Below are 56,117 nucleotides of genomic sequence, written 5' to 3'. Positions count from 1 at the left end.
ATCGACCACCTCGATGGCAGGCGGCGCCGCCTGCCATGTGTGCTCGCCCTGGTACAGGGCAGCGCCCTGCGCGCCACGCGTATACAAATAGGTGGCTTGCGGATTCCAGCCGCGCAGCACGCCGAACGCGCCATCGATGTCGTCGTGGCGAAACAGGCCCGCCAGGTCTTCGTCCGACACTTTCACCACGTCGGCCAGCGCCACCATGCGGCGCAGCGTGGCGTCGTAGCGCTCATCCATCATGACGCGGAAATTCGGGTCGTAGCTGATCTTCACGCCAGCCGCCTTCAATTCCTGCGCCAGCGCCACCAGCTTGCCCGCCAGCGGTTCGCGCGCCAGGCTGATGCCGCCGAAGTGCACCCATTGCGTCCCTTGCATCCAGCCGCCCGGCAGTTGCGCCGCGTCGAAATGCAGGTCGGCGCTGTCGTCGCCGATGAAGTAATAGGTGGGCGGATGCAGTTCATGCACGATGGCCAGCAGCGGCGACTTTGCCTGGCGCTGCAGGAAGCGCATGTCCAGGCCCGCCGCCTCGGTGGCAGCGGCCAGCGCATCGCCGAACACGTCACGGCTGACGGCGCCGGCAAAGGCGCTGGGCACGCCCAGGCGCGCCATCACGCGCGCCACGTTCCAGGTCGAGCCGCCCACCTGGCTGCTCCAGGAGTCGGCGCCCGTGCGCAGCATGTCCGTCAGCGCTTCGCCGGCCGATACAAAGGTAGGGAAAACGCCGTTCATGCGGCACCGCCGATCACGTTCAGCACTTCATAGCAGGCGCCCATGGTGTGGTAATCGACCTTGCCGGCCGGGCTTTTCTCGTCGCTGATTTTCTGGTTCCCGGGCGTGAGGATGCGGTACCAGGCGCCGTGTTCATGGTCGACGAAGTGCCGCCAGCTGTAATCCCAGATCTTGTCGTAGCTGAGCCAGTAGGCGTCGTCGCCCGTGCGCGCGGCCAGCACGGCGGCAGCGGCAAAGCTTTCCGCCTGCACCCAGAAGTATTTGTCGCCGTCGCAGATCTCGTCCTGCGGACCGAAACCGTAATGGATGCCTCCATGCGCGCCATCCCAGGCCTTGGCCAGCGCCGTGTCGTACAGGGCGCGCGCACGGGGCAGCAGCCAGTCCGACGGACCGGCCATGAACCGGCTGTGGCGCTCCATGATCAAGAGCAGCTTGGCCCATTCCGTGAAATGGCCCGGCTGGTAGCCCCATGGACGGAAGATATTGCTCTTGTCGTGCAGATTGTATTCCCAGTCGATCGACCAGTCGGGTTTGTAGTGCTCCCAGATCATGCCGTTCGCCAGGCCTGCCTGGCGCACGGTGATGTTGTGCGCCAGGGTTTCCGCGCGGTGCAGGTAGCGCGCTTCGCCCGTCGCTTCAAAAGCGGCCAGCATCGCTTCGCAGGCATGCATATTGGCGTTCTGGCCCCGGTAGCCGTCCAGCGTGACCCAGTCGGCGCTGGCCACGTCCGCATACAGGCCGTGTTCGAGCAGCCAGAAACGCTGCTCCATCAATTCGAAGGTTTCATCCAGGTAGGCGTGCGCTTCCGTCACGCCGGCTTGCAAGGCGTGCGCATACGCGAGCAGCACGAAGGCCAGGCCGTAGCAGTGGTTGGCGCCATCTTCCACCGTCTTGACGCCATCCTTCCACGACAGTTGCCAGGCGTAGCCGCCCGTGGCCGGGTCGCGGTGCGCATCGCGCAAAAAGGCCACGCCATGGCGCAGGGCCGCCTGGTAATCGTCACCGCCGAAATGGCGGTACGCCATGGCGTAATTGAAGATGAAGCGCGTGCTGCTGACCAGGTGGCGCGTGCTGGCGTCGTACACGGTGCCGTCGTCGCGGAAGAAGTGATAGAAGCCGCCGCTCGGGTCAACAGCGCGCGGGTGATAAAAGTGCATCGTGTGCAGGATATGCTTTTCGAGCATGTCCCTGGAGCGGAAATCGGGATTCATGGGTCTCTCATGATATTGTTATCGATAACAATGATGATAGCATGCCGTTTTCGCGCCGTCTCGGTCTATCAGGGGACTTTGCTCTCCCGCAGTTTTTCCCGCCACAGCGCCGCGCGCATGGGGCTGGCCTGCTGTCCCAGCTCGCCCTTGTCGTACACCTTGACGAGCCGCTCGATGGCCTCCGCGTCGCCCTGCTTCGCCGCCAGCAGGTACAACTCGAAGGGCTTGGGCGCCGGCCCTTGCCGGGTCGCCCCGCCACGCCCCTGTTCCAGCAGGCGCGCAAAACCCGTCTGGCCCGGCGGGCTTTTGGCGATGGCCGCCATCTCGTACCAGCCCAGGGCCGCCTCGTCGCTCTGCGGCGCGCCCCGCCCCACTTCATACGCATACGCCACATTGTTCAAGCCGGAGGGATCGAGCGCCTTGGCCGCCTTCATGTACCAGGTGAATGCTTCCTTGCGCTGCGCCTCGTCCTGCGCCGTCATCATCAGCCGGTAGCCGATTTCATTGTAGGCGGGAATGAAGCCGTTTTCCGCATAGTATTTCAGCCAGTGCAGCGCGTGCGCCTGTTCTTCCGGACTGCTGTGGATATTTTCAAAGTGCTGGGCCACCGTGAAATTGGCCAGTTCCACGCCTTGCGCGGCGCCCTTGCGCGACCAGTATTCGCCCAGCTTGCGGTCGATGGCCATGCCCTGGCCAAGCGTATAGGCGACGCCCAGGAAAGCTTGCGCGGGACCGTTGCCGCCTTCGGCCGCCTTCTTCAGCCACGCCAGGCCCAGGTCGCGGTCGCGCGGCGTCCCCTCGCCCTCGTGCAGCATCTGCGACAGTTCCAGCTGGGCGGCAGTATCGCCCCCTTCCGCCGCGCGGCGCGCCTTGTCGAAAGCGGCGACCTTGTCCGGCGACAGGTCGGCCGGGCGGTCGATCACGGCCTGCACGCGCGCGCGCATGTCATCGAGGCCGGACATATCGAATTCGACCAGCGCCGGATGCTGGCGCGGTTCCCTGGTGGACGCCGGCTGCGCCAGCACGGGCTGCGCCAGTGCCAGGCTCAATACAAACAGGATGGTCTTCATTTCTTTTCTGCCTCTGCCACTGCCTCTGCCAGTTTATCGCGCCATTCGGCAGCGTCTTCGGCACTCGCCTGTTCTCCCAGTTCGCCCTTGACATACACCTCGATCATGCGCCGCATGGCGGGCAGGTCGCCGCCCCATCCGGCACGCTCGTACCAGACCAGGGCCCACTTGTCCGACTGCGCCACGCCCAGGCCCAGCTCATGTGCGCGGGCCAGGTTGCGCATGCCGGCCGGCTCCTTTTCACGCGCCGATCTGTAATACCACTGGAAAGCCTCGCCGCGGTCCTGTTCATCGACGGCCGCGCGCATCAGGTGCTCGCCCAGCGCATTGTAGGCGGGCACAAAGTGCTGCTCGTTTGCCGCCGCCTTCAGCCAGGTGATGGCCAGCGCCTGCTCTTCGGCACTGCTGCCGCCATCGATGAATTCCATCGCCAGGATGGTCTGCGCCTCTGCGTCGCCCTGCGCCACGCCCTTGCGCAGCCAGTATTCGCCCTGCACGCGGTCGATGGGCACCTTGCCGCCCAAGGTGTAGGCCACTCCCATGGCCGCCTGCGCAGGCGCATAGCCTCCTTCGGCCGACTTGCGTATCCAGGCCATCGACTGCGCCGTGTCCTGCGGCGTGCCGACGCCCAGCTGCAGCATGCGCGCCAGTTGCAGCTGCGCCTCCACGTCGCCCGTTTCCGCCACGCGCCGGGTCTCGGCAAATTCGGCGATGCTTTCCGGGCTATGGCTAGCCGCCTCAGCCCTGACCTTGATGGCGAGCAGCTGCAGGTCGAGCAAGGTGGGCGAGGTCTGGGCCAGGAGCGGCAACGGCAGCAGGAAAGGAATCAGCAAGAGAAATTTCTTGGGCATGCGAAGGTGTCGGGAAGAAGAAAACACGCATGGTAGCCGATGCCATGCCAGACAGGCGCGCACTGCACGGGAAGTTTGACAGCGCACGCTGGCAGGCTTACATTGCACGAGCCCACCACTTACACAGGAATGCCATGAACCGCCTATCGAAAACCGCCTTGACCTTGCTCGTCGCCCTCGCCGCCAGCGGCGGCGCCAGCGCCGCCGACACCCAGCTGACGGGCTGCGCCGCCAAGCGCGAAGGCATCCGCAGCGAATTGCGCCAGGCGCAGGAACAGGGCCTGTCCGACAAGGTTGCGGGCCTCACGCGCGCGCTCGACGAAGTCAACGCCCACTGCCGCGACAGTACCCTGGTCGAGCGCCACAACAAGAAAATCGTCAAGGCGCAGGCCAAGGTGAACCAGACGGAGCGTTCGCTGCGCCTGGCCCAGGAAGCCAATAAGGAACCGAAGAAGATCGCCAAGCTGGAAGGCAAGCTGGAAAAAGCCAAGGCGGAACTGGCCGCCCTGCAGGCGCAGCAGCCTTAAGCCTTACGCCTTCTCGCCCAGCAGCTGATAGATGCTGGAAAAATCCAGCGCGCCCGATCCCGCCTTGCTGTGCAAGCTGTACAGATTGCGCGACAAGGCGCCCAGCGGTACGCTCGCCCCGCTGGCCAGCGCGCTTTCCACGGCCAGGCCCAGGTCCTTGAGCATCAGGTCGACGCCAAAGCCGCCCGTGTAGCCGCGCGACGCGGGCACGTTCTCGGCCACGCCGGGGCACGGGTTGTACACCTCCAGGGTCCAGTTGCGGCCCGAGCTTTTCGCCATCACGTCCGACACCACCTTCGGGTCCAGGCCATTGGCCACGCCCAGGCGTATCGCTTCGCTGGTGCCGATCATCAGTATCCCCAGCAGCATGTTGTTGCAGATCTTGACCGTCTGCCCGCAGCCCGAACCGCCCGCGTGGAAGATGGCCTTGCCCATGATTTCCAGATAGGGCCGCGCCGCGTCCAGCGCCGATGCTTCGCCGCCCACCATGAAGGTCAGGGTGCCGTTGGTGGCACCCGCCGTGCCGCCCGACACGGGCGCATCCAGCATGGGCAAGCCCTTGTCCTGCGCGGCGCGGCCCACCTGGCGCGCCGCCTCCGTGGAAATCGTCGAGCAGTCGATCAGCAGGGTGCCGGGCCGCGCCTGCGCCAGGATGCCCGTCTCGCCCAAAGGGTTGCCCAAATAAGCGCCCAGCACGTGGCGGCTGGCCGGCAGCATGGTGATGACGATGTCGGCGGCCCGGATCGCCGCCGCCTGGTCATCGGACACGAGGCCGCCGCCGTCGGCAAACTGCTGCACGCTGGCCGGCACCAGGTCGAAACCCGTCACCGCATGGCCGGCCCGCACGAGGTTTTGCGCCATGGGCAAGCCCATGTTGCCCAGACCGATGAAAACGATGTTTGTGCTCATCGCCGCCCCTTATTTCATCGAGATCGTGGTATTGACGCCGCTGCCGCCATCGTCCGGGGCGAACCAGCGCGCCGTGACGGTCTTGGTCTGCGTCCAGAAATACAAGGCCTGCTTGCCGTTCGGGCCCAAATCGCCCAGTTTCGACGCGCGCGAGCCCGTGAAGCTGAAATAGGCGACGGGCACGGGGATGGCCACGTTGATGCCCACCTGTCCCACGTCGATCTCGTTCTGGAACTTGCGCCCCGCCCAGCCGGACGAAGTAAAGATCGAGGTGCCGTTGCCGTTCGGGTTGGCGTTGATGAAGGCGATGGCCTGGTCCAGCGTATCCGTCTCCACCACGCACATGGCGGGGCCGAAGATTTCCTGCGTGTAGACGGAGTTCGATGCTTCCACCTTGGAGAAGATCGTCGGCCCCATGAAGTTGCCGCCTTCGTAACCCGCCACCTTGTGGCCGCGGCCGTCGAGCAGCAGCTGCGCGCCTTCATCCACGCCCGCCTGGATCAGCTTTTCCGCGCGCTGCATGGCTGCTTTCGAGACCATCGGCCCCAGGTCCGCCTCGCGGTCGCTGCCCGGCCCCACTTTCAGGGCCTGCGAGCGGGCGACGATTTCCGGCAGCCAGGAACGGGCCTCGCCCACCAGCACGACGACGGAATTGGCCATGCAGCGCTGGCCGGCCGCGCCGAACGCGGCGCCGATCAGGTTATTGATCGCCTGTTCCTTGTTGGCGTCGGCCAGCACGACGCAATGGTTTTTCGCCCCCATCATCGATTGCGCGCGCTTGCCCGATTCGCTGGCGCGGCGGTACACATGCGTGCCCACGTGGGTGGAGCCGATGAAGGACACGGCCTTGATGTCGGGATGGTCGCACAGCATGTTGACGACGTCGGCGCCGCCATGCACGACGTTCAGCACGCCGGCCGGCAAGCCCGCCTGGTACATCAGCTCGACCAGGTACATGGTCGAGGACGGGTCTTGCTCCGACGGTTTCAGCACGAAGGTATTGCCGCAGGCGATAGCGATGGGGAACATGAAGCACGGCAGCATGACGGGGAAGTTGAATGCCGTGATGCCGGCGCCCACGCCCAGCGGCTGATAGATATTGTAGACATCGACGCCATTGGCCGCGTTTTCCGCGATTTCGCCCAGTTGCAGGGTGGCGATCGAGCACGCGTGCTCCACCACTTCCAGGCCCCGCATCACCTCCCCTTCCGCGTCGGGCAGGGTCTTGCCGTGCTCGCGCGTGATCAGTTCGGCCAGGGCGACTATGTTTTCGCGGATCAGGTGCTGGTACTTGAGCATGATGCGCATGCGCGCCGCCAGCGGGGTATTGCGCCAGGTCTTGAACGCTTCCTTGGCCGTGGCGACGGCCAGATTCACTTCATCGGGCGTGGAAAACGGCACCCTGGCGACGATTTCCTGCGTGGCAGGGTTGACGACGTCGCGCCATTCCGTGCTGGTCGAGGCGTGGTGCTTGCCGCCGATGTGCAGGGGGACGGCGGGGACTTGGGTGAGGGCTTGGTTCATGTGAGACTCCGTGAGGTGTTCGGTGATTATTTCTTGACCAGATTGCACGCTGCCGCATCCATGGGCTTGAACGCCTGGTCGGCAGGGATGGTGGACAGCACTTTCAGGTAGTCCCATGCGCCCTTCGATTCGGCCGGGGTTTTGACCTGCACCAGGTACATATCGTGGATCACGCGGCCGTCGGGGCGGATCGAGGCATTGTTCATGACGGCATCCTTGATGGGCAATTCGCGCATCTTCTGGGCGACGATCTTCGAGTCGTCGCTCTTGGTGGCCGCCACCGATTTCAGGTAGTGGTAGACGCTCGAATACACGCCCGCCTGCACCATGGTCGGCTTGGCGCCCTTGTTGAGCGCTTCGAAGCGCTTGGCAAACGCGCGGCTGCGGTCATCGTAATCCCAGTAAAAGCCGTCCGCGTAGACGAGGCCCTGGGCCGTGTCCAGACCCAGCGCATGCACGTCGGACAGGAACACGAGCAAGGCGGCCAGGCGCTGGTCCTTGCCGCTGCCGATGCGGAATTCGCGCGCCTGCTTGATGGCCGACACCGTGTCGGCGCCGCCGTTGGCCAGGCCGATCACCTGCGCCTTCGAGCCTTGCGCCTGCACCAGGAAGGACGAGAAATCGGATGCGTTCAGCGGATGGCGCACGGCGCCCACCACGGTGCCGCCATTGCGCTTGACGACATCGCTGGCATCCTTTTCCAGCGAATGGCCGAACGCATAATCGACGGTGACGAAGTACCACGATTTCTGTCCCAGCTTGGTCAGCGCCGCCGCCGTGCCGGCCGCCTGCGAATACGTGTCGAACATCCAGTGGAAGCCGTTCGGCGAGCAGTCTTCATTGGTCAGGCGCCCCGTGGCGGGACCGCTGAACATGGCGATGCCGCCCTTCTCCTTCATCAGCTTTTGCACGGACAGGGCCACCGACGAGTTGGTGAGGTCGGCGATGGCGTCGACCTTGTCGCGGTCTATCCATTCGCGCGCCTTGGAAGCGGCGATGTCGGCCTTGTTCAAGTGGTCGGCCGACAGGATCTCGATCTTCATGCCCTTGCATTCGGCCTTCAGGCAATCCTCGACGGCCATCTGGCTGGCGACGACGGAGCCGCGCCCGCCCATGGCCGAATACGGGCCGGACATGTCGGTCAGGATGCCGATCTTGACGACGCCATCGGAAATCTGCGCGTGCGCGCCGGTGAAAGACAGGGAAAGCGCCAGCGCGCCCATGGCCAGAACGGTCTTTTTCATGCGGTGTCTCCTGAGGGGTAAGGGTTTTTCTTATATGTATATCTGCATTCTGCATGTGTAAAAATATGCACTCAAGTGAAATTAATGCATAATTCCTTTGCAAAAATGCACAAGGAGAACAAAGTGCTCGATTGGGACAATGTACGGGTCTTCCTGGAACTGACGCGCAGCGCCGGTCTCGTCGATGCGGCGAAAAAGCTGGGCATCGACCATTCCACCGTGTCGCGGCGCATGCGCAAGTTCGAGGAGCAGGTGGGCACGCAGCTGTTCGACCGCAACTACGTGGGCTACCAGCTGACGCCCGAAGGCCACCGCCTGATGGAATACGCGGAAACGATGGAAAGCACGGTGTTTGCCGCCACCGAAGAGCTGGGCGAACACAATCGCCTGTTGTCGGGCCAGGTGCGCCTGGGCGCCACCGAAGGCTTCGGCGCCATCGTGCTGGCGCCCCACCTGGCACAGTTTTGCGGCAGGTACCCGCACATCAGCGTGGACCTGATCGCCGTGCCCCGTTTCGTCAGCCTGTCCAAGCGCGAGGCGGACGTGGCCATTTCCATCGAGCGCCCCCTGTCCGGACCGTATGTGGTGACCAAGCTGTCCGACTACCGGCTCAAACTGTACGCCACGCCAGCCTACCTGGCGCGCCACGCGCCCATCACCAGCGTGGCGCAGCTGGCGCAGCACCCCATCATCGGCTACGTGGACGACCTCGTCTTCAGCGCGGAGCTGCGCTACATGGACAATGTGGCGCCCGACTCGCTGCGCGCGTTTCGCAGCACCAGCGTGATCGCCCAGTACCACGCGGCGCGCGCGGGCCAGGCGCTGGCCATCCTGCCCTGCTTCGTGGCCCAGCAGTCGAACGAGCTGGTGCCCGTGCTCGACGGCGAGATCGACCTGCTGCGCGCCTTCTGGATGATCTCGCCCAGCGAACGGCGCAACATCGCCCGGGTCAGCGCCCTGTGGAATTACCTGCGCACGGCCATCGACCTCAATCACGCCTACCTGATGGGCGAAACGGCCGCGCCCAGCTGGCCCGCCTGAGCACGCGGCAGCGCGCTACACTGTCGCCACATATGAATAAGGAGAATGCCATGCTGATGGATGCGAACCAGGCCGTGCTGGTGATAGTCGACCTGCAGGGCCGCTTGATGCCGGCCATTCACGATGCGGGCCTGGTGCTGGCGCAGAACCTGCGCCTGGCGAAGATCGCCCGCCTGCTCGACGTACCCGTGCTGGGCACGGAACAGAACCGCCAGGGACTGGGGCCGAACGTGGAAGAAATCGCCGCCCTGTGCGAACGCACCTTGCACAAGACGCACTTCGGCGCCTGTTTTGACGGCTTGCAAGCCATCCTGCCGCCCGGGCGCAGACAGATCGTCGTCACGGGCTGCGAAGCCCATGTCTGCATGCTGCAGACGGCCATCGGCCTGCTGGAACTGGGCTACGAAGTGATCATCGCCATCGACGCCGTCAGTTCGCGCCAGGCGGCCAGCCGCGACGCGGCCCTGGCGCGTCTGGACAGGCTGGGCGCGCAGCTGGTGACGGTGGAGATGCTGGCCTTTGAATGGTTGCGCGACTGCAAGCACCCGCGTTTTCGCGAGGTCCTGGCGCTGATTAAATAGACAGCAGGTTTAAGCCAGATCAAGCCTGTCGGCGATCCATTTGCTAGCTTGGTAACAGCGCCGCCACTGCGAGCGGTGCGCCTTCCACATCAGCAAGGGAGCCATCATGGCCTACATCCTACGCGGCAAGCTGTGCGGCTTGATCTGTGCCGAGTGTCCTGAAGCCTTATCCCACGTCACCGTGCGCCTGTACCGGCCGCGCGAGTCGCAAAACGTCACGGCCCTGGCCGTGGCCAGCGCCAAGGAAACCTTCGCCATCCTCACGGACGAGGAAGTGCAGGCGAAAGCGCCGTTCCTGCTGGCCGAAGCGCGCACGGACGACGACGGCAACTACACGTTTACCCTAGGCGAACAAGACCGGTACCAGGGCGAAGCCGTGGAAGTGGACGTGCTGTGCCCCACCGTGCCCCACCTGAAGCCGGGGCCGAAAGACCCCGTGCCCCTGCAATTTTCCATCACCACCGTGCAGCCCCGCTGGCGCCAGGCCGACAATGATTTCCTCGCCGTCTGGGACTATTGCCTGCCGCAGCGTTTCTGGTGCCTCGTGCGCGCCCGCTTCGGCGCCTGGACCATCTGCGGCCGCTTGCGCACCTGCGACGCGCCCCACACGCCGATCGCGGGCGCCACCGTGCATGCCTTCGACGCGGACTGGCTGCAGGACGATGCGCTGGGCGACGCGGTGACGGATGCCAGCGGGCGCTTCCGCATCGATTACCTGACGTCGGACTTCACCTTGACACCGTTTTCACCGTTCATCAACGTGGAATTCGCCAGCGGCCCCGACGTGTATTTCACGGTGCAGCTGGGCAGTGTGACCATCGTGTCGGAAACGCAGGCCGATGGCCGCCAGCCGGGCCGCGAAAACGTGGGCCACTGCTTCTGCGTGGAATTGTGCTCGAAAGACGTCCTGCCGCCCGACGTGGAAGGCGTACCCCATTGGCAGCAGGTGGAAATCTTCGACATCCACCCGTTTCCGTCCTTGGCAGGCTTTTCCCCGCAAGGCTATGCGGGCGGCGCGGGCGCTTCGTATGTGTTTGCCGGCGGCGTCACCCTGAAGGGCAATTGCCCGCTGCGCAACAGCGCCATCCCCGCCAATCCGCTCGAATACCGCTTCCTCATCGGCGAATGGTCCTGGCCCGGCGGCAGCGACGACCCCACGGCCCTGCCCACGGTGGCGCCGGCCAGCCTGGCGCCGCTGACGCAGATACTCGGCACCCTCGTCGGCTATGTGTTTTACACGAATGGACTGGGCTTGAGCGACTCGGCACAGGTGATCGTCGACGCGGGCGATCTGAAACCGGGCGGCTGGATACGCGTCGATGGCAAGCCCGTCACCGTGGACATGCGCGACGGCACGACGGCCGTCGTCAACGTGGCGCCCAATATCTTCCTGCGCACGTTTGATTTGCTCACCGTAAATACGCCCGCCATCACCAGCCTGCATCCGGCCAAGCTGCCGGGCGGCTTGCCCATCCTCGACGCGGGCCGCAGCCTGACGGCCACCGAGAGCGAACCGATACGCCGCTACCGCATCGGTTTCGAGGTGCGCGATGGAAGCACCCTGGCGCTGCTGGCCACGGACGGACTCGACTCCATCGTCTTCGACAATTCGCTCGTCATCGTGGCGCTGGACCTGGAAGAGTTGCGCAGCAATGCCTGCAACCCCATCGCGGGCGGCCTCGTGCACATCCTGTACACGATAGACCATCCGCATTTGCGCTTTTTCAATATCACGATTTCCAACAACAACGGCATCCAGCACCCGCCGCCACCGCTGCCGGCCGCCAGTTTCACGCCGCCTCCGCCGCCGGGCAACTATCTGTTCCGCGGCGGCGCAGGCGGCCCTCACCTGTCGGGCAACAATGGCGGCTTCCCCGTCAACGTGGCGCTCGATCCCCCCTGCGCCTACCGCGTGGCGATTTCTTGGCAAACGCGGCATTACCTGGCGTCGTCGCACAGCATTGATCGCCTCTATTGCAAATAACGGGTAACAACCTGCTGCGCGTGGCGACTTGCGGCCTGCGGTGCTCGCTGTGCTCTTGCACAGTTCCGCGCCGAGGCCACAATGCACATCCGCTCGCTACGGTTTTTCAAGCGTTATTCTTGATCAGAAATAGCGCACCCATGCGCGCTGCGAGGTGCGCTTGTAGCGGGCGAACGCGCGGCAAGGGAAATACAGCACGGGCATCAGGGCCAGCGCGATCAACCACACTTGCCAGATGTGCTCGACGCCGTAGCGGGCACCGTGATTGGCGCCCAGCACGGCCGTCAGGACGAGGCCGATGGCCAGCAGCAGGTATAAATGCAGCAGATAGTAAAACATGGGTGCGCCGCCAAACGTGGCGCACGCCCGCGTGCACCAGTTGTCGATACTTTCCAGCCAGGCCATGCCCAGCAAGCCCAGGCCCAGGGTGAACAGCAGGAAGTCCAGGGACGGCGGATACTTGGTGAAGTTCAGTACGCTCATGGCCGTGCGCAAGGCCGTCTCGCCCGCCACCCACGGCAGGGTTTCGCCATAGAGATTGAAGCCGCGCAGCACGGCCAGCAGCAGCAAGCTGCCACCGCCCAGCGCCAGCAGCCAGCGCCGCCGTGCGGCAGCGGACAATTCCCGTGCATACAGGGGGCCGGCCGCATAGCCGAGCACGATCACGCCTATCCACGGCAGCAGCGGGTAGCTGACCTTGATTTTCATGGCGCCATCGGCCACCAGATAGCCGCGTTGCAGCAGCACCGTCAGCGCGTAATAGGCGGCACTGCCCTCTTGCGCGCGCAAGCCGGTGAACAGATGCTGGCCCGCGATGATCGCCACGCCCAGCACGACCAGCAGCTTCAACGGCAACCTGTGCAGCACGGCCAGCGCCATCATGGCCAGGCCGATGACCCAGATCACCTGCAAGTACAGCACGGCGGGCGGAAACGCGCCGCTCCAGGCGAAGTTGACGAACACCAGCTCCAGCACGACCAGCAGCAAGCCCCGCTTGAACAAAAAGCCCGCCGCGCTGCGGGGGCCGGCGGCCGGATGCGCATACAGCCAGGCGGACAAACCCGTCAAAAAAACGAACATGGGCGCGCACACATGGGCCGCCAGGCGTGTGAAGAACAGGGCCGGATCGACGCCGGCCGCATCCATGGGGTCGCTGACTTGGTGGTGGAGGAAGACGGTTTCGCGCACATGGTCGAACAGCATGATCAGCATGACGAGGCCGCGCATGACGTCGATGACGGCGATGCGGGTGCGCAGGGTGGTAGTAGAAGTCAAGGTCATGGCGATAGCTTAAAAACGGTAGTGCGCATTCAAGGTGAGCGTGCGCTCGGCCCCCGGCGCCACCCACAATGGGCTGTAGGAACTGGCATAGTAGCTGCGGTTGAACAGGTTTTCCACGTTCAACGCCAGGCGCAACTGCGCGTTGGGTGCATACGATGCCAGCAACCTGGCCGTCGTGTAGGCCGGCAGGGTGAAACTGCTGCTGACGGCCACGTCGCCCAGGCGCTCGCCCACATGGTGCACGCCGCCGCCCACGCTGGCCGTGCCCGTGCCCAGCGCGAACTGCTGCGTGGCGAGTACATTGGCGCTGTGGCGCGGCACGTTGGCAAAGCGGCTGCCCGTCACGATCGTCGCGTCGCCGCGCGTGACGGTGGCGTTGGTGTAGGCATAGGCGCCCGAAACGCGCAAGCCGCGCGCCACTTCGCCCGACACATCCAGTTCCAGGCCCCGGCTGCCCACCTCGCCCGCCGCGATGGCGAAGTCCGTGTTGGCGGGATTGGTCGTCAGCACATTGCTCTTGCGGATATCGTACACGGCCACGGTGCCCGTCAGCTTGCCCGTTTCCAGCTTCGCGCCCAGCTCATACGAGCGGCTGCGCTCGGCCGGGAATGCCTGGTTGGCGATGCTGATGCCGCTGTTGGGCCGGAAACCCTTGGCCGCGCTCGCATACAGGGACCACGCTTTCGACGGCTGGTAGACGAGGCCCGCGCGGGGGCTGGTGGCCGACAGCGACTGGCGGTTGCTGACGTTCAAACGATTGTTCCTCACGTCCTGCGTGTACGTGTCGTGGCGCACGCCGGCCAGGGCCTTCCATTGCGCGCCCAGGTCCAGCTGGTCCTGCACATACAGGCCGCGCGCCCTTTGCCCTTCCTGCGTGTCGATGGAGAGGGCCAAGGGATCGGCCTTGCCGCCATATGCGGGATTGAAAATATCGATGGCATACGCATTCGCGGCCGAGGGATTGCGGCGCAGCTGCACCCGGTGGTCGTCGAAATGATAGGCGTCGACGCCGGCCAGCACCTCGTGCGCCAGCGCACCCGTCCTGAACTTGCCCAGCAACTCCACGCGGGCCGACACGTCGGTGGCGGAAAAATCGCGGTGGCGGCGCTGGCGGTTCAGGGTGCGGCCATCGGCCAGCAGCTTGTTCGCCTCGGTCGAAAAACCCTTCAATTCACTGTCGCGGTAGGAAGCGCCCGCCTGCAGCGTCCAGTCGTCCGACAGTGCGTGGTGGATGAACAGCTGCTGCCCCAGCGATTTGACCGTCATGGGACCGTCGCCCGGTTCGCCCAGGAAGCGCGACACGGGCAGGGCCCCCAGCTTGCCGTTCACGGCTACCACGCCCCGGTCGAACGGTGCGCGCTGCTGCACCGCTTCGATTTCATACGATACGCTCGTGTGTTCGCCCAGCAGCCAGAGGAAGGAAGGCGAAAACAGGCTGCGCTCGACCTTCAAGGTATCGCGGAAGCTGTGTCCTTCTTCATGCGCCGCGTTCAGGCGGTAGGCGACGGTCCCGCTCACGGGCCCCGTCATGTCCACGGCGGTGCGGCGCGCCTGGAAACTGCCCAGTGAAAAGTCGGCGCTGTATTCGGGCGCGAACTTCGGCTTTTTCGTCGTGATGTTCACCGTGCCGCCCGGCTCGCCCCGGCCGTACAGGGCCGACGCCGGGCCTTTCAGCACTTCCACGGTCTGCGTGTTGCCCCCGTCGCGCATGCCGTTGTAGCCGCGGCTGGAACTGAAACCGTTAACCATGTAGTCGGAGCCGAAATTCGGATCGCCCGTGAAGCCGCGCATGGCGTAGCTGTCCCACAGGCCGCCCAGTGGGCTTTGCTTTGCAATGCCGCTGGCCAGGTCCAGCGCGCCGGCCAGGGTCGTCACGCCCGCATCGCGCAGCAGGTCGCCGGTGAGCACGCGCACGCTTTGCGGCAGATCCATCAGCAATGCATCCGTCTTGGTGGCGCCCGTGGCGGACAGGCTGCGGTAATGCTGGCGCTCGGCCTTGACGGTGACAACGTCCGGCGCATCGGGCTTGTTGGCGGCAGGGTCGGCTGCCAACACCAGGGGAGAGGCGGCGGCCAGCAAAAGCGCAGCGGGGCGGCGGTAAGACACGGACATGGAATTCCTGACGAGAGCGCAAATCAATGCAATAAGCTTGCATTATAATTGATAATTAATTCTCATTAAAGCCTGTACGGAAGATCTGCGCCAGAAAATCCACGAACACTTGCACCTTGGCTGCACGCAGCTGGCGCGGGTGGAACAGTGCCCACAAGTCCGGTCCCCGCGTGCGAAACGGTTGCAGCACGGGTACCAGGCTGCCTTCGCGCAGCGGCTGAAGCACGGAGACGGACAGCGCCTGCACGATGCCGCAGCCAGCCTGGGCGGCGGCGATCATCGATTCGATATGGTCGAAAGCCAGGGCGGCGGGCGGCGTGTGCGCATAGGCTTCACCGCCCCCGTCTGCCTGGAACAGCCACGGCCGCACCAGCCGCGATTTCGGATACAGGAAATGCAGGCAGGCAAACCGGTCCAGTTCCTGCGGCGACTGCGGCATGCCATGCCGCGCGACAAAGGCGGGCGAGGCGCAGCACAAGTAATCCATCGTGAGCAGGCTGCGCGCCACCAGCGACGAATCCTGCGGCGCGCCGATGCGCAGCATCACGTCGATGCCCTCTTCCACCATGTCGACCAGGCGGTCGCTGACGGTCAGGCGCAAGGCGATGTCGGGATAGGCAGCGATAAAGCGGGGCAAGGCGGGCGCCACCAGGTTGCGGCTGATGCTGCTGGGCATATCCACGCGCAAGCTGCCCGATGGCCGCTCGGCCGCCTGCAGCAGGCTCGATTCCAGCGCCGCCATGCCGGCCAGCATCTGGCGCGCCTGCGCATGGCACTGCTGGCCTTCGGCCGTGAGCGACATGCTGCGCGTGGTGCGCTGCAAGAGGCGCACGCCGAAATGCTTTTCCAACGCCGCCACCTGGTTTGTCACGGACGAGGTGGAAATGCCCAGGCGCTGCGCCGCCTTGCTGAAGCCGCCCGCCTCGACCACGGCGCAAAACACCTGCATTGCTTCCAGCCTGTCCATGTTCGATTCCTCCTGTTGTGCAGGCGATTATCCACGATACTGAAATAGTGCATCGGGCCGCGCCCCGTTTTTCTTTGTGCCGTCCCCGCCTAGACTGCGGCATCAACCACAGGAGAATCCCATGCAAGCCCTCGTCCTCACCAGCTTTGCCGCCCCCATGACCATCGAACACCTGCCCGTGCCGCAGCCCGGCCCCGGGCAAGTCCTCGTGCGCATCGCCGCCAGCGGCGTCAATCCGCTGGACACGAAGATCGCCGCCGGCACCGCCCCGCACGCACGCCCCCGCCTGCCCGCCATCCTCGGCATCGATGTGGCCGGCACGGTGGCGGCGCTGGGCGACGGCGTGACGACTTTTCACGTTGGCGCAACAGTCTATGGCATGGCGGGCGGCATCGGCGGCATCCAGGGTTCGCTGGCCGAATACGGCGTCTTCGATGCCGCCCTGCTGGCGCCCGTGCCGGAATCGCTGAGCCTGCGCGAAGCGGCCGCCCTGCCCCTCGTCTTCATCACGGCCTGGGAAGGTTTGATGGACCGCGCCCATGTACAGGCGGGCGACACGGTGCTCGTGCATGGCGGCGCGGGCGGCGTGGGCCACATGGCCGTGCAGCTGGCCGTGGCCCAGGGCGCCACCGTATTTGCCACGGGCAGCGCGGCCAGCCGCGACACTATCGAGGCGATGGGCGCGCGCTTCATCGATTACCGGACCAGCACGGTGGACGGCTACGTGGCCGAACACACGGGCGGCATGGGATTTGACATCGTCTACGACACGGTGGGCGGCGCCACCCTGGACGCCAGCTTCAAGGCAGCCAGGCTGCATGGCGGCCACGTCGTCAGCTGCCTGGGGTGGGGCACGTTCGACCTCAGTGCGCTGACGGCGCGCGCGGCCAGCTATTCGGGCGTGTTCACCCTGCTGCCCCTGTTGAGCGGCCAGGGCCACGCGCGCCATGGCGCGATCTTGCGTGAAGCTAACAAGCTGATCGATGCGGGCAAGCTGCGCGTGCGGCTCGATGCCCGCCGGTTTGGCTTGCGCACGGCGCACGACGCGCATGCGGCCCAGCTGGACGGCAGCGCGCGCGGCAAGCTGGTAGTCGATGTCGCGGACTGAAGGCCGCTTGTTTCCTGGCCCTGGAAGCGTTAATATGCAAGAATAAACTTGCATATTAACAGAGGTAAAAATGGGGGAGCCAGGAATGCGTGAAAAGCTGGAAAAACTGCTGGCGGGCGGGCGCGACAACGCCCTGCTGCGCTTTGGCCTCGGTGACGCCTGCCTGAAGGACAATGATGCGGAGCAAGCGGCCATCCACCTGGCGCAAGCCACCGTGCAGCAACCGGGCTATTCCGCCGCATGGAAACTGCTGGGCAAGGCCTTGCACCAGCTGGGCCGGCCCGATGAAGCGCAGGCCGCCTGGACCACCGGTATGACGGTGGCCCGGCAGCAAGGCGACCTGCAAGCCGTCAAGGAAATGACGGTGTTCCTGAAACGCCTGCAGAAACAGCAGCAGGCGGCACAGTAAAACGGCTTAATGCGCGTGCGCTGCGCCCTTGGCCTCGGCAGGCAGCGTTTCGCCCCGCTCTTTCGCCAGGCGCTTGGCCAGCAAGCCGCCCGCTTCGGCAGCGTAGGCGCGGCACGCGCCGGCGTCGATCAGGGGATTGTCCGCACCATTGCGTCTGGCGGCCTTGCCCAGCACGTCCGTCGTGCCCGGATGCACGGGGATGATGATGTCGCATGGCAAGGCGGACACCTTGGCGATGCTCGCTTCGAACGAGGCCGAAATGTCGGGCGTCTTGCCCTTGCCTGTGTAAGTGAAATCGCCGCTCGCATACGGGTTCAGGCTGTCCGCATACACGACGTCCAGGCAGCGGTCGCCTTCGCACGAAGTCCAGGTCCACGTCGTGCCACCCGGCGTATGGCCCGGCGTCATGTGGGCCGTCAGGGCCAGCGGCCCCACCTTCACGGCATCGCCCTCGCCCACCACCTTGACCTTGGCAACCTTGGCCACATGCACGACGGGATTGGCCTGGTACTGCGGATCGTCCTTGCCATTGGTGCCGCTTTGCAAGCCGAGGGCGCCCGAGGCGCTGGCTACCACCGTGGCGCCGCTGGCCCGTTGCAGTGCTGCAATGCCGCCCGCATGGTCCCAATGCGCGTGGGAATTGAGGATGTATTTCACATCCTCGATGCGAAAGCCCAGCGCCTGGATGCTGGCAATGATCAGGGGCGCCGATTGCGGCAGCGCGCCGTCCAGCAGGATATGGCCCTGCGGGCTGGTCACCAGCACGGCGGACAGGCCGGCCGTGCCCACGTACCAGCTATTGCCAAAGACATTGAACGGCTTGACGGGCGCGTTCCATTCCTTGCAACTGTCGCAATCGACAGGTGGATTCTGCACCGGTGCGGGCGTCTTTGCCTGCACCGTACCCGCTGCCATGGTCGCAACCGTAGCCAGCATCAACTTCGCCAATAGTGTCATCATCATCTCCAGAGTGTAAAAAAGAAAGGCGGCCGCGACGCGGCGCGCCAGGGGGGATCAGTACATGTGGCCCGTCCTGCCGGCCAGGGTGTCGCGGATATTGCCCGCGTCGAGCGAGCGCCGCTGCGCGCCGTCGGCGTCCAGCAGCACCACGGTAACGTGCTTGCCGCCGCTGCGCATGCGCATGGTCAGGCAGCTGCCTGCCTCGTTGCTGCTGCCCGTCTTCGACAGCAGGATGTCCCAGCCCTTGCCGCCCACCAGCGGATTGGTGTTGTGCAAGGTGCGCGTCCGGCCATTGACGGCCACGCTGGCCTGCGGGTGGCTGGTGATGCGCGCGATGTCCGGATAGCGCGCAGCCGCCGCCACGATCTTCGCCACTTCCGTGGCCGTGGACGTATTCGCGGGCGAGCTGCCGACCGGCTCCGTCAGGGTGGTGCGGCGCAATCCCAGCTGGTGGATCTTCGCCTGCAGCGCTTGCGCAAAGGCCGCGCTGCCGCCGGGATAGGTGCGCGCCAGCGCGGCGGCGGCCCGGTTTTCGGACGGCAGCAGCGCCAGTTGCAACAGCGCGCCGCGCGATACGGCCGCGCCATCGGCCAGCACGCCGCGGCGCTGCATCGACGAGTCGCCGTCCGCGTGCACGATGTGCAGTTTTTCATCGGGATCGAGGCCCGCGTCCAGCACCACCATGGCCGTCATCAGCTTGGTGATCGAGGCGATGGGCACGACGGCATCCGCATCTTTCGCCATCAGCACCTTGCCGCTGGCGTCATCGAACACCAGCATGTGTTTCGCGCTGACGGGCAAGGCCAGCATGCCGGCGGCGGCATCGGCCAGGATCGCCCCGTTGACGGCAGGCTTGCCCTGCACCTGCAGCAGCAGGGTGGCGCAGGCCAGCAGCAAGGCAGGCAAGGCCAGCTTCCAGCTGCCCGTGTCGGGGCCGGGCGCCACCAGGCGTTCTATGCGCGTCAGCAAGGCCCCGCCCCGGGCCGACATCAGCAGGCCCGGCTGGCTGGGCGCGGCAGCGTGCAGGGACAGCGCATGCAGCGCCGTGGCCAGCTGCTGCGGGTCCTGCAGCGCTTGCGCCGCCAGGGCATCGGCCACCTGTTCCCGCTCGGCCCGCATGCGCGCCGACAGCCACCAGACGACGGGGTGAAAAAACAGCAGCGCCTCAGCCACGCTTTGCAACAGATTGACCAGGTAATCCCAGCGCCGCACGTGCGCCAGTTCATGCGCCAGCAGCGCTTCCAGCAAGGCGACGGGCATGCCGCTCAGCAAGGCGGCCGGCAGCAGGATGACGGGGCGCCAGAAGCCCACCGTCACGGGGCTGGACAAGCCCGCATGCAGCTTGAGCGGCACCTGGCGGCTGCGGTGCAAGCCCATGCGCTGCGCCAGCGCATCGACGCGCGCCTGCCAGATGGCCGGTGCGGCCACCGCCTGGCGGCGCAGCTTGCCGACCCAGGCCAGACCCAGGCACAGGCGCAAGCTCATCAATCCGACGCCCGCGCCCCAGGCCAGCACCAGGGCCGGCATCCACGCTTGCAGCGCGGCGCGCCAGGCGGGCGGCGCCTCCATCGCCAGGCGGGCGGGCGTAGCGTGCGACAGCAGCGACAGCAGGTGCACGAGGGGAATACACAGGCACAGCAGCAGCGCCAGCGCGCAGACGGCATAGCGCGAGCGTGCGCTGGCGTGGCGCAGCAGCCGCAGCAGGACAGCGGAGACGGCACCGACGATCACGCCCTGCCAGACGAAATACAGCAAGACCCAGCCCAGCGCGGGGACAAGCTTGCCCACATCGATGCCGAGATGCATGTCCAGGTTCATGGCGTCTTGCCGTCCTTGCTGCGCAGGATTTTTTCAATTTCCAGGCGTTCCGCGTCGCTCACGTGCTCGCGCAGCGCCGTCAGCACCAGGGCCTTGCCGGAACCGGAAAACACCTTGCCGATCAAGTCCTTGAGCAAACTGGTCTGCAGCTTTTCCTGCGCTTCGACGGCAGCATACAGCTGCGGCCGCTGGCTTTCATCGCGGCTCAGCAGGCCCTTGCCATGCATCAGTTGCAACTGGCGCAGCACGGTGGCGTAGCTGGCGTCGGCGCGCTCTGCGGCCAGGGCGTCGTACACGGCGCGGGCGTCGGACGGACCGCGCTGCCACAGGATGCGCAGCAGGTCCAGTTCGGCGGCCGTGGGATGGGGAATGGAGGTATTTTTTAGCATGACGCTAGAATACCCAGTCTAGAACGTCTTGTCTAGAACTTTTTTTCTAGATTGTGGGTGCGGCTAAAAATCGCGCAGGCGGTCGAACACGGCATACAGCGCCGCCACATCGGGCAGCGGCGCTTGCGTCAGCACCTGCTCCAGCGCCACATAGATTTCATCGCGCTCCACCGTCTCGATGATGCTGGAACGCCGCTCGATCTGGTTGAACACGGCGACATAGTCGGCGACCATCTGCTGCGCGATGGCTTGCGCGGCCGCGCCATCCTTGACCGCATCGATGGCGCGCGCCGTGGCCAGCAGCTTTTTATACGCCTGCGCGGCCTTTTTGGCGTATGCGGCCGAAATGTGTTCGCGGCCATCCCAGTCGCGGAACGGATTGTCCAGGTTTTCCGCCAGCCACTCGGGCTTGCGCGGCCGCGTCACCGACAGGCTCAAACCCAGCGCCGCCGCCTTTTTATAGCTGGCCTTGATGGCCTTGGCCGCATCGGCCGGCAAGCTGGCCAGGCACAGGCTGGACAAGGACGGCAAGTTCGCCGGAGTGGGAAAGTCGTCAGGGCCGTAGCCAAACAATTCATACGCGGTGAAGTCTTGCAAGTGCGCCAGCCTGGCGATGCTGGCCACGTTCGACGCCAGCCCCGGCTTGCCCCAGACGGTCAGGTCAGTCAGCCCGGGAAAACGCTGCGCCACCACGTCGAAATCCACGGCCGGCATCGCGCTCAGCGACAGGTGGGTCAATTCATCGAGGCCGTGGAATGGCGCCAGTGCGCCGCCACACTGCAGGCGCAGGAAGCGCCCTGCATGTGGGTCGTCGATGCGCAGCGATGGCGACGGCGCGCCATTCAGTATCAGGGTGTTCAAGCCCTCGTTCAGGCGCAGCGATTGCAAGCCTGCGGCATGCACGATGAGGCGGCCGACATTGCTGTTGCTCAAGTCGAGTTCGCTCACCGTCGATGTCTGCCACTGCACTTCGCTGATGATCGGATTGCCGTTGATATATTCGGCCAGTGCCGCGCTGCCGTGGCGCGTCTCGATCGCCGTCAGGCAGGGCAGCTGGTCCAGTTCGGACAGATCGCCGAGCGCCTGCAGGATGCTGTCGCCGATGCGGCTCGTATTCTGGCGCAAGGACTGGCCGCCTATGCGCACTTCCTCGCTCGATGCGGCCTTGAAGCGCTGACGCCTGGCCGGGTCGACCTGCTCCCAGCGGCGCTGGCGCCAGACGCTGTCGCCCACGTGCCAGCCGCCGCTGTAGCTCTTCACTTGCGTATCGACCAGGGGCGCGACATTGGCCACCAAGGTGTAATGGCGCGGCACCCGGGCATTGACGAAACTGTGGTCGTGGCGGCGGTTCCAGAAATAGTAATCGCACACCAGCGGGCGCATCGTCTGCACGGCGGCGGCATCGGGCAAGGCGTCGCCTGTCCAGTCCAGCTCCAGGATGGCGGCCAGCGGCGCTCTCCCGGACGAAGAGTCGTCCTCGATGGCCGTGACCTGGCAAGCCACATACTGCTGCAGCCTGGACGAAAACACGCTGTAAATATCTCCAACCTTGGCAAGCACGTCATTTCCTTGTATCGAACGGTGAGGGCCGCACGATAGCAAAGATTGGCGACGCGCGGCGTACGCGCCGCCCAGGTATTTTTACTGGCTCAGTCCGCGTGCAGCTTGTGGTGCATGCGGCGCAAGCCCAGCCACACGGCCGCCGCCACGAACGGCACCAGCGCGCCGACGAGGATTTCCGGATTCACGGGCAGCCCCATCACCTTGGCCGCCTTGCCCGTGTAGCTGAACAGGCCGATCACGTAATACGAGATGGCGGCCACGGACAAGCCTTCCACCGCTTGCTGCAAGCGCAGCTGCTGCGCGGCGCGGGCGTTCATCGATTGCAGGATTTGCCGGTTCTGCAATTCCTGCACGATGCCCACGCGCGTGCGCAGCAAGTCATTCGTGTTGGCAATACGCTGCGCCATCGCTTCCTGGCGGCTGGCCATCGCTTCGCACGTATTCATGGCGGGCGTCAAACGGCGGTCCATGAATTCCTCGACCGTGGGTATGCCCTCGATGCGCACTTCGCGCAACTCGTCGATGCGGGCCTTGACGAGGCCCATGTAGGCTTTCGAGGCGGAAAAGCGGTAGCTATTGTCGAGCGACAGCTTTTCAATGCGGGCCGCCAGGCGCGTGATCCTGTCGAGCAAGGCTTGCTCGGCCACGCCCTCATCGGCCTTGACCAGGCCCGGCGCATCGTCCGTGTCGACCATGGCGGCGGCCAGGGTCGCCAGCTCGTTCTCGATGGCGTTCAACGATGGCGCCGCCTGCATGGCGTAGGGCAAGCCCAATAAAGCCATCATGCGGTAGGTTTCAATTTCCAGCACGCGCTGCACCAATCGGCCCGACTGCTGCGAACGCATGCCCGCGTCGCGGATGACGAAACGGCTGAAGCCGTCGGACTGGATGGTGAAATCCGTCCACAATTCGCCGCCCTGCAGCACCTTGCTGCCGGCCAGGGTATTGCCTTCGAACACGCGCGACAAGCCCTGCATGAAAATCTCGGCCGGCTCGGTCGCCTGCTCCAGCACCACGTGGGCCGCCACCATCAGCTTGCCCTTCAAGCCCGCCAGCCATTGCTGCGGCAATTGCGCCAGCGGCATGCGCTCGAACGCCTGCTCCAGGGGCAAGGCGGTACCAGGATGCTCGGCGAAGGTAAACGTGGCAAATTCCGTGTGGCATTCCCATTTCAGGCGGAAACGGCCAAAGTCGTAATAAAAATACTTGGCTTCGGCGGCGGGCGGGGTGACGCCGAAATGCGTGCACAAGGCCGCCAGGGTGGCGTGCTGGGCAGCCATATTCGACGCGCCCGGCGCCGCACTGTCGTCCTTGTAGACGGCCAGATGGGTGATCAGCTCGGGGGCGTCGAGCTGCAGGAAGGGCCGCGAGTGGATTTCCGCAGCCAGCGGCACGCGCAAGGCGTGGTTCAAACTGGAGTTAATCAAGTGCATGATAGCCAAAGGTAAAGTTGCAAAACTGCTTAGACCCGCGCGCGTGCTGTGCTGCCCGCAGCGGGGGTCTGATTGTCACAGTGTAACAAAGCAGAAAGCATGCCATCCTTTTCCAGGGCCCATCATGCTGTTTTGGCAAGTCCAGCGACGCCCTGCCCTGCCCTCTCGCGCGTGCCCAGCCACCAGAATATGGCGGCCAGCACCACGGCCGAGGCCTGTCCCAGCGCCAGCTTGAACGCGCTGTCGAACAGCAGCGGTGCGACAAAACCGGACACCAGCGCGAACACCAGCATTTGCACGAAGTTTTGCAACGATGCCGCCAGGCCCCGCATCTGCGGGAAAATGTCCAGGGTGGACATGGTCATGCCCGGCAAGGCCAGCGACATGCCGAACGCGTACAGCATCACGGGCACGACGGCAAACGGGATGCTGGCCGCGAACCAGTGGTTATACGCCATGTTGAGCGCACCCGTGGCCGCCATGGCCAGCAAGCCCCAGCGCACCAGCACGGTGCTTTTCACCGCATGCGCGAGCCTGCCCGACAGGGCCGAGCCGCCCACCAGGCCGGCCACCATGGGGACGAACATCCAGCCGAACGCCGTTTCCGGCAGGCGCAGCAGCTCCAGGATGAAATGCGGGGCCGAGGCGATGTACAGGGCAAAACCGCCAAAGGCAAAAGCCACGGCCAGCGAACGCAGCAGGAAAGCCCGGTGGCGCAGCGCCAGCCAGTAATTGCGCGCGATGTTGCTGGGGTGAAAAGGCTGGCGTTGCTCAACGGATAAACTTTCCGGCAAGCCTTTCAGGCTGGCGAGCAACAGCAGCACGGTGACGGAAAACGTGAACACGAACGTCGATTGCCAGCCATACGCCACGTGCAGCCAGCCGCCGATGATGGGGGCGATGGCAGGCGCGATGCCGAACACCATCATGATATTGGCCAGCATCTTTTGCGCGGCCGCGCCCGACAGGCTGTCGCGCACGATGGCTTGTCCGATCACCCGGCCCGCCCCTGCCGACGCGCCCTGCATGCCGCGGAAGAACAGCAGCCAGCCAAAGCTGGGGGCAAACGCGGCGCCGATGGAGCCGGCGGCAAAGATCAGCAACGAGGCCAGGATCACGGGACGGCGGCCGAACGAGTCGGACAAGGTGCCGTAGAACAAGGTCATGAAGGCATAGGCGGCCAAGTAGACGCTCAGGGTCTGCTGCACCAGCACGCTGCTGACGTCGAAATGCGTGCCGATCGCGGGAAACGACGGCAGGAAGGTATCCGTGGCGAACGGGCCCAGCATGGCCAGCCCCGCCAGCACCAGGGTCAGGTTGCGCGCCTTCATGCGCCCGCCTGCGCGGCATGCTGGCGGCGCAAGCCATCGAGGGCCGCCAGCGAGAATTGGGATACATGGCACGCAATGCTGGCGATACCGGCCTCGTCATACGTGATTTCCGGTGCCACCAGTTCATGCACGATGCGCGAACGGGCATAGAACACGGCCTGGCCGATCACGCTGAACACGCATTTCTGCACCACGTCCGCCGGCATGGCCGGCCCCACCACGTCACGGATCAAGCCCGTGAACAAGGCATGCTGCGGGCGCACATTGCGTTCGGCCAGCTTGTGAATGGCAGCCGTCGGTTCGATCAATTCACGCGCCACCAGGCGGCTGAACAGCGACGCGGGGCCCGAGCGCAGCATGTCGGACACGAGCGCCTCGATGGCCAGGCGCAACTGCTCCACGGGCGGCAGCTGCGCCCGCGCACTGGCGGCGGCCACGTCGGCGGCCGAGGCCCGCGCCAGCGCGCGCGCATGGTCGAAGGCGGCCAGGTGCAGCTCTTCCTTGCTATGAAAGTAATAATTGACCATCGCCACGTTGACGTGGGCCGCTTCGCAAATCCGGCGCACGGATGCGAGCCGGTAACCTTCGTCGGCAAACAGGTCCGCCGCCGCCTGCAGGATGCGCGCGCGGGCCGGTTCCGTTTCCTGGTCACTTCTCTTTTCTTCTGTCATGCCATTCCCATCGTTTAAACAGCTGTTTAATTTTATGGAATTATATCAAACAGCTGTTTAATTTTCAGATGGACGCAAAAAAGCCCGGCGAACCGGGCTTTTCATGGGCGTATCGGCCGCTTAATGCTTCATGGCCGGCATCGGGGCCGAGGCGGCGCCCAGCGGACGGGCCACGGCATTGACTTCGATGGTTTCGCGGTGCTTGTCCTCGCCTTCGACGACCAGGGTCAGCGGAATCCTGTCGCCTGCCTTTACCTGTGCCTTGAGGTCCAGCAGCATCACGTGGTAGCCGCCCGGTTTCAGTTCCACGGCTTTGCCGGCTGGCAAGGCGATTTCCTTGACCTGGCGCATGCGCATCATATTGTCCGCCATGCTCATTTCATGGATTTCCGCCACGCCGGCCACGGGCGAGCGCACTTCCAGCAGGCGCATGGCTTTTGGCGCCGTGATCTGCATGAAGGCGCCCGTGGCTTTTTGCTGGGGCACGGTGGCGCGCACCCACGGGTCGGTGATCTGCACGCTGCTTTGTGCGATGGCGGAGAAGGACAGCACGGTCAGGGCCGTGGCCAGCAGGGTTTTCAAATGGGTCATGATCAATCCTTTCGTGAGAGTTACAAGGTGTATTTCGATTTCATCAGGGTCTTGATGTCCTGCACGCACTCGTCGCCCGTCAACTGGTGTTTCAGGCCCAGGCGCATGCGCCCCTCGGTATCGAGCACATAGCTGATGGCCGTGTGGTCCATCGTGTACGAACTGCCGCTGGGCACGCGGCGGTAGAAGACCTTGTAGTTGAAGGCCGTCTGCGCCGTATTCTTCGGGTCCGTGCGCAAGCCCAGGAAACTGGGGTCGAAGGCGCGCATGTACTCGCCCAGCAACTCGGGCGTATCGCGCTCGGGGTCAATGCTGATGAAGATTACTTGCAGCTTGTCGCCATCGGCGCCCAGCTTCTGGCGGATTTCCAGCGCGCGCGACAGGGCGGTCGGGCACACGTCCGGGCATTGCGTGAAGCCAAAGAAGACCATCACATACTTACCCTTGAAGTCGGCCAGGGTGTACACCTTGCCGTCGGGACCGCTCAAACTGAAATCGGGCTTGTAATCGCCGCCCGTCAGGTCGAGGCCGTTGTAATGGGGTTTCGGTGCTGGCTCGCAAGCGGCAAGCGTCAGCAATCCCGCCGTACCGGCGAGAAGGAATAAACGACGTTTCATGGTATTTCCGGCCCAATGGGCGTAGTGGATACAGTTGGATGCTCTGCCGCAAGGCGGCAGGTGGAACAGCGGTGCCCGCAGGCTCAGGCCGGCGGCGGGCCGCGCGGGCTGGCGCCCAGCCACGCGAACGGTGCTTGCGGCGCCTGGTAAAACAGGGGGGGATAGTGGTCGTGGCCGCCGATGACGGCCAGCGGCGGCGATGACGATGGCGGCAAGCCCACGCTGCCCGCATGGCTCATGCAGAACGGGCAATGCTCGATGTGGTGCAGCACGGAATCGGTGGTGGACTTGACGGCCGGCGCCAGGTCCGCTTGCGTGTAGACGGCGCCGCTGGCCGAGCAGATCTCGACGGCGGCATTGTTCGCATTCGCGTGCAGCGAGGCAAACGCATACGACAGGGACGGCGACAGCGCATTGAGCAGTATCGCCAGGCAGGCGAACCACATATGCCACTGTTTGCGCTTGAAGAAAGGTCCCATGCCGCTGATTATAGCGGAGTATGGCTATCGCGTTGCGCGGGCGCGTCCGCCTGGCCCCGCAGGAACAGGCTGGGGCGCACGCCGGCCACGTCCACGCAAGCGTCGCAAAACGCGGGGATCGAGGCAAAGCCGGAACCGGCCGCCACTTGCGCCAGGTCGCGCCCGCCGTCTTCGCCGTCGGCGCTCCCTTGCGCCGCCGTGTGCAGCGCGTGCGCCAGGCGCTGCTCGCGCACCAGGCTGAGCAAGGCCTCGCCCTCGGCAAACAGGCGCGCCCTGGCCTTGTGCGGCGTCACTTGCCACAAGGCCGCCAGGCGCGCCGCCGTCCACTTGCCTTGCGGCGTATCGAAGATGTGCTGCGCCAGCGCCTGGCTCCAGCGCTTGCCGCCGCCGTGGCTGCCCTGCGCCTCGTCGTTTTCCAGCGCCAGGGTGAACACGGCCGGCTTGCCCCGCCCCGGCATCACGTCGCAGGCAAAGCGCAGGAAGGCGGGCACGACGAAGCTGTCGCCGCTGGCCAGCTTCTTGGTGGCGATTTCATTATGCAAGGTGACAAAACCCTGGCGCACGGTGACGCGCAGCCGCAGCGGAAAGCGCAAGCCCAGCAGGTGCAAGGGATGATCGGAAACGAGGGCCATGCGTCAGGTCAATGTGGTGAACGAGGCGCCAGCATGCCACACATCGCGCACGCCGTCTGTCATCACAGCGACGCCACGCCGTAGCGGCGCAAGCCGTCGAGGTCGACGACGCGGATGGCCTGGTAGGCAATACTGATCAGCTTGAGTTCGGCCAGATGGCCCAGCGCCTGGTTCACCCGCTGGCGGGAAATGCCGGTCAGCAAGCCGATTTCTTCCTGCGACAGCTCAAGCACGCTGGACGTGCGTGGATATAACATGGGGTGGAACAGTTGCGCGATCGCTTGCGCCACTTGCGCATCGACGGCCAGCAGGCGCTGGTTCTGGATGGTGGCGATGAATTGCCCCATGCGTTCGTTCAGCTGGCGGATCACGAAGGCATTGAAGGACAGGCTTTCGGCCAGCAGCAGATGAAACAGGTCCACGGGCACGAGGATGATGGTCGATGCGCGCACGGCCACCACGTCGTAGCGGCGCAGTTCACGCTTGAGCACGCTGCCCTCGCCGCACCAGCCGCCCGCCGGCACGCCGGAAAAGGTGGCGCCGCGCCCATCGGCGTTGTAGACGGCCAGCTTGATCAAGCCCGTGTGCACGCCTATCCAGTGCGCCGACGGTTCGCCGCGTCGCGTGATGAAGGCGCCCGCCTCGTAATGCCGAACCGTGCTGTCGGCACGCAACAGAGCCTGATGCCGGACATCGAGGGCCGCGAACCAGTCGTGGCTGTCGAGTTCGGGCACCACACGGTCTACACTATCGTTGCTATCCATTCCATCCTTCAAACCTGTCACTAAGATGACAGTGATTTTCAAGCGCCGGTGCTATGCTGGCCCCTATCAATCCCGAAACAGGGAGCTGCAGAATTGCAGTACTAGGATTATTTACCAGGAGACAAACATGACACCTGATTTCAACACCGGCCTCGGCAAAAACAGCGCCAACTACGCCGCCCTCACCCCGCTCGACTATATCGCCAGGGCAGCCGCAGTATATGGCAATCGCCTGGCAATTGCACATGGCAGCGTGCGCCAAACGTGGCGCGAAACGTATGCGCGCACGCGCCGCCTGGCATCCGGCCTCGTCAAGCTGGGCGTGGGCACGGGCGACACGGTGGCCGTGATGCTGCCGAACACGCCTGCCATGGTGGAAGCGAGCTTTGGCGTGCCCATGGCGGGCGCCGTCCTCAATGCCCTGAACATCCGCCTCGACCTGGCTTCGCTGACCTTCATGCTGCGCCATGGCCAGGCGAAAGTCTTGCTGGCCGATACCGAGTTTGCCGAGCTGGCGCGCCAGATGGCGGCGCAGATTCCCGGCTTGCGCGTGATCCAGGTCAATGACGTGCTGGGCCCCGAAGTGGACGCTTTTTCCGACCTCGACTATGAAGCCTTGCTGGCCAGCGGCGACCCCGAATACGACTGGCAGCCGCCCGCCGATGAATGGGACGCCATCGCCCTCAACTACACGTCCGGCACCACGGGCGACCCGAAAGGCGTGGTCTACCACCACCGGGGCGCGGCCCTGAACGCCCTGTCGAACATCCTGGAATGGGACATGCCCAAGCATGCCGTCTACCTGTGGACCTTGCCCATGTTCCACTGCAACGGCTGGTGCTTCCCGTGGACGGTGGCCGCCCGCGCGGGCGTGAACGTATGCCTGCGCAAATTCGAGCCGAAACTCGTGTTCGACCTGATGCGCGAATTGCGCATCACCCACTATTGCGCGGCGCCCATCGTGCACGCGGCCCTGGCCAACGCGCCCGCCAGCTGGCGCGAAGGAATCAACTGGACCGTGCGCGGCATGGTGGCCGGTGCGCCGCCGCCGGCGGCCATGGTGGCGAAGATCGAAGCGATGGGCTTTGACTTGATCCACTCGTATGGCTTGACGGAAGTGTACGGCCCGGCCGCCATCTGCGCCGAGCAGGATGAATGGGCGGCCCTGTCGCAGGAAGAACGGGCCGTCTTGAAGTCGCGCCAGGGCGTGCGCTACCACCTGCAAAGCGCCGTGGCCGTGCTGGACCCGGAAACCATGCAGCCCGTGGCGGCCGACGGCGAACAGATCGGCGAGATCATGTTCCGTGGCAACATCTGCATGAAGGGTTACCTAAAGAATGAAAAGGCGACGCAGGAAGCGTTTGCGGGCGGCTGGTTCCACACGGGCGACCTCGGTGTGATGTATCCGGACGGCTATATCAAACTGAAGGACCGCAGCAAGGACATCATTATCTCGGGCGGCGAAAACATTTCCAGCGTGGAAGTGGAAGATGCGCTGTACCACCACCCGCAAGTGCTGGCCGCCGCCGTCATTGCCCAGCCGGACGAGAAATGGGGCGAGACGCCGTGCGCGTTCGTCGAACTGCGCGAGGGCGGCACCGTGACGGAAGCGGAATTGATCGCCTTTTGCAAGAACAATCTGGCGGGCTTCAAGGTGCCGAAAGCGATCTACTTCGGCCCCCTGCCCCGCACGTCGACGGGCAAGATCCAGAAGTTCGAACTGCGCAAGCGCATGCAGTCGGACAAGGCCATCGACGTCTGATCCCTGCCAGTCAGTCGCGCTTGCCCGACAGCCACGCCGGCTGCGCCACCACCAGGCGCGAAAAGCTGGCGATGCTGGCCACGGCGGCAAACCCGGCCGCCAGGCACAGCGCATACGTCGTGCCCCGGCTGGCGGAAACCGTGAAGCAATAGGCGACCAGCGCCGCGCCCGTGGCTTGCCCGATCAGGCGCGACGTGGCCACCACGCCGCTGGCCCCGCCTGCCCGCTCGGGCGGCGCGCTGCCCATGATGGCTTTCAGATTGGGCGCCTGGAAAAAGCCGAAACCGATGCCGCACAGGGCCATGCGCCAGCCGATATCGAAAGCGCTGGGGTGGGCCGGTATCCAGACCAGGGTCAGCAAGCCGCCGGCCAGCGCCGCCAGGCCGATGCCGCCCAGCACACCGGGAGAATAACGGTCACTCAGGCGTCCGGCCACGGGCGCCATCACGGCCACCAGCACGGCCCACGGCGTCATCAAGAATCCCGTCTCCACGGGCGAACGGCCCAGTGTCACTTCAAAATAAAACGGCAGCGAGACGAAGGCCAGGCCCTGCGCGGCAAACGTGCAGATGGCCGTCAGCGACGACAGCAGGAACAGGGGACGGCGGAACAGGTCGATGGGCAGCATGGGCGCCGCGTGGCCCGCCTGGCGGCGCAGCAGCAGGACAAAGAACACCACCACGGCCACCAGTTCCGGCAGCAAGGTGGACATCGACGCGTGATGGGCGGCGTCGCCGAACAACAAAATCAGCAGGCCGAAGGCGCCCACGTTGTACAGCGCCGTGCGCGCATCGAGGGTGTGGCCGGACAGTTTCGTCGCCGGCAGCATGCGGCTGGCCAGGAAGAGGCCGAGCAAGCCCAGCGGCACATTGATGGCGAACAGCCACGGCCACGACGCCGTCGCCAGGATCAGGGAGGCGGCCGTGGGCCCGATGGCAAACGCGACGGCCACCACCAGCGCATTGTTGCCGAACGCGCGTCCCAGCAAGTGTTTGGGGTACAACGCGCGCAGCAGCGCCGTATTGACGCTCATCATGGCGCTCGCACCCACGCCTTGAAAGAGCCTTGCCACCACCAAGGACGGCAAGGACCAGGCCAGCGCACAGGCGAGCGAAGCCAGGGTAAAGAGGAACATACCCGAGATAAACACGCGCCGGTAGCCCGTGATTTCCCCCAGCGCGGAAAACGGCAGCAGGGTCGCCACCATGGCCAGCTGGTACACATTCACGATCCAGACGGAAGCGGCCGGCGTCGTATGCAGCTCGCTGGCGATGGCCGGCAAGGCCGTGTTGGCAATCGCCGTATCGAGCGAGGCCATGCCCACGCCGATGGCCAGCGCCAGCATGGCCCATAAACGGGCGCCGGGCGGCAAGCCGTCCTCGCCCACGAGGAAGGGCTGCGCCCTGTTTTGCTTGAACATCATTGATCCGATACGAATTCCATGCCGCGCCGCCAGCCACGCCTACGCCGGGCACCTTCTTGTTAGCGGCCAATAATGTGGCCGCAAGCAAGACACTAGCATGGATAAACGGAGTCTGCCGGACAGCCCCGCTGCGGGCCGGGCTGCCTGTTATCGGATGATTACGCGAGTTTTATTTCTTGCAATCGATAACCTTGAAATCTTTCGAGTAGCAGATGCGCAGTTCGCCCGAGTGCTTTTCATAGCCGAGCCAGCGGCCTTTCAGCTGCGGGTTATGCTGCTTCATCCACTGGAACAGCTCGTTTTTCGGCATGGTGGTGTCCGGCAACTTCAAGGCCTGGAACAGTTCGCGCTCTTTCTCGAAATACTGCTTGGCCGAATCGAAATCGCAGGCGCCATGTTTTTCCCACTCGCCCTGCAGCAAGGCTTCGCCCGGCTGCATGCACATGTAGGGCAGGATCTCAGCTGGCGCCAGCTTCGGCAGATTGCCCTTGCAATAGCGCGGATGCAGTTCCGTCTTGCGCGGGGGCGTGACGGAAATATCTTCGCAGGTGGCCGGATTGTCCGATTGCGCCCACAAGCCATGCACGATCCAGCCGAAGTGGTTGCTCTCGGCGCACTGGAAGGCGGCTTTCTTCGATACTTCGCCACGGCGGCGCTGGCTGTCGCAAAAGCCGGGCGACCACGACAGCGCCAGCATGAAGTAGTCGGTGGGCACGTTCGTGCTTTGCTTGTAGCACGTGTTTTTCTCGTCCGACGGCTTGACGTCGTAATCGTAGTAGCTGACATTGCGGGGAATGGCGCACGTGGCGTCGGCCGCGTGGACGGCGCCGGCAGACAGGCTGAGGAACACGGCGGCCAGCGCGGGCAAGACGGAGCGGATTTTCATCGAGTTTCCTTCAAGATATAAAAACGCCGGCAACTGGGTGCCGGCGCGGTATGGAAATTACACCATCAAATTAGCAAACGGTGTGCATCCAGCCGTGCGTGTCCGGTGCCGTGCCATGCTGCAAGCCCAGCAGTGCTTCGCGCAGGGCCAGGGTGACGGCGCCGTTTTCATTGTTGTTGATGGTCATTTCAAAGCCATTGGCCTTGGCCACGCCCACGGGCGTGATGACGGCGGCCGTGCCGCAGGCGAACACTTCGGTCATGCGGCCCGAGGCGATATCGTCGCGCCATTGCTGGACGGACAATTTACGCTCTTCCGTCGCATAGCCCAGGTCTTTCGCCATTTCCAGCAGGCTGCGGCGGGTGATGCCTGGCAGCAGGGTGCCCGTCAATTCCGGCGTCACGACGGTGACCTTGTCGCCATCCTTGTACACGAAGAACAGATTCATGCCGCCCATTTCCTCGATGAACTCGCGGTGCACGGCGTCCAGCCACACGACCTGGTCGCAGCCCTTCTCTTGCGCTTGCGACTGGGCCATCAGGCTGGCCGCGTAGTTGCCCGCGCACTTGGCTTCGCCCGTGCCGCCCGGTGCGGCGCGCACAAAATCTTCGCTGATCCACACGGTGACGGGTTTCACGCCTTTCGGGAAGTAGGCGCCGGCCGGCGAGGCGAACAGCACGAACAGGTATTCTTCCGAAGGACGCACGCCCAGGTAAGGATCGGTGGCGATCATCAGCGGACGCATGTACAGGCTCTCGCCCGTGTTCTTCGGCACCCAGTTGCGGTCTTGCGAAATGAGCGCATCGCCCGCTTCCAGGAACAGCTCGACAGGGATGGCCGGCATGGCCAGGCGCGCGGCGCTGCGGTTGAAGCGTTCCGCGTTCTGTTCTGGACGGAACGTCTTGATGCTGCCATCGGGCTGGGCAAACGCTTTATAGCCTTCGAAGATGGCCTGGCCGTAGTGCAGGGACGAGGCGGACGGGTCCAGCATCAGCGGGCCGTAGGCTTTCAGTTCGCCCTGCTGCCACTTGCCGTCGCGGTAAGGAATCACCACCATGTGGTCGGTGAAGATGCGGCCGAAAGCGGGATTGACCATGCGCGCGGCGCGCTCGGCGTCGGACAGGGGGTGGGCGGATGGGGTGACGACGAGATTCGGTGTGGAAGTGGTCATGGCAGCAGAAGACGAGTCAGGGAGAATAAAGAGATTCCCTATTGTAGCGCCTAATCCGCCCGGCGAGGAGGCGGATGGGCCGGCGCCCCTTGTTGCGCCGCATCAAAAGCCGGGCCGTCAGCCGGCCCGCAGCGCCCTGCCCCGCCCTGCCTGCGCGTCCTCGGCGCACTGGCTGCAGCGCATCTGCACGGACAGCACGTTGGCGCCGATTTCCATGCCGTGCACGGCCGCCGCCTGGCGCAGCTGCTCCACCAGCGGCGCATCCTGCACCAGCACGCTGCGTTCGCATACGCGGCACACGAGGTAGCAGCTGTCCGCCGCCACCCGCTCGGGCTTGATCAGATAGCGCGCCTTGTTGCCGCTGGCACTCGCTTCGCGCTCGCGCAGCAGCAAGCCCGCCTGCTCCATTTCCTTGAGCACGCGGTATATCGTGCCCAGGCTGACGGCAATGCCGATGTGCAGCAGTTGCTGATAAATGCTTTCCGCATTCATCGCTTGCCGCTGCGTGCCGGTCAGCACCTGCAAGATGCAGATGCGCGCGCTGGTCGGGCGCAGGCGCACGGCGCGCAGGCTGTCGAAAACGCGGCCATCGCCCTGGTATGGAATGTCTTGCATGGGATTCTCCGCTTGTGCGTTCAGCTCTTCCTACCTTGCCAAGCGAAACCGCAAAAAGGGAACCGGAAAATGAAAAAAGGCGCCGCCCCACTCTGCCGGGACGGCGCCTTGCGCTAGCTCAAACGGGCGAACATCAGAACTTCATGTTGGCCGTCAGGGTTGCGGAACGGCCAGGAGCCACGCCAGCGTAATGCGGCGAGGAAACCTTGTCGAAATACAGCTTGTTCGTCAGGTTCTGGATATTCAGCTGCAGGGTCACGTTGCGGCTGACCACGTAGCTGGCCATGGCGTCGAAACGCGTGTAGGCCGGCGCGTATTTGTTGTTGGCCACGTTGGCATAGACCTTATCGACGTAGTTCACGCCGCCGCCCACCGTGATGGCAGGCGTGACCAGGTAGGACGTCCACAGCGAGGCGCTGTTTTTCGGCGTGGTGGGGAACTGGTTTCCGTTGTACGGCGATGGCGCATACACGGGCACAGCCGTCGTGCCCGTATTGGTGTAGCCATTGTTTTCCACGATGGCGTTCAGGTGCGTGTAGCCGCCAAACACCGACCATTCCTTGGTGATATTGCCGCTCAAGCCCAGCTCGATACCCTTGACTTGCTTGTCGCCCACGTTTTGCGTGCTGCCGTCCGGTGCCGTCACGCGCGCATTGCTCATGTCGCTCTGGAAATAGGCGCCGCTCACGGACAGGCGGCCACCCGGCAGCACTTCCCATTTCGTGCCCAGCTCGAAGCTCTTGCTTTCTTGCGGCTTCAGGTTCTGGATGGCGACCGTCAAGCCGTCGATGCCGTCGCCGCCGTCATTGCCCGGTGGCGTGGACGAGGTGCCGTACGACACATATACGCTGCTGTTGGTCGATGGCTTGTAGACGAGGCCCGCCTGGTAGCTGGCGAACGTGGCGTGCACATTGGCGCTGGTGGCGGCGGTGGTCTTGCCGTCGAGCGTGTATTGCGGCGTGTTCAGCGAACTCTTGTAGTCATCCCAGCGGATGCCCACGTTGAGCAGCCATTGCGGCGTGAACTCGATGGTGTCGAAACCGTACACGGAACGGGTGTTGGTGACGATGTTCGTGCGGGCCGGCGACACCGTGCGCGTGTAGACCCATGGGTCGTTGGCGTTCGGGTTGAGCAACGGTGCGCAGTTGTACAGGGTGGCCGCGCCGTAGGTCGGGCAATTGGTGCCGACTTTTTCCAGCGGGTTGTTGGTCCCCGGGCTGAACAGATAAGAGCTGCGGTCCGTTTCCTCGCGGCTGATTTCCAGGCCCACGGTGTAGGTGTGCTTCACGCCGCCGGCCAGGAATTCGCCGCCCAGGCTGGTCGCATTGGCCAGTGCATCCGTATCGGTCGTGCGCGTGTTGGCGCGGCGCCAGACGGTGCCGTACAGCATGGTATTACCCTTGGAATCGTCGGGCTGGGTCCACACGTAGTCGTTGCTGGTTTTGCCGTAACGGGTCACGTTGCGCAAAATCAATTTATTGCCGAAATCGTGGCGCACGTCGATGGTGCCGATATCGCTCTGCGTGTCGCGGAAGTCGCGGTTGACCAGGCCATAGAAGGTTTCGCGCGGCACGTTGACGGGCGTGCCGTTGCCGTTTTTCGACACATTGGCGCCGGAAGAGAACGGGTTGTTGAACGGCAAGCCGGTATCGGGCAACTCGCTCGACTGCATGTGGTAGTAGCTGAGGGTGGCTTGCGTGGCCGACTTCAGGCCGAAGGTGATCGATGGCGCGATGCCCCAGCGGTCGCCATTGATGTAATCGCGGCCGGCCACGTGGGCGTCGTGCGCCATCACGTTCAGGCGCACGGCCACGTCGTCGCTGATGACGCGGTTGACGTCGGCCGTGGCGCGGCGGTACTTGGCGCTGCCCAGGCCCACGGTGGCGTTGGTGAAATCTTCCGCCTTCGGCGTCTTGCTGATCAGGTTGACGCCGCCGCCTGCGGACGAGCGTCCGCCGTAGGCCGAGTTCGGGCCCTTGACGACTTCGATTTGTTCCAGCGCAAAGATTTCACGCGATTGGGAACCCGTGTCGCGGATGCCGTCGATATACGTATCCGTTTGCGCGTTGTAGCCGCGGATGAACAGATTGTCGCCCACGGGATTGCCCCCTTCGCCGGCGCCGATGGTGATGCCCGGCACGGTGCGCAGCGCATCCGTCAGCGAGACGGCGCCCGTTTGCGAAATGATTTCGGCGGGAATCACCGTCACGGATTTCGGCGTGTCCAGCAGCGGCGCCGTCAGCTTGTCGTTGGCCGATTTGACGGGCGCCTGGATCAGGCGGTCAGCCGTGCCCACGACCTTGACTTCTTGCAACTGCTGCGGCTTGTCCACCGTTTGCGCGTGCAGCGCCAGCGGCATGGCCAGGGTGGCGAACGCGGCCAGGGCCGTGCCGTGCATGCGGGGCGCGGCGGCGGTCTGGTGCTTGCGGCTGCGGATGATGGCGGCCGGCTTGGCGGCGCCCGCTTGGTCTTTCAATGTCATCGCTATCTTTCACTCTATCGGATGGATTAAATTATGGCTGGCTACTGCGCCGTGGCGCCTGGCTGGCTCGTTGATTGCTTGGGTACGACAAAACTAGAACCGCCACAGCGCCGTCATGCGCAACGCCCGGGGCGAGCCGGGCGCGATGTTGTCGTTGCTGTGGGCGGAGGCAAAATATTTTCTGTTGAACAGGTTTTCCACGTTCAGCTGCAGCTGAAATTTTTCCTGGGGCTTGAAGTAGAGCGCGCCATCGGCGCGGGCAAATCCCGGCAGCGCCACCGTATTCGACACGGACGCATACACGGCGCTGCGGGCAATGATGCCCAGCGCCGCGCCCCAGGCGGGCGAAAAATCGTAGCGGTTCCACAGCGACAGGCTGTGCCGGGGCACATGTGCCACCGTGGCGCCTTCCAGTGCCGAGGCAGATTGCGTGGCCGTCAGCACGGCCCGCTGCCACGCATAGCCGCCCGCGATGCTCCACCCAGGTTGGACCTTGCCCTTGACTTCCAGTTCCAGCCCCTCGCTGCGCTGGCCATCGACCAGCACGGCCCGCGTGGCGTCGTTCGGATCGGTGACGGCAACCTTGCTGCGCGCCAAACGGTACAGGGCCGCGCTGGCCGACAGGTCCGCCGTGGCGTCCCATTTCACGCCCGCTTCCACGTTGCGAAAACGCTCAGGTTCGAACACGGCATTGCTGGGCGTCAATGACGCCAGTTGCTCTCCCGCGCGCGGCAGGAACGACTGGCTGACGCTCGCATACAGCGACAGGGCCGGCACGGGCTGATAGATCAGGGCCGCGCGCGGCGACCACGGCGCATCCGTGCGGGCAATGCGCGCGCCATTGCGGCGGTTGAGGAAATCGACGGCAAAGCGCTCGTAGCGCAGGCCGGCAATCGCCTGCCAGCGCGGGCTGAAGCGGACCTGATCCTGCAGGTACAGGGCGGCCGTGTCGGCCACGCCATGGTTGTCGGCATCCGTGGCGCTGGGGTGGAAGGTCACGGGCAAGTCCGTCACGGGCTGCGATGTGGGCAGGCTGATGTGCGTGACGCCCTCGCCCAGGGTCGTGAAATAACCGGTGTTGCGCAGATTGTCCGTCGTCTGTCGGCCCAGTTCCCCGCCTGCCGTCAGGCGGTGCTGCACGACCCCGGCCGTCACCGTCCACTCCACGTCCGTCTGGTTGAACAGGTTGCGCCGCCGGGTGGCGCTGTTGTACGCCAGCACCGTCACGCTGGCGCCATCCGCGCTGACGGGGCCGGGAAAGGCATTCTGGTACAGCTTGTCGTAATCGGCCAGGCGCGTGCGGTTGCGCAAGACCGCGCCGCCGGCGAACGCATGTTCGACGCTCACGCCCAGCGCGTCGATGTAGGCCCACGACGGGCTGCTGCCGGCGATGCCGAAAAACGTCGACGGATCCGTGTCGAACGGCCGGCCCCGGTACGAAGGCAGGCCCCGGTCCGTCACGCGGTCGTCGCGGAAATGTTCATAGCTGGCTTGCACCGAGGTGCGCGGCGACAGGCGCCAGGCCACGACGGGATTGACGGCGCTGCGGCGCACTTTGACGCCCTGGCGAAAAGAGCCGCTGTTTTCCGCCATGGCGTTGATCCGCACGGCCACGTCGCTGCCCACGACCTGTTGCAGATCGATGGCGGCGCGCCCGTTGCGCCAGACGCCCAGGCTCAGCGTTGCTTCGCCCCCATCGACCCACTGCGGCTGCTTGGTGGTCCGGTTGATCACGCCACCGCCGCCGCCATGGCCGAAGACCAGGGCGTTCGGTCCCTTGATGGCCTCGACCGCTTCGATATTGTAGAAATCGCGGTAGTACTGCACGTCGTCGCGCATGCCGTCCAGGTAAAAATCCGAGGTCGAGCTGTTGCCGCGCATCACGGCCGTATCGCGGTTGCCCTCGCCTGCGGCCGTGCCCACGCCGGGCATGTAGCGCATGGCGTCGGCCAAGGTGCGCATGTCCTGGTCGCGTATCAATTCGCGGCTTACCACGCTGACGGCCTGCGGCGTGTCATGCAGGGCCGTGTCGTTGCGGCTGGCAGCGGACGAGCCGAGGCGGCGGTAGCCATCGTCGCCGCTGCCCTGCACGGTGACGGGCGCCAGCACCTGCAAGCCCGCGCCCACGCCATCGAGGTCGGCGCGCACGGGCGGCGGCGCCAGACGCACGATATAACTTCCGTCCGGCAATTGCACGGCCACGAGACCCGTCCCCGCCAGCAATTGCTGCAAGCCCTGGGGAATCGACAAGGTCCCGTTCAAGCCGCCGCTGCGTTTGCCCTGCGTCAAGCTGCCTTCGGCCGACAGCAAGATCCCCGCCTGCCCGGCGAACTGGCGCAGGGCCTGGCCCAGCGGCGCGGCGGCGATGCGGAAGCTGCGCGGCGCATCCCCGGCCGCCGCTGCCATCGCATACATGGCAGGCATGGCCAGCAGCGCTGCGGCCAGGGACAACGGCAGCAGGCGGCGGGCAAACGGCAGGCGGGACGGGAACAGCGGCACGGATTTCCTTTATTGTCTTGTTGAGCAGGCTACTTCTACCTTGCCAAACAACTTTTCAAAAAGGGAACCACTTTTTGAGAAATATTCTTATTTACTGTTTTGACTGCGGCGGCTGGGCTTCCACCGTGACCCACCAGTCATGCAGGCGATTGATTTTCACGGGCAAGGTCGCTTCCAGCGCCGCCAGGATGCGGTCCGTATCGGCCAGCGGGTAGCTGCCCACCAGGCGCAAGTGCGCCACTTCGGGCGCGCAGCCCAGGTGGCCGCGCCGGTAGCGCGACAGTTGCGCAAGGAAATCATCGAGCCGCATCTGCTCGGGCTGCAAGCGGTATTCGATCCAGGCGGCCCCGTTCGGGTCGGCGGCGAAGGGCTCACCGATGAAGCCGTCGCCAAAGCGCACTTGCCGGCCGGCCGGCACGATGCGCGGCGCGCCGCCATCGCGGGGCGCCACCTCGACGCTGCCCTCGTAGACGGCCAGCAGGGTGGCGCCGTCCTGCGGCTGCACGCTGAAACGCGTGCCCAGCGCGCGCAGGCGGCCGTGGACCGTGTCGACCACCAGCGGCCGCGCCGGCTGCTGGCTGTCGCGGGCCGTGGCGAGATAGATTTCCCCGCCATGCAGCGCGATGCGGCGCAGGCCGGGGCTGTAATCGAGGTCGAGGGCGGTGGCCGTGTTCAGCCACAGCTGCGAGCCGTCGGCCAGCGCCAGCTGGCGGATGGCGCCCACCGCCGTTTTTTCGCCCGCATTCAGGCTGGCGACCCAGCTGCGCGTATCGCGCCGCAGCAGCACGGCGCCCCCCGTGCCAGTGGTCAGGCACAGCGCCAGCAAACCCTTGACGACGGCGCGGCGGCGCGCTTGCGCCTCGCGGGAACCGGCAGCGTCAAGCGCCTCGCGCGCCGGTTGCGCCGGCACCTGGCGAAATTCGGCGCTGACGGCTTCCACCCTGCGCCAGGCGGCGCGGTGGGCGGACGAGCTGGCATGCCAGCGCTCCCAGGCTTGCTGGTCGGCAGGACCGGCATCGTCGGCGCGCAGCACGGCAAACCATTCTGCCGCTTCCTGCAGGATGGCGTAGTCGGCTGGCGGCATGCCAGAGCCTGGATCAGGCGGCATCGTCCATGCACAGCATGCATTGCAGCATGGCTTGCACCATGTATTTCTTCACCATGCGTTCGGAGACGTCCAGCTGGACGGCGATCTGCGCATACGTCAGGCCGTCGAGCTGCGCCAGCAGGAAGGCCTGGCGCGCGCGCGGCGACAGGGTATCGAGCATGGCGTCGATGCGGCACAGGGTTTCGACCACGAGTGCCCGCTCTTCGGGCGATGGCGCCGTCATTTCGGGACGGCTGGCCAGGGCTGCCAGGAAGGTGCGCTCCAGGGTCAGGCGGCGCCAGTGGTTGACCAGCAAGCCATTGGCGACCGTGCTCAGGTAGGCGCGCGGCTCGCGCAGGCTGTCGGCCGATTGCGTGGCCAGCATGCGCACGAAAGTGTCTTGCGCCAGGTCCGCCGCACCGTCGCGGCAGCCCAGCTTGCGCCACAGGCTGTTGACCAGCCAGCCATGGTGGCTGGAATACAGGTCGCTAAAGATATCGAGGGAGGGAGAAATGGTGGACACGGGCAAACAAGCAAAGGGGCTGCCAAACTTGCCTGCCAAGTGGGTCAGCCGGTATCGAAAACGCATGATCACGAATGAGAATGATTTTCATTTTCACATAATTTGACGGCGATGTAAATTATCAATGTCATCATTTTGACGTTTCGTGGCAATTTTTCACCACAAAAAGCTGACGCCATCATTTGCGAATGATTCTCGTTTGCGATACTATACCAGCCTCCTATCTACCTGCCATGCCTGACGCCCTGCATGGCGGCGCTATCGAAAGCCGATTCATGACGACCTCCCCTTCCTTGCCCCTGCCGCGGGCCAGCGCCGACGAAACGCCGGATACCATCCAGCAGCGCCAGCCTGCCGCCGCCCCGCCGCAACGGCGCTGGCACTGGAGCTGGAAGCAGGTCTGGTTTCAATTGCACTGGTTCATCGGCATCACGGCCGGCACGGTGCTGGTGATCATCGGCCTGAGCGGCGCCACCCTGGCGTTCAAGGATGAATTGCTCGATGTGATGAATCCCGGCGTGCGCCATGTGGCCGTGGAAAGCCGCGCGCCGCTGACGCCTGGCCAGCTGAGCAACATTGCCGCCGCTGAACACGGCCAGCGCGTAGCCTCCATCACCATGTATGCGCAGGCGGGGGCCGCACCGCGCCTGTTCTTCGCGCCGAAAAACGGCCAGCGGCGCGGCGAATCGGTCTATGTGCACCCGTACACGGGCGCCACCCAGCCCGCGCTGGCGGGCGCGGAATTTTTCGAATGGACGGAATCGCTGCACCGCTGGCTGCTGCTGCCCCGCGACCCGGGCCGTCAAGTGGCGGGCGCGCTGGCCCTGTGCCTGCTGGGCCTGGCGCTGTCGGGCCTGTATCTGCGCTGGCCCCGCCGTCCGCTGGACTGGCGCACCTGGCTGACCTTCGATCCCGCGCTGAAGGGCCGCTCCTTTTTGTGGAATCTGCACGCCGTGGCCGGCACCTGGTGCCTGGTGGTCTACGTGGCGCTGACCTTGACGGGCATCTACTGGAGCTATGACGTGGTGCGCGACAATATCGACGCCTGGGCCGGCAAGCCCCCGCGCGTGGCGCAGGCCCCGGGCAAGAAGGGACCGGCCAGGCAGAAGCAGGAAGCGCCGGCCGTCGACATCGGCCTGGCCTGGACCAGCTTCCAGCAGCACGCGGCCGGCTGGACCCTGGCCAGCGTGCGCCTGCCGACGCGCCCCGGCGAAGCCGTGCAATTCACGTGGCTGGCCAGCGACGCACCGCACGAGCGGGCGCGCAGCCGCCTGTCGATTGCACCGGCCGACGGCGCGGTCACGGAAAACGAGCCGTACAGCCAGCAGGGCCTGGGTTCCCGCCTCGTCAACATCATTTATCCGCTGCACATGGGCACGTATTTCGGCTTGCCGGGGCGCATCATCGTCACCCTGGCCAGCCTGGGCCTGCCCCTGTTCGCCATCACGGGCTGGATGCTGTACCTGGGCCGCCGCAAGGCAAAGCGGGCCGTGCAGGCGCAGCGCGCCATGCTGGGCGCCGGCGCGCCGGGCCAGGCGAACACGGGCTTGCCCACCCTGGTGGCCTACGCCAGCCAGTCGGGCCAGGCCGAGCGCCTGGCGCTGGAAAGTGCGCGCGCCCTGCAACAGGCAGGCGTGGCCGTCGACGTGCAGTCGCTGGACCGCTTCGATCCCGCGCAATTGCGCCAGTACGAACGGGCGCTGATCGTCGCCAGCACCTTTGGCGAAGGCGAGGCGCCGGACGGCACGCGCCGCTTCGCGCGCCTGCTGCAAGCGACCTCCGGCACGCCGCTGGCAGGCCTGGAAGTGGGCATGCTGGCCCTGGGCGACCGCCATTACAGCGCGTTCTGCGGCTTCGGCCATGCGCTGGAACGGCAGCTGCGCGCGCTGGGCGCCACGCCCCTGTTCCCCCTGATCGAGGTGGACAAGCACGACCCCGCCGCCCTGGCCGACTGGTCCAAGGCGCTGGCCCGCTGCAGCGGCAGCGCCATCGACGCCATCGGCGTGCAGGAACAAGCCTCGTATGCCGAGTGGCGCCTGGCGCGCCGCGTGCTGCTCAACCCGGGCAGCCTGGGCGGAGAATTGCATGAAATCACATTGACGGGCCCGGCCGGGACGGACTGGGAAGCGGGCGCGCTGGCGGAAATCATCGCGTGCAACGCGGACGGCAGCGATGGCGACGCGCATGGCGCACAGCATGCGCCGCGCAGCTACTCGCTCGCTTCGCTGCCATCGGATGGCGAATTGCAGTTGCTGGTGCGCCAGGAACGCCATGCGGGCGGCGAAAACCTGGGCTATGGCATCTGTTCGGGCTGGCTCACGCGCTTCGCCCCGCTGGACAGCCCCATCCGCCTGCGCCTGCAAGCCAATCCCGCCTTCGCGCCTGCCCTGGTCGACGTGCCCTGCATTTATATCGGCAACGGTTCCGGCCTGGCGGGCCTGCGCGCGCACCTGCGCGCACGCCAGCGGGCGGGACTGGCGCGCAACTGGCTGCTGTTCGGCGAGCGCCAGCATGCCGTGGACAGCATCTGCGGCGCCGAGCTGGACGCCTGGCTGGCCGATGGCCACCTGGCGCGCCTGGACCGCGTCTTTTCGCGCGATGGCGGAACACAGCGATACGTGCAGGACCGCCTGCGCGACCAGGCCGGCGATTTGCGCGACTGGCTGGCGCAGGGCGCCATCGTCTACGTGTGCGGCAGCCTGCAAGGCATGGCCGCAGGAATCGATGCTGTGCTGCAAGAAGTGCTGGGCCAGGAAGGACTCGACGCCCTGCTGGCAGCCGGACGCTACCGCCGCGACGTGTATTGAGGCACATCAGCCCTGTCCGCTGCACTGCCCCGCTATGTGGGCAGGCGCACGGTCGGGGCCAGCCATCGGACTAGAGTGGGGGCATGGCGGCACGGCAACCTGCCCGCCGCCCCACCCACCGTCTGCGAGGCCCCCCATGAAAAACCCCTGGATGAGCATGTACCTGAGCGCCGCCAACCGCATCGCCAACACGGCGCGCGGCCACGCCACGGCCGCCGTCAAGCGCGAAGCGGCAAAGAATACCGGCGTGACGCAAGTGTGGTTCGATTCCTTCCTGCCCGCCGCGGGCAAGCCGCGCCGCAGCCGCAAGGCAAAATAGGCGCGGCCACGGCCACCGGCTGGTGCAGTGCATCACAGCAACTAGTTGAAGTTTCAATCAGATGAACTAAACTGCAAGCATGGTAGTACATAAGTAAGTGACCGGCAGGCGCCGCATCCCCGCGCCGCCGCCGGGACACCGGGAGACGACCATGTTGACGCTCAAAGTGCTGCTGTGCCTTGCCCTGTCGGCCTTGATGCTTGCGCCCCTCGTGCTGCGCGATGCGATGCTGACGTCGGCCGTGCAGCAGTTGCAAGTACCGAATGTCGATGCGCAGGGCATGTGGGCCCACTGGCCCAAGCAATAAGACGCGCGGCTGAGAAAACACCGCTGGCGGCGTTGCCGTGCCTCGTCGTACATTCGTACTGCCTTCGGCACGGCGCCTTGCCAGCGGCGTTTTTCAGCGGCGCTCGGTAACACGTCGCATCGATGAACACCGCTTTGTAGCGGGTGGGGATTTGTTCCCTTATCTTCTTTGCTTTTTTCGCGTTGCCTTCCGTCCCCCCTTCGCCGTACTTTTGATCCAGATCATGGATTTCCACCTTCGCTGCGCCCACACTGGAACAGTCCGCTTCGCACCGTGACGGACTTAACCGGGAGCATCGGCATGGGTAAATCGCATTGGAAGGATGAGATGGCGCTGGGCGTTCCCGCCATCGACGAGGCGCATGAGGCGCTGTTTCAGGAGCTGGCGCGGCTGGGGCAGTTGAGCGACCAGCACTTCAGCGTGGCGTTCCGCGAACTGATTGCGGCCGTCGAACGCGATTTCCGCGAGGAAGAGGATTTGATGGAGGAAATCGGTTTTCCCTCGCTGGCCAACCACCGCGAACAGCACGCGCGCGTGCTCAGCGGCTTGCACCATGCCTGGGCCGCCGTCGATGAAGGCGACCTGGCACAGGGGCGCCATGCGCTGTCGCTGCTGCCGCAATGGCTGATCTTCCACCAGGCCACCATGGACCTGGCCCTGGCGGCCGCGCTGGAAATGGTGCAGCGCCAGCCCAACTAGCTTCTACAGCAGCAGCACCGTCGCCTGCTCAGGCAGGACGACGCGGTAGTGTCCCGGGTATTTGTCTTCGCCGTCGAAAATCTTGCAAAACACGGGCTGGTTGATGTCGTTGACGGCCGGCTCGTTCATGGGCAGGGTGGCGATCAGCTGCTCGCCATCGACCAGATGCAGGGCGCTGCCCCGCTCGGACGCGCAAAAGGCCAGCGATTGCACGTCGCTGGCAAACGGCCGCTTGTACCATGGCGTGATGGCCCGCACGGCGCGCCGGGCATCCTGCAAGACCTGCCCCACGCGCGTGACGTTCCACGCGTCGCGCGCCACCGACGGCTGGAGGACGATATTGGCCGTCAGCTCGCCCCGGCTCTTGTTCACCAGGAAGGTGCCATCCTGCGCGGCGATGTCCTCGTTGAGGGGCACGACAAACACGCCGCCGTCGGACACCTTGATCGGCATGGGGGCGCCATTGCCTTGCAAGGCCACGCGCACATCGTCGATGGTGGCGCTCAGCTTGGCCGGAATCAGGCGCAGGGCCATGACCACGCTGCCGCTCGACACTTGCCACACTTTCCTGGCCGTCAGATAACTGTCGCGGTAAGCCGTGAAGCGCACGCGCGGCGCCTTGGCGTCGCTGCTGCCGGTGATCGTCACCGTTTGCGGCGGCGACGCCTCCCCTGCGGAAGCTGGTGCCGCGGGCGCCGCGGGTGTGGCAGGCGCGCCAGCATCGGCGGCGGGCGGTGCGCTGGCGCTCTGCAGCGGCGCGGGAACAGCCGGCGGCGGCGCGTGTTCCTGGGCCTGGCCCAGCGACACGACACACAACCATCCGGCACAGGCGATCCATGTACGCATGCATTTCTTTCAATAAGGAAAATATTTGGTCAGCGCCTGTATTATCGCAGAAGGCCAGGCGATGCGCCGCCCCTGACCTGCACGCACTCTTTTGGTGCGCGCGCTTGATTATTTGGCAAATACCACTTATATTGATAATGATTCTTATTCACGAAAGTGACGGGAATCGCGCGCCCTTCTTTTCCACTGCCCGACGCGCCGGGCCTTGCGGTGGAACTGCTATCCAAGCCAGACCCCGGGCCAGCGTCATGCCATCCCCCCAGCTACTGCGCGCCCTGCCAGACGAGATAGGAAAACACAACGAAAAGACTCCAGGAAAACGATGCAATCGACGACAGTACCCTCTTCTTCGCGCCAGCCCGCCTTGCGCCCCCTCCCCCATCTGCTGCAACTCGCCCTGCTGACCCTTGCCGCCGGCGTGGCCCTGCCGGCACAGGCCGCCGATACGGCAGCAAGCGACAGCGCCGTGACCATGCCGGCCATCACCATCCTGGGCCAGTCGACGGCGGCGACGGAAGGCACGCAGTCGTACACGGCCGGCGAAGCGCGCAGCGCCACGCGCATGGACCTGTCCTTGCGCGAAACGCCGCAATCGGTCAGCGTCATCACGCGCCAGCTGCTCGACGACCTGGGCGCCGTGCGCCTGGACCAGGCGCTGGCGCAAACGACGGGCATCCAGGTAGGCCAGAACGACACGGAGCGCACGCGGTTCTATGCGCGCGGCTTCGGCATCGACAATATCCAGATCGACGGCATGGCGCGCGGCGGCAATGCGCCGCTGCAAGACACGATTTTGTACGACCGCATCGAAGTCGTGCGCGGCGCCACGGGCTTGATGGGCGGCAAGGGCGACCCGTCTGCCACCATCAACATGATACGCAAGCGTCCCACGAAGGAATTCCAGGCCAGCGCCGGCCTCATCATGGGCCGCTGGGATGACCAGCGCGTCGAGGCCGACCTGTCCCTGCCGCTGAACGCCGATGGCAGCGTGCGCGCGCGCACGGCCCTGGCGTGGCAGGAACGCGATTCCTACCTGGACATGTATCACGAACGCAAGACGGTCGGCATGGTCATCGTCGAGGCGGACTTGCGTCCCGGCACCCTGCTGACGGCCGGCGTCGATTACCAGGACAACACGCCCACAGGCGCCACCTGGGGCGCCGTGCCGTACTGGAATGCGGATGGCAGCCTGGCCAAGCTGCCGCGCAACACCAGCCTCTCGACGCCGTGGAGCACTTGGGGCAACCAGCAGCACACGGTATTCGCGTCGGTGGACCAGCGCCTGCCCGGCAACTGGAATATGCACCTCGGCTATGCGCGCACGGAAAGCACGAACCGCACCACCGTCGCCTACGCGGGCGGCGGCCATCCCGACCCGGCAACGGGCACAGGCATGTTCCTGTGGACGGGCGCCTATGGCGCAGGCAAGACCACGGGCGACAACTTCGACGTCTACGCCAGCGGCCCGTTCACCTTGCTGGGGCGCAAGCATACGGCCATCGCCGGCTGGAACGGCGGCAACCAGCGCGCCCGTTCGCTGGGCGGCGAAGCGGAAATCAACTACCCGAACTTCCTGCCCGATTACCGCAGCTGGACGGGCAACATCCCCCGCCCCGTGTTCCACCCGGACGGTTCGCGCACGGAAACCGTCACGCGCCTGGCGGGCGGCTATGTGGCCACGCGCCTGAGCCTGGCCGACCCGCTGCACGTGATCATCGGCGCGCGCAGCAGCACCTACCGCACGGACACGCGCAACTACGATACGCGCGGCGTGCACACGGACAACAGCGACTTTGCGGAAACGCGCAATGAAGTGACGCCGTATGTGGGCGCCGTGTTCGACATCAACAAGCAGTATTCGGCCTACGCCAGCTTCACGCAGCTGTTCAACCCGCAAACGAGCAAGGACCGCAACAACAAGTTCCTGGCGCCGGAAACGGGCGACAATGCGGAACTGGGCATCAAGGGCGAGTTCTATGAAGGCAAGCTGAACGCGTCGGCTGCCCTGTTCCACACGAAGAAAAAGAACCTGGCGGAACTGGACCGCACGGTGCCGCCCGGCTTCCTGCTGCCCGACGGCGGCCAGGCCATGGTGGCCAACGGCACGGGCGTGACGGCCAAGGGCGTGGAATTCGACGTCTCCGGCCAGCTCACGCCCGCCTGGGAAGCGAGCGGCGGCTACACCTATCTGCACGCGGCCGAGGCCGATGGCCGCCGCGCCGCCACCACGCAGCCGCGCCACCTGCTGCGCCTGGCCACCAGCTACCGTTTCGATGGCCGGCTGGCAGGCCTGAAGGCGGGCGCCAGCATGACGGCGCAAAGCGCCACCTACAGCGAATCGTGGTACGGCCGCCCGCCCTCGGGCGACATCACCAACATCCCGCAGGCCGGCTACGCGCTGGTCAACGCCATGGCCAGCTATGCGCTGGGCAAGCACGCCAGCGTGCAGCTGAACGTCAACAACCTGCTCGATAAAAAGTACTACCGCAACGTGGGCTTCTTCGACGGCGTCTTCTGGGGCGAACCGCGCAACATCAGCGTGACCGTGCGCACGGCGTTTTAAGCCTGCTAGCCTGCTGCCGCGCGTCAGCCCGCCGGCGCGCTGCGCCAATGTGCGGGCGCCGGCAGCGTAAAGCCATCGAGCAAGGGGCCGCCCACGGGCGCCAGCACGGCGGCGGTGACGTCTGCGAACGCGCGCTGGCCGGCGGGCAAGTCGCTGGCGGCCAGGCGCATCGCCCCGTCCAGCTGGGCGGCGATGGCGGCGTCGCATGCCTGCAGGCGGCGGAACAGGTGCTTGCCGCCGCCGCTCCACTGGCCGGCCGCGCGCAAGTGCAGGTCGGCCAGCGCTTCGTACAGCTGGCAGGCGACGGCCAGCGCCTCGCCCGGGTGCGTGCTGTCGACCAGGTCTTCCAGCGCGGTGGTGATGGCGTAGCGGCGCCGCTGCAGGTTTTCCACGTCCAGCACGGGCGGCCCCGCACGGTCGATGGCGTGCGCCAGCCAATGCAGCCGGGCATAGGCGTCGCCGGCCGGGAGAATGTTTTCCCCTTCCACCACCATCGTTGCCAGCGGCACCTTGCCGCCGGGCGCATCGATTTCCTTGCAAAAATACGTAAACGTGGCCAGGTCGTGTCCGAACACTTCCACCGTGCGTCCTTCGGCCACGAGCGTGTCGCGCCAGGCGCAATCGACATGGTCGAACAGCAGCAGCAAGTCGATATCGGAACTGGCCGTCTGCCGGCCCGTGGCGAACGAGCCGCCGATGATGGCCGCCACGGCCGTGGGATGCTGCTGCCGCACCAGCCGCGCGGCAATCGCGCGGATGGCGTCATAGGTGGGGATCGTCGTCAAGGCCGGTTCTCCGTAAAAAAAACACTATCCTACCCGCAATGTGCATGCGGCTGCCATGCGCCCCGCCATCCTGCTAAACTGGCGCTATCTCACTCTCTTCATCTAGTACGGCGTTCGCCGCGGCGGCGTGGTCAAGGAACAGCAATGGAAACCGTTTGTAGCGTAATGCCCTCGCCCGTGGGCGAGCTGACCCTGGTGGCGCGCGGGGCGGCGCTGGCCGCCATCCTGTGGGAAAACGACAAGCCGAACCGCGTGCGCCTGGGTGAGATGCGCGTCGATGACGGCTGCGCCGTGCTGCAGGAAACGGCGCGCCAGCTGCGCGAGTATTTTGCCGGCACGCGCCAGCGTTTTGAGGTGCCGCTCGATTTTGCCGGCACGCCATTCCAGCAGGAAGTCTGGCGGGCGCTGCTGACGATACCGTACGGCCAGACGCGCAGCTATGGCGAGATCGCGCGCCAGATCGGCCGTCCCGCCGCCGTGCGCGCCGTGGGCGCCGCCAACGGCAAGAATCCCATTTCCATCATCGCCCCCTGCCACCGGGTCATCGGCGCCACGGGCGAATTGACGGGCTTTGCGGGCGGCCTGCACGCCAAGGAAATTTTACTGGCGCTGGAAGGCATTTCCCTGTCCAGCGACCGCGAAGCGCTGAAGACGGGCCACGCCCGCCGCCGCGCCGTGCAGATTGACACGGCGCAAGGCTGTTTATTCTAAGCAGCGGCATCGTGCCCCTTGTGGGATACTCACGCCCTTCGCTCAAGCTTACACATCCTATGCCCTACCTTGCCATCCTGTTCTTTGTCGTGCTGTATTTGCTGGCCACCTTCTTTTTCCACCTCCCCGCCCTCGTCGCCCTCGTGTATGGCGTGCTGAGCCTCAGCTGTTTCGTCGCCTATGCGATCGACAAGTCCGCCGCAAAAGGGGGACGCTGGCGCACGTCGGAACGCACCTTGCTGCTGCTGGGACTGCTCTGCGGCTGGCCAGGTGCCGTGCTGGCCCAGCAATGGCTGCGCCACAAGTCCAGCAAGCGCTCGTTCCGCATCGTGTTCTGGATCACGGTGGCCATCAATCTCGCCGCTTTCGTGTATTTCAGCATGCATTACGCGGCGCCCGACATCGGCACCGAGGTGGCGCCCATCGAGCTGTAGGAGGAACCCAGCGCGGCGCGACGCCGCCCGGCCCGGCGGCTTACTCGCCCAGCAGGCGCAGCGATTCCAGCCAGTCCGCCTTCCATTCGCGCAGCAGGGGCTGCGTGGCAAACGCCTTCTTCAGGTGCGCCATCGGCACGCGGTGCACATCGTGCAAGCCGAACGCCAGGGTGACGGGATGCCACAGATGGCTGTTCTTGCCGCCACGTGAATTCTTGCGCACGCGGGCGCCATCGTCGCCGAAGATGCCCACGCCAGCCGCCATGCCCTGCTCCAGGTCGACCTTGCCCACGCCCGCAAAGGCAATCAGAATCTGTTCGCGCCCCAGGCCCTTCAGTGCGCTTGGCAAGACCACGGGCGCCGCTTTTTCTTCAGTGGATGCGTCCGGCTGCGGATGCTGCAGCTCCTTGAGCAAACGCAACAGATCGCGTTCCTGGAAATGCAAGCCGTCCAGCGGCACGCGCAGCCCCGGCGCCTTCAGTTCGATGGCGATATTGCCCGAGTCGCGCGTCAAGCGCAGCCAGACGTCGCCGGCGCCCGAGGCCAGGTGCTGCTTGTCGCCGATGAACACGACGGGCGCCGCATAGCGCGTCACGCCATCATGGAACAGCTCGGCCCATTGCTCGCTGTAGTCGAGCCACACATACGGCAAGCCGCCCTGCTCCAGCAGGCGCGCCAGGGTCCACGGCGTGCCCGTCTGTTGCGCCAGCCAGGCACAGGCTTCAAGGGCGGTGGCGCGGTACGGCAAAGAAAGGGAAGTCATGGCAAGTCCGTAGCTAAAAGTGGAGCGCAGTGTAGCAGACGCCGCGCGCAGCGCCTGCGGCAGGCGCATCTGGCGCGCCTTTCTGGCGCAATGTGCTAGGCTGGAAGCAGCAGCCCGCGCCATGGCCATTCCGGCCGCCTGGCGCACCACCGCAAGGGGATCATCATGCATTCGAGCACCAACGCCGCCACCACGCCCGCCCCGCCGCCCGAGCGCGATTCGCCCACGCCGGCCAGCGAAAGCCATGCCGAGCAAGCGCTTGATGAAGCGCTCAAGGAAAGCTTCCCGGCCAGCGATCCCATCGCCATCGCCACCCCGAAGCCGGCGCCCAAGGCCCACTCCTGAAACCGCGTTCCACCAGCCACCGTTGCGGTGGCTTCTTTTTTTCCTGAAACTGAATCCGGCCGCCCCGCCCGTGCGTACATGGCTATGCCATGACCGAACGAAGTTACTACGCGGAAAGGAAACGCCATGCAGCACTACAGCAAAAAGACGGATCCCCTGGACCAGCGCCTGTACCTGGCCCAGCGCATCGACCAGGCCGATGCGCGCCTGCAACGCTTGCACGATGCAGCCGAGCGCGCACGCTGTGCGCAATGGATCACGGCCTGGGCCGTGGCGGCGGGCGCCGACGCGCCGCGCGGCATGAAGCTGCGCATCCGCGGCGAATTCATCCTGCTTTGACCAAAAGCAAAAAACCCCGCCCGGTGCAGCTGCACGGGGCGGGGCCGGTCAAGCCGACGCGCGCCTAGTTGGGCGTGTCGCGGTATTGCTCGGGCGTCGTGTCGCCATCGGCAATTTCATACCACATCGCGTTGAGCACGGCGAACGTCGCCGCCAGCGGAAGACCCAGTATCCAGGCGAAATACCACATAGTTATATCCTTTCGTAAATTCTTAGTAGGCGTGACCGCTTTCGTCCGCAATGGCCTTGCCGTCAACTTTGCCCCACAGCACTTTATATACCCAGGTCGTGTAAGCCACGATGAGGGGGATGAAGACGGCCGTGACGACCAGCATGATGAACAGGGTCATGTGGCTGGACGAGGAATCCCACACCGTCAGGCTGGCGCGCGGGTCGATCGACGAAGGCAGGATGAACGGGAACATGGCCGCGCCCACGCTGAGGATGATGCCGGCGATGCTGGCCGCGCTGGCGACCAGGGCAGGCACTTCGCGGCGCGCGCGCAGCAGGGCAAACGCCAGCAAGGGGCCCAGCAAGCCCACGGCTGGGGCGATCCAGGTCCAGGGATGGGCGGCAAAGTTGAGGAACCAGGCGCCGACGTGGACCTCCGCCGTTTTCAGCATCGGGTTCGACGGACCGTCGACGACGACGGCGCTGGTGACGCGGTAGCCATCGACCCACAGCCACAGGGCCACGCCGGCCAGCGCATACAGCACGACCGTCGCGATCGCCGCCACGCTGCCGTAGCGGCGCGAACGTTCCGCCACGGCACCGTCCGTTTTCACCTGCAGCCAGGTGGCGCCGTGCATCACCAGCATGGCCACCGACACCAGGCCGCACAGCAGCGCGAACGGGTTGAGCAGCGCAAAGAAGCTGCCGTCATAGAAGATGTGCATGTCCGAAGAGAAACGGAACGGCACGCCTTGCAGCACATTGCCGATGGCCACGCCGCAGATCAGGGCCGGCACGAAGCCGCCCACGAACAGGGCCGCGTCCCAGCGGGCGCGCCAGCGGGGATCTTCGCGCTTGCTGCGGAACTTGAAGGCCACGGGACGCACGATCAGCGCCACCAGGATGACGAACATGGCCAGGTAAAAGCCCGAGAACGACACGGCGTACAGCTGCGGCCAGGCGGCAAAGATGGCGCCGCCGCCAAGGATCAGCCACACCTGGTTGCCTTCCCACACGGGACCGATGCTGTTGATGATGACCCTGCGCTCGAGGTCCGTCTTGCCCGCAAACGGCAGCAGGATGCCCGTGCCCAGGTCAAAGCCGTCCGTGATGGCAAAGCCCACCAGCAGGATGCCGATCAGCAGCCACCAGATCAGGCGCAGTGTTTCGTAAGAAATCATTTCATGCAAAATCATGGTCTGGCCCTCCTTAGGCGCGTTGAGTACGAATGGCTGCAGCCGCTGGCACGGGGGCCGGCGCCGTCTCTTCCGGCCCCTTGCGGATGGCCTTGAGCATGAGCTTCATTTCGATAATCAACAGCACGGTGTAGATGGCGGCAAAGCCGGCGATGGTAATGAGCAAGGTGGTCGCGCCCAGATTCGAGACGGCCACGGCCGTCGGCAGCACGCCTTCGATCACCCACGGCTGGCGGCCCACTTCGGCCACGATCCAGCCCGCTTCAATCGCCACCCACGGCAGCGGGATGGCGAACACGGCCAGCTTCAGCAGCCAGCGGTGCTTGTCCAGGGTGCGGCGCGTCGACAGCACGAAGAACGTGCCAGTGAGCAGGATGAAGAACATGCCCAGGCCCACCATTACGCGGAAGGACCAGAACAGGGGCCCCACGGGCGGCACGGTATCGAGCGCGGCCTTGCGGATCTGCTCGGGCGTGGCCTGGCGCGGATCGTCGACATAGCGTTTCAGCAGCAGGGCATAGCCCATGGACTGGCCTTTCGACTCGAACACGTCCTTCGCCTCTTGCGGCACGGGGCTGCCCGGCGCCACGCTGCGGATGGTCTGCAGCGCGTCATACGCCTTGATGCCATCCTGGATCAGCAGCTCGCCACGGTCGACCAGCTGCTCGATGCCGGGAATTTCCGTCGTCAGCGAACGCGTGCCGATCAAGCCCATCACCATCGGGATGTGCACGGCGTAATGCGTCTCGCGCGCCTTCGCGTCGGGGAAGCCGATGGCCGTGAAGGCGGCAGGCGCCGGCTCCGTGGTCCACATGGCTTCGATGGCGGCCAGCTTCATCTTCTGGTGTTCGGACGACAGGTAGCCGCTTTCATCGCCCAGCACCACCACCGACAGCGTCGCGGCCAGGCCGAACGAGGCCGCCACCGTCATCGAGCGCTTGGCCAGCTGCACGTGGCGGCCCTTCAGCAGATACCAAGCGGAAATACCCAGCACGAAGATTGCCGCCGCCGTATAGCCGGCCGACACCGTGTGCACGAATTTCGCCTGTGCCACGGGATTCGTCAGCACGGCGCCGAAGTCCGTCACTTCCATGCGCATGGTCTGCGGATTGAAGGCCGCGCCGACGGGATTTTGCATCCAGCCGTTGGCGATCAGGATCCACAGGGCCGAGAAGTTCGAGCCGATGGCCACCAGCCAGGTCGTGATCAGGTGGCCCCGCTTCGACAGCTTGTCCCAGCCGAAGAAGAACAGGCCCACGAAGGTCGCTTCCAGGAAGAAGGCCATCAAGCCCTCGATGGCCAGCGGTGCGCCGAAGATGTCGCCCACATAATGGCTGTAATAGCTCCAGTTCATGCCGAACTGGAATTCCATGACGATGCCCGTCGCCACGCCCATGGCGAAGTTGATGCCGAACAAGACACCCCAGAACTTGGTCATGTCGCGCCAGATGGGACGGTTCGTCATCACGTAGACCGTCTCCATGATGGCGAGGATCACTGACAGGCCTATCGTCAGCGGAACGAATATAAAGTGGTACAGAGCTGTCAGCGCGAACTGCAGTCTGGATAAAGCGACAATATCGAAGTCCATATGATTTCCTTGGTGTTTCCCTACTGTAATTGTAAACTTGGTATCTATCTGATGCTGTTCGATTGGTTCCATCCCTCACGCTGGCGGACGGAACCTCCTGTGTCTCCAGTCTTTCTCTTCATTCCTTAATCTGCGCGCAAGCCTGCCAGGGCCGTCTCGAAGGCGGGTGTGCCCCGGCGCGCGTCGCCCACGATGCGGCCATCGCGCACGCTGAGCAGCCGGTCCGTCAGCGCCGCTTCGCGCCGCAAGTGGGTTGCGATCAGCAAGGTACGGCCGTGGCAGCGGGCGCGCAGGCGCTGCAGCACGTCGAGCGCCGTCTGCGCATTGAGCGCCTCGGTGGCCTCGTCCAGCAGCCACAAGGTCGATTCGTGCAGGAACAGCCGCGCCAGGGCCAGGCGCCGCGCCTGGCCGCCCGACAGGCCCAGTCCCCCCTCGCCCAGCATGGTGTCCAGGCCGCCCGCAAACGCATGCACTTCGTCATCGAGGCCGGCCGCCTGCAGCGCTTCCCACAGGCGCGCGTCGCTGGCGGCGGGGTCGGCCAGGCGCAGGTTGTCGCGCAGGCTGTCCTGGAACAATTCCGTCTGCTGGGTAAACAGGCAGGCGCGCGGCGCGGCCACCGTTCCCGACAGGGGCGCCAGCTCGCGTGCGGCGATGGCCAGCAAGGTGGACTTGCCCGCGCCGCTGGGGCCGATCAAGGCCACGCGCTCGCCCTCGGCGACGTGCAGTGAAATGCCATGCAGGATGGCGGTCTGGCTGCCCGCATGCGCGGCGCTGACCGCGTCCAGGCGCAAGCCCGTTCCCGCGTCGGCGGGCGGCAGCGGCACCGGTTCCTGGCTGTCCAGGCGCGGCGCCAGGCGGCGCATGGCCAGCAGCATGCGCCCCGCTTCCAGCGCGCCGCGGCGCAGTCCCGCAAACGGTTCCACGGCCGTCAGGGCGATCAGCAGGGCCAGGGCCGCCAGCGGGCTGCCGCCACTTCTTCCATTTTGTTCGACTA

Annotated in this window: 53 protein-coding genes (1 of these 53 running past the window's edge); 16 read left to right on the top strand and 37 right to left on the bottom strand. The window is 65.2% G+C overall.

Annotated elements, in window-relative coordinates:
• The 4 genes from GCN75_RS13910 to GCN75_RS13895 form a co-directional block, all read right to left on the bottom strand.
• A protein-coding gene (locus GCN75_RS13910; protein WP_152283052.1) for a carbohydrate kinase family protein crosses the window boundary here: on the bottom strand, positions 1–732 show its 5' portion. Its footprint begins 195 nt before the window's first position; the window shows 732 of its 927 coding nt (coding positions 1–732); its start codon is at positions 730–732; its stop codon lies beyond the left edge, outside the window.
• Entirely contained in the window at positions 729–1,943 is a 1,215-nt protein-coding gene (locus GCN75_RS13905) for an AGE family epimerase/isomerase (RefSeq protein ID WP_152283051.1), read from the bottom strand. Before GCN75_RS13905 ends, GCN75_RS13910 begins: the two co-directional genes overlap by 4 nt.
• A 68-nt stretch (positions 1,944–2,011) precedes the next feature.
• The gene (locus GCN75_RS13900; RefSeq protein ID WP_152283050.1) at positions 2,012–3,013 is read right to left on the bottom strand and encodes a tetratricopeptide repeat protein; all 1,002 of its coding nucleotides are present in this window, start codon (positions 3,011–3,013) and stop codon (positions 2,012–2,014) included.
• A complete protein-coding gene (locus GCN75_RS13895; RefSeq protein WP_152283049.1) occupies positions 3,010–3,864 on the bottom strand; it encodes a tetratricopeptide repeat protein in 855 nt (284 codons plus the stop codon). Before GCN75_RS13895 ends, GCN75_RS13900 begins: the two co-directional genes overlap by 4 nt.
• A 134-nt stretch (positions 3,865–3,998) precedes the next feature.
• On the opposite strand from GCN75_RS13895, the gene GCN75_RS13890 reads away from it, so the two are divergent.
• Positions 3,999–4,391 carry a DUF1090 family protein gene (locus GCN75_RS13890; RefSeq protein ID WP_193317509.1) on the top strand — a complete coding sequence of 131 codons (393 nt, stop codon included), beginning with the start codon at positions 3,999–4,001 and terminating at the stop codon, positions 4,389–4,391.
• A 3-nt stretch (positions 4,392–4,394) separates the two neighbouring features.
• Here GCN75_RS13890 and mmsB read toward each other — a convergent pair whose 3' ends face one another.
• Genes mmsB through GCN75_RS13875 form a run of 3 tightly spaced genes read right to left on the bottom strand, consistent with a single transcriptional unit; the run spans position 4,395 to position 8,047 of the window.
• Positions 4,395–5,300 carry a 3-hydroxyisobutyrate dehydrogenase gene (gene mmsB / locus GCN75_RS13885; RefSeq protein WP_152283047.1) on the bottom strand — a complete coding sequence of 302 codons (906 nt, stop codon included), beginning with the start codon at positions 5,298–5,300 and terminating at the stop codon, positions 4,395–4,397.
• Positions 5,301–5,309: 9 nt separating this feature from the next.
• Entirely contained in the window at positions 5,310–6,824 is a 1,515-nt protein-coding gene (locus GCN75_RS13880) for a CoA-acylating methylmalonate-semialdehyde dehydrogenase (RefSeq protein WP_152283046.1), read from the bottom strand.
• 26 nt (positions 6,825–6,850) lie between these two features.
• Positions 6,851–8,047 carry an ABC transporter substrate-binding protein gene (locus tag GCN75_RS13875; RefSeq protein ID WP_405002812.1) on the bottom strand — a complete coding sequence of 399 codons (1,197 nt, stop codon included), beginning with the start codon at positions 8,045–8,047 and terminating at the stop codon, positions 6,851–6,853.
• 144 nt (positions 8,048–8,191) lie between these two features.
• On the opposite strand from GCN75_RS13875, the gene GCN75_RS13870 reads away from it, so the two are divergent.
• The 3 genes from GCN75_RS13870 (at position 8,192) to GCN75_RS13860 (ending at position 11,674) form a co-directional block, all read left to right on the top strand.
• Positions 8,192–9,109 carry a LysR family transcriptional regulator gene (locus GCN75_RS13870; RefSeq protein ID WP_152283103.1) on the top strand — a complete coding sequence of 306 codons (918 nt, stop codon included), beginning with the start codon at positions 8,192–8,194 and terminating at the stop codon, positions 9,107–9,109.
• Positions 9,110–9,159: 50 nt separating this feature from the next.
• Entirely contained in the window at positions 9,160–9,690 is a 531-nt protein-coding gene (locus GCN75_RS13865) for an isochorismatase family protein (protein WP_152283044.1), read from the top strand.
• A 106-nt stretch (positions 9,691–9,796) separates the two neighbouring features.
• Positions 9,797–11,674, top strand: a complete 1,878-nt coding sequence (locus GCN75_RS13860; RefSeq protein WP_152283043.1) for a transthyretin-like family protein — start codon at positions 9,797–9,799, stop codon at positions 11,672–11,674.
• A 123-nt stretch (positions 11,675–11,797) separates the two neighbouring features.
• On the opposite strand, the gene GCN75_RS13855 is transcribed toward GCN75_RS13860, so the two are convergent.
• Genes GCN75_RS13855 through GCN75_RS13845 form a run of 3 tightly spaced genes read right to left on the bottom strand, consistent with a single transcriptional unit; the run spans position 11,798 to position 16,034 of the window.
• A complete protein-coding gene (locus GCN75_RS13855) occupies positions 11,798–12,955 on the bottom strand; it encodes a DUF1624 domain-containing protein (RefSeq protein ID WP_193317508.1) in 1,158 nt (385 codons plus the stop codon).
• 9 nt (positions 12,956–12,964) lie between these two features.
• Positions 12,965–15,067, bottom strand: a complete 2,103-nt coding sequence (locus tag GCN75_RS13850; protein WP_152283041.1) for a TonB-dependent siderophore receptor — start codon at positions 15,065–15,067, stop codon at positions 12,965–12,967.
• A 55-nt stretch (positions 15,068–15,122) separates the two neighbouring features.
• Complete coding sequence (locus GCN75_RS13845; protein ID WP_152283040.1) at positions 15,123–16,034, bottom strand: LysR family transcriptional regulator; 912 nt, start codon at positions 16,032–16,034, stop codon at positions 15,123–15,125.
• Between the two features lie 121 nt (positions 16,035–16,155).
• Here GCN75_RS13845 and GCN75_RS13840 point away from each other — a divergent pair, with 121 nt between their 5' ends.
• Both GCN75_RS13840 and GCN75_RS13835 read left to right on the top strand, forming a co-directional pair.
• Positions 16,156–17,142, top strand: coding sequence for a zinc-dependent alcohol dehydrogenase family protein (locus GCN75_RS13840; RefSeq protein ID WP_152283039.1), 987 nt, complete (start codon positions 16,156–16,158; stop codon positions 17,140–17,142).
• A gap of 85 nt (positions 17,143–17,227) precedes the next feature.
• Positions 17,228–17,551: a tetratricopeptide repeat protein gene (locus tag GCN75_RS13835; protein ID WP_152283038.1), complete on the top strand. Its 324-nt coding sequence runs from the start codon at positions 17,228–17,230 to the stop codon at positions 17,549–17,551.
• Positions 17,552–17,557: 6 nt separating this feature from the next.
• Here the strand turns inward: GCN75_RS13835 and bla are convergent, their stop codons facing one another.
• The 12 genes from bla to GCN75_RS13775 all read right to left on the bottom strand — a co-directional run bounded on the left by bla (position 17,558) and on the right by GCN75_RS13775 (position 28,799).
• On the bottom strand, positions 17,558–18,487 hold the full coding sequence (gene bla, locus GCN75_RS13830; protein ID WP_226941383.1) for a subclass B3 metallo-beta-lactamase: 930 nt from the start codon (positions 18,485–18,487) through the stop codon (positions 17,558–17,560).
• 78 nt (positions 18,488–18,565) lie between these two features.
• A complete protein-coding gene (locus tag GCN75_RS29845; RefSeq protein ID WP_152283037.1) occupies positions 18,566–20,329 on the bottom strand; it encodes a M56 family metallopeptidase in 1,764 nt (587 codons plus the stop codon).
• Complete coding sequence (locus GCN75_RS13820) at positions 20,326–20,718, bottom strand: BlaI/MecI/CopY family transcriptional regulator (protein WP_152283036.1); 393 nt, start codon at positions 20,716–20,718, stop codon at positions 20,326–20,328. Before GCN75_RS13820 ends, GCN75_RS29845 begins: the two co-directional genes overlap by 4 nt.
• A gap of 63 nt (positions 20,719–20,781) precedes the next feature.
• Entirely contained in the window at positions 20,782–22,278 is a 1,497-nt protein-coding gene (locus GCN75_RS13815; RefSeq protein ID WP_152283035.1) for a hypothetical protein, read from the bottom strand.
• Positions 22,279–22,367: 89 nt separating this feature from the next.
• Positions 22,368–23,714, bottom strand: a complete 1,347-nt coding sequence (locus GCN75_RS13810; RefSeq protein WP_152283034.1) for a DUF3422 family protein — start codon at positions 23,712–23,714, stop codon at positions 22,368–22,370.
• Between the two features lie 122 nt (positions 23,715–23,836).
• Positions 23,837–25,045, bottom strand: coding sequence for a multidrug effflux MFS transporter (locus GCN75_RS13805; protein WP_152283033.1), 1,209 nt, complete (start codon positions 25,043–25,045; stop codon positions 23,837–23,839).
• Positions 25,042–25,716 (bottom strand): CerR family C-terminal domain-containing protein, encoded by a 675-nt coding sequence (locus GCN75_RS13800; RefSeq protein ID WP_152255183.1) that lies wholly within the window; start codon positions 25,714–25,716, stop codon positions 25,042–25,044. The genes GCN75_RS13805 and GCN75_RS13800 overlap by 4 nt, the downstream gene beginning before the upstream one ends.
• Before the next feature lie 120 nt (positions 25,717–25,836).
• Positions 25,837–26,307 carry a copper chaperone PCu(A)C gene (locus GCN75_RS13795; protein WP_193317507.1) on the bottom strand — a complete coding sequence of 157 codons (471 nt, stop codon included), beginning with the start codon at positions 26,305–26,307 and terminating at the stop codon, positions 25,837–25,839.
• 20 nt (positions 26,308–26,327) lie between these two features.
• Positions 26,328–26,924 carry an SCO family protein gene (locus GCN75_RS13790; RefSeq protein ID WP_152255181.1) on the bottom strand — a complete coding sequence of 199 codons (597 nt, stop codon included), beginning with the start codon at positions 26,922–26,924 and terminating at the stop codon, positions 26,328–26,330.
• Positions 26,925–27,007: 83 nt separating this feature from the next.
• The gene (locus tag GCN75_RS13785; RefSeq protein ID WP_152283100.1) at positions 27,008–27,370 is read right to left on the bottom strand and encodes a DUF2946 domain-containing protein; all 363 of its coding nucleotides are present in this window, start codon (positions 27,368–27,370) and stop codon (positions 27,008–27,010) included.
• Between the two features lie 41 nt (positions 27,371–27,411).
• Positions 27,412–28,035: a helix-turn-helix domain-containing protein gene (locus GCN75_RS29565; RefSeq protein ID WP_226941381.1), complete on the bottom strand. Its 624-nt coding sequence runs from the start codon at positions 28,033–28,035 to the stop codon at positions 27,412–27,414.
• A 62-nt stretch (positions 28,036–28,097) separates the two neighbouring features.
• Positions 28,098–28,799, bottom strand: coding sequence for a Crp/Fnr family transcriptional regulator (locus tag GCN75_RS13775; RefSeq protein ID WP_152283032.1), 702 nt, complete (start codon positions 28,797–28,799; stop codon positions 28,098–28,100).
• Between the two features lie 127 nt (positions 28,800–28,926).
• Between GCN75_RS13775 and GCN75_RS13770 the strand changes: the two genes are divergently transcribed.
• Positions 28,927–30,561, top strand: a complete 1,635-nt coding sequence (locus tag GCN75_RS13770) for an acyl-CoA synthetase (RefSeq protein WP_152283031.1) — start codon at positions 28,927–28,929, stop codon at positions 30,559–30,561.
• A 10-nt stretch (positions 30,562–30,571) separates the two neighbouring features.
• On the opposite strand, the gene GCN75_RS13765 is transcribed toward GCN75_RS13770, so the two are convergent.
• The 8 genes from GCN75_RS13765 to GCN75_RS13730 form a co-directional block, all read right to left on the bottom strand.
• Positions 30,572–31,981 carry an MFS transporter gene (locus GCN75_RS13765; RefSeq protein ID WP_226941380.1) on the bottom strand — a complete coding sequence of 470 codons (1,410 nt, stop codon included), beginning with the start codon at positions 31,979–31,981 and terminating at the stop codon, positions 30,572–30,574.
• A gap of 172 nt (positions 31,982–32,153) precedes the next feature.
• Positions 32,154–32,870 (bottom strand): ribonuclease T2 family protein, encoded by a 717-nt coding sequence (locus GCN75_RS13760; protein ID WP_152283029.1) that lies wholly within the window; start codon positions 32,868–32,870, stop codon positions 32,154–32,156.
• 70 nt (positions 32,871–32,940) lie between these two features.
• Complete coding sequence (locus GCN75_RS13755) at positions 32,941–34,041, bottom strand: branched-chain amino acid aminotransferase (protein ID WP_152255176.1); 1,101 nt, start codon at positions 34,039–34,041, stop codon at positions 32,941–32,943.
• A 117-nt stretch (positions 34,042–34,158) separates the two neighbouring features.
• Entirely contained in the window at positions 34,159–34,656 is a 498-nt protein-coding gene (locus GCN75_RS13750) for a Fur family transcriptional regulator (protein WP_152283028.1), read from the bottom strand.
• 133 nt (positions 34,657–34,789) lie between these two features.
• Entirely contained in the window at positions 34,790–37,138 is a 2,349-nt protein-coding gene (locus GCN75_RS13745; RefSeq protein ID WP_152283027.1) for a TonB-dependent receptor, read from the bottom strand.
• A 93-nt stretch (positions 37,139–37,231) separates the two neighbouring features.
• Positions 37,232–39,637 (bottom strand): TonB-dependent siderophore receptor, encoded by a 2,406-nt coding sequence (locus GCN75_RS13740; protein WP_152283026.1) that lies wholly within the window; start codon positions 39,635–39,637, stop codon positions 37,232–37,234.
• A gap of 91 nt (positions 39,638–39,728) precedes the next feature.
• Complete coding sequence (locus GCN75_RS13735; RefSeq protein WP_152283025.1) at positions 39,729–40,721, bottom strand: FecR domain-containing protein; 993 nt, start codon at positions 40,719–40,721, stop codon at positions 39,729–39,731.
• A 13-nt stretch (positions 40,722–40,734) separates the two neighbouring features.
• A complete protein-coding gene (locus GCN75_RS13730; RefSeq protein WP_226941379.1) occupies positions 40,735–41,247 on the bottom strand; it encodes a sigma-70 family RNA polymerase sigma factor in 513 nt (170 codons plus the stop codon).
• A gap of 275 nt (positions 41,248–41,522) precedes the next feature.
• On the opposite strand from GCN75_RS13730, the gene GCN75_RS13725 reads away from it, so the two are divergent.
• From GCN75_RS13725 to GCN75_RS13715, 4 genes are all read left to right on the top strand, one after another.
• Positions 41,523–44,054: a PepSY domain-containing protein gene (locus GCN75_RS13725; protein ID WP_152283023.1), complete on the top strand. Its 2,532-nt coding sequence runs from the start codon at positions 41,523–41,525 to the stop codon at positions 44,052–44,054.
• 136 nt (positions 44,055–44,190) lie between these two features.
• Entirely contained in the window at positions 44,191–44,373 is a 183-nt protein-coding gene (locus GCN75_RS13720; protein WP_152283022.1) for a hypothetical protein, read from the top strand.
• A gap of 151 nt (positions 44,374–44,524) precedes the next feature.
• Complete coding sequence (locus GCN75_RS29190) at positions 44,525–44,680, top strand: hypothetical protein (RefSeq protein WP_193316937.1); 156 nt, start codon at positions 44,525–44,527, stop codon at positions 44,678–44,680.
• 300 nt (positions 44,681–44,980) lie between these two features.
• A complete protein-coding gene (locus tag GCN75_RS13715) occupies positions 44,981–45,379 on the top strand; it encodes a bacteriohemerythrin (RefSeq protein ID WP_152283021.1) in 399 nt (132 codons plus the stop codon).
• Positions 45,380–45,382: 3 nt separating this feature from the next.
• Here GCN75_RS13715 and GCN75_RS13710 read toward each other — a convergent pair whose 3' ends face one another.
• Positions 45,383–46,225, bottom strand: coding sequence for a hypothetical protein (locus tag GCN75_RS13710; protein ID WP_152283020.1), 843 nt, complete (start codon positions 46,223–46,225; stop codon positions 45,383–45,385).
• A 322-nt stretch (positions 46,226–46,547) separates the two neighbouring features.
• Here GCN75_RS13710 and GCN75_RS13705 point away from each other — a divergent pair, with 322 nt between their 5' ends.
• On the top strand, positions 46,548–48,788 hold the full coding sequence (locus tag GCN75_RS13705) for a TonB-dependent siderophore receptor (protein ID WP_152283019.1): 2,241 nt from the start codon (positions 46,548–46,550) through the stop codon (positions 48,786–48,788).
• A gap of 23 nt (positions 48,789–48,811) precedes the next feature.
• On the opposite strand, the gene GCN75_RS13700 is transcribed toward GCN75_RS13705, so the two are convergent.
• Positions 48,812–49,573 (bottom strand): nucleotidyltransferase domain-containing protein, encoded by a 762-nt coding sequence (locus GCN75_RS13700; protein ID WP_152283018.1) that lies wholly within the window; start codon positions 49,571–49,573, stop codon positions 48,812–48,814.
• 144 nt (positions 49,574–49,717) lie between these two features.
• Between GCN75_RS13700 and GCN75_RS13695 the strand changes: the two genes are divergently transcribed.
• Positions 49,718–50,284, top strand: coding sequence for a methylated-DNA--[protein]-cysteine S-methyltransferase (locus GCN75_RS13695; RefSeq protein WP_152283017.1), 567 nt, complete (start codon positions 49,718–49,720; stop codon positions 50,282–50,284).
• A gap of 59 nt (positions 50,285–50,343) precedes the next feature.
• Complete coding sequence (locus GCN75_RS13690; protein ID WP_152283016.1) at positions 50,344–50,718, top strand: DUF1294 domain-containing protein; 375 nt, start codon at positions 50,344–50,346, stop codon at positions 50,716–50,718.
• 40 nt (positions 50,719–50,758) lie between these two features.
• Here the strand turns inward: GCN75_RS13690 and GCN75_RS13685 are convergent, their stop codons facing one another.
• Complete coding sequence (locus GCN75_RS13685; protein WP_152283015.1) at positions 50,759–51,481, bottom strand: hypothetical protein; 723 nt, start codon at positions 51,479–51,481, stop codon at positions 50,759–50,761.
• 165 nt (positions 51,482–51,646) lie between these two features.
• Here GCN75_RS13685 and GCN75_RS13680 point away from each other — a divergent pair, with 165 nt between their 5' ends.
• Both GCN75_RS13680 and GCN75_RS13675 read left to right on the top strand, forming a co-directional pair.
• Positions 51,647–51,826, top strand: a complete 180-nt coding sequence (locus GCN75_RS13680; RefSeq protein ID WP_152283014.1) for a hypothetical protein — start codon at positions 51,647–51,649, stop codon at positions 51,824–51,826.
• A gap of 126 nt (positions 51,827–51,952) precedes the next feature.
• Complete coding sequence (locus tag GCN75_RS13675) at positions 51,953–52,165, top strand: hypothetical protein (protein WP_152283013.1); 213 nt, start codon at positions 51,953–51,955, stop codon at positions 52,163–52,165.
• 64 nt (positions 52,166–52,229) lie between these two features.
• On the opposite strand, the gene cydX is transcribed toward GCN75_RS13675, so the two are convergent.
• From cydX to GCN75_RS13655, 4 genes are all read right to left on the bottom strand, one after another.
• On the bottom strand, positions 52,230–52,355 hold the full coding sequence (gene cydX, locus GCN75_RS13670; RefSeq protein WP_092712907.1) for a cytochrome bd-I oxidase subunit CydX: 126 nt from the start codon (positions 52,353–52,355) through the stop codon (positions 52,230–52,232).
• Positions 52,356–52,377: 22 nt separating this feature from the next.
• A complete protein-coding gene (gene cydB / locus GCN75_RS13665) occupies positions 52,378–53,532 on the bottom strand; it encodes a cytochrome d ubiquinol oxidase subunit II (protein ID WP_152283012.1) in 1,155 nt (384 codons plus the stop codon).
• 13 nt (positions 53,533–53,545) lie between these two features.
• A complete protein-coding gene (locus GCN75_RS13660) occupies positions 53,546–55,123 on the bottom strand; it encodes a cytochrome ubiquinol oxidase subunit I (RefSeq protein ID WP_152283011.1) in 1,578 nt (525 codons plus the stop codon).
• Positions 55,124–55,248: 125 nt separating this feature from the next.
• The coding region (locus GCN75_RS13655; RefSeq protein WP_152283010.1) for an ATP-binding cassette domain-containing protein at positions 55,249–56,117 on the bottom strand (869 nt) is incomplete at its 5' end.

The organism is Janthinobacterium violaceinigrum (assembly GCF_009208555.1).
GTDB lineage: Bacteria > Pseudomonadota > Gammaproteobacteria > Burkholderiales > Burkholderiaceae_D > Janthinobacterium > Janthinobacterium violaceinigrum.
The sequence above is the reverse complement of the archived record's forward strand: the minus strand, read 5'-3'. Positions and strand labels throughout refer to the sequence as shown.

What these genes read in the sequence shown, in the direction of transcription:
- GCN75_RS13905 (WP_152283051.1), bottom strand. Translation starts at nt 1,943, where the DNA reads ATGAATCCCGATTTCCGCTCCAGGGACATGCTCGAAAAGCATATCCTG.
- GCN75_RS13900 (WP_152283050.1), bottom strand. Translation starts at nt 3,013, where the DNA reads ATGAAGACCATCCTGTTTGTATTGAGCCTGGCACTGGCGCAGCCCGTG.
- GCN75_RS13895 (WP_152283049.1), bottom strand. Translation starts at nt 3,864, where the DNA reads ATGCCCAAGAAATTTCTCTTGCTGATTCCTTTCCTGCTGCCGTTGCCG.
- GCN75_RS13890 (WP_193317509.1), top strand. Translation starts at nt 3,999, where the DNA reads ATGAACCGCCTATCGAAAACCGCCTTGACCTTGCTCGTCGCCCTCGCC.
- mmsB (WP_152283047.1), bottom strand. Translation starts at nt 5,300, where the DNA reads ATGAGCACAAACATCGTTTTCATCGGTCTGGGCAACATGGGCTTGCCC.
- GCN75_RS13880 (WP_152283046.1), bottom strand. Translation starts at nt 6,824, where the DNA reads ATGAACCAAGCCCTCACCCAAGTCCCCGCCGTCCCCCTGCACATCGGC.
- GCN75_RS13875 (WP_405002812.1), bottom strand. Translation starts at nt 8,047, where the DNA reads ATGGGCGCGCTGGCGCTTTCCCTGTCTTTCACCGGCGCGCACGCGCAG.
- GCN75_RS13865 (WP_152283044.1), top strand. Translation starts at nt 9,160, where the DNA reads ATGCTGATGGATGCGAACCAGGCCGTGCTGGTGATAGTCGACCTGCAG.
- GCN75_RS13860 (WP_152283043.1), top strand. Translation starts at nt 9,797, where the DNA reads ATGGCCTACATCCTACGCGGCAAGCTGTGCGGCTTGATCTGTGCCGAG.
- GCN75_RS13855 (WP_193317508.1), bottom strand. Translation starts at nt 12,955, where the DNA reads ATGACCTTGACTTCTACTACCACCCTGCGCACCCGCATCGCCGTCATC.
- GCN75_RS13850 (WP_152283041.1), bottom strand. Translation starts at nt 15,067, where the DNA reads ATGTCCGTGTCTTACCGCCGCCCCGCTGCGCTTTTGCTGGCCGCCGCC.
- GCN75_RS13845 (WP_152283040.1), bottom strand. Translation starts at nt 16,034, where the DNA reads ATGGACAGGCTGGAAGCAATGCAGGTGTTTTGCGCCGTGGTCGAGGCG.
- GCN75_RS13840 (WP_152283039.1), top strand. Translation starts at nt 16,156, where the DNA reads ATGCAAGCCCTCGTCCTCACCAGCTTTGCCGCCCCCATGACCATCGAA.
- GCN75_RS13835 (WP_152283038.1), top strand. Translation starts at nt 17,228, where the DNA reads ATGCGTGAAAAGCTGGAAAAACTGCTGGCGGGCGGGCGCGACAACGCC.
- bla (WP_226941383.1), bottom strand. Translation starts at nt 18,487, where the DNA reads ATGCTGGCTACGGTTGCGACCATGGCAGCGGGTACGGTGCAGGCAAAG.
- GCN75_RS29845 (WP_152283037.1), bottom strand. Translation starts at nt 20,329, where the DNA reads ATGAACCTGGACATGCATCTCGGCATCGATGTGGGCAAGCTTGTCCCC.
- GCN75_RS13820 (WP_152283036.1), bottom strand. Translation starts at nt 20,718, where the DNA reads ATGCTAAAAAATACCTCCATTCCCCATCCCACGGCCGCCGAACTGGAC.
- GCN75_RS13810 (WP_152283034.1), bottom strand. Translation starts at nt 23,714, where the DNA reads ATGCACTTGATTAACTCCAGTTTGAACCACGCCTTGCGCGTGCCGCTG.
- GCN75_RS13805 (WP_152283033.1), bottom strand. Translation starts at nt 25,045, where the DNA reads ATGAAGGCGCGCAACCTGACCCTGGTGCTGGCGGGGCTGGCCATGCTG.
- GCN75_RS13800 (WP_152255183.1), bottom strand. Translation starts at nt 25,716, where the DNA reads ATGACAGAAGAAAAGAGAAGTGACCAGGAAACGGAACCGGCCCGCGCG.
- GCN75_RS13795 (WP_193317507.1), bottom strand. Translation starts at nt 26,307, where the DNA reads ATGACCCATTTGAAAACCCTGCTGGCCACGGCCCTGACCGTGCTGTCC.
- GCN75_RS13790 (WP_152255181.1), bottom strand. Translation starts at nt 26,924, where the DNA reads ATGAAACGTCGTTTATTCCTTCTCGCCGGTACGGCGGGATTGCTGACG.
- GCN75_RS13785 (WP_152283100.1), bottom strand. Translation starts at nt 27,370, where the DNA reads ATGTGGTTCGCCTGCCTGGCGATACTGCTCAATGCGCTGTCGCCGTCC.
- GCN75_RS29565 (WP_226941381.1), bottom strand. Translation starts at nt 28,035, where the DNA reads ATGGCCCTCGTTTCCGATCATCCCTTGCACCTGCTGGGCTTGCGCTTT.
- GCN75_RS13775 (WP_152283032.1), bottom strand. Translation starts at nt 28,799, where the DNA reads ATGGATAGCAACGATAGTGTAGACCGTGTGGTGCCCGAACTCGACAGC.
- GCN75_RS13770 (WP_152283031.1), top strand. Translation starts at nt 28,927, where the DNA reads ATGACACCTGATTTCAACACCGGCCTCGGCAAAAACAGCGCCAACTAC.
- GCN75_RS13765 (WP_226941380.1), bottom strand. Translation starts at nt 31,981, where the DNA reads ATGTTCAAGCAAAACAGGGCGCAGCCCTTCCTCGTGGGCGAGGACGGC.
- GCN75_RS13760 (WP_152283029.1), bottom strand. Translation starts at nt 32,870, where the DNA reads ATGAAAATCCGCTCCGTCTTGCCCGCGCTGGCCGCCGTGTTCCTCAGC.
- GCN75_RS13755 (WP_152255176.1), bottom strand. Translation starts at nt 34,041, where the DNA reads ATGACCACTTCCACACCGAATCTCGTCGTCACCCCATCCGCCCACCCC.
- GCN75_RS13750 (WP_152283028.1), bottom strand. Translation starts at nt 34,656, where the DNA reads ATGCAAGACATTCCATACCAGGGCGATGGCCGCGTTTTCGACAGCCTG.
- GCN75_RS13745 (WP_152283027.1), bottom strand. Translation starts at nt 37,138, where the DNA reads ATGACATTGAAAGACCAAGCGGGCGCCGCCAAGCCGGCCGCCATCATC.
- GCN75_RS13735 (WP_152283025.1), bottom strand. Translation starts at nt 40,721, where the DNA reads ATGCCGCCAGCCGACTACGCCATCCTGCAGGAAGCGGCAGAATGGTTT.
- GCN75_RS13725 (WP_152283023.1), top strand. Translation starts at nt 41,523, where the DNA reads ATGACGACCTCCCCTTCCTTGCCCCTGCCGCGGGCCAGCGCCGACGAA.
- GCN75_RS13720 (WP_152283022.1), top strand. Translation starts at nt 44,191, where the DNA reads ATGAAAAACCCCTGGATGAGCATGTACCTGAGCGCCGCCAACCGCATC.
- GCN75_RS29190 (WP_193316937.1), top strand. Translation starts at nt 44,525, where the DNA reads ATGTTGACGCTCAAAGTGCTGCTGTGCCTTGCCCTGTCGGCCTTGATG.
- GCN75_RS13715 (WP_152283021.1), top strand. Translation starts at nt 44,981, where the DNA reads ATGGGTAAATCGCATTGGAAGGATGAGATGGCGCTGGGCGTTCCCGCC.
- GCN75_RS13710 (WP_152283020.1), bottom strand. Translation starts at nt 46,225, where the DNA reads ATGCGTACATGGATCGCCTGTGCCGGATGGTTGTGTGTCGTGTCGCTG.
- GCN75_RS13705 (WP_152283019.1), top strand. Translation starts at nt 46,548, where the DNA reads ATGCAATCGACGACAGTACCCTCTTCTTCGCGCCAGCCCGCCTTGCGC.
- GCN75_RS13695 (WP_152283017.1), top strand. Translation starts at nt 49,718, where the DNA reads ATGGAAACCGTTTGTAGCGTAATGCCCTCGCCCGTGGGCGAGCTGACC.
- GCN75_RS13690 (WP_152283016.1), top strand. Translation starts at nt 50,344, where the DNA reads ATGCCCTACCTTGCCATCCTGTTCTTTGTCGTGCTGTATTTGCTGGCC.
- GCN75_RS13685 (WP_152283015.1), bottom strand. Translation starts at nt 51,481, where the DNA reads ATGACTTCCCTTTCTTTGCCGTACCGCGCCACCGCCCTTGAAGCCTGT.
- GCN75_RS13680 (WP_152283014.1), top strand. Translation starts at nt 51,647, where the DNA reads ATGCATTCGAGCACCAACGCCGCCACCACGCCCGCCCCGCCGCCCGAG.
- GCN75_RS13675 (WP_152283013.1), top strand. Translation starts at nt 51,953, where the DNA reads ATGCAGCACTACAGCAAAAAGACGGATCCCCTGGACCAGCGCCTGTAC.
- cydX (WP_092712907.1), bottom strand. Translation starts at nt 52,355, where the DNA reads ATGTGGTATTTCGCCTGGATACTGGGTCTTCCGCTGGCGGCGACGTTC.
- cydB (WP_152283012.1), bottom strand. Translation starts at nt 53,532, where the DNA reads ATGATTTTGCATGAAATGATTTCTTACGAAACACTGCGCCTGATCTGG.
- GCN75_RS13660 (WP_152283011.1), bottom strand. Translation starts at nt 55,123, where the DNA reads ATGGACTTCGATATTGTCGCTTTATCCAGACTGCAGTTCGCGCTGACA.